General features: G+C 64.0%; 51 protein-coding genes and 1 pseudogene (2 of these 52 cut by a window edge). 24 read left to right on the top strand and 28 right to left on the bottom strand.

Features of this window, described 5'->3' with window-relative positions:
* Nucleotides 1–552, bottom strand: the 5' portion of a protein-coding gene (locus A5784_RS31300) for a GntR family transcriptional regulator (RefSeq protein WP_064948736.1). 138 nt of this gene lie to the left of the window's left edge; only the first 552 of its 690 coding nucleotides appear in the window; its start codon is at nt 550–552; its stop codon lies beyond the left edge, outside the window.
* A 458-nt stretch (nt 553–1010) separates the two neighbouring features.
* Here A5784_RS31300 and A5784_RS31295 point away from each other — a divergent pair, with 458 nt between their 5' ends.
* From A5784_RS31295 to A5784_RS31285, 3 genes and pseudogenes are all read left to right on the top strand, one after another.
* Complete coding sequence (locus A5784_RS31295) at nt 1011–1895, top strand: TIGR03620 family F420-dependent LLM class oxidoreductase (RefSeq protein WP_064948735.1); 885 nt, start codon at nt 1011–1013, stop codon at nt 1893–1895.
* Nucleotides 1896–2252: 357 nt separating this feature from the next.
* The gene (locus A5784_RS31290) at nt 2253–3386 is read left to right on the top strand and encodes an alkene reductase (protein WP_064948734.1); all 1134 of its coding nucleotides are present in this window, start codon (nt 2253–2255) and stop codon (nt 3384–3386) included.
* A gap of 661 nt (nt 3387–4047) precedes the next feature.
* A pseudogene (locus tag A5784_RS31285) lies at nt 4048–4260 on the top strand (amino acid permease); the annotation flags it as partial.
* A 40-nt stretch (nt 4261–4300) separates the two neighbouring features.
* On the opposite strand, the gene abc-f reads toward A5784_RS31285, so the two are convergent.
* From abc-f to A5784_RS31270, 3 genes are all read right to left on the bottom strand, one after another.
* Entirely contained in the window at nt 4301–5947 is a 1647-nt protein-coding gene (abc-f, locus tag A5784_RS31280) for a ribosomal protection-like ABC-F family protein (protein WP_064948732.1), read from the bottom strand.
* Between the two features lie 56 nt (nt 5948–6003).
* Nucleotides 6004–6195 (bottom strand): alpha/beta fold hydrolase, encoded by a 192-nt coding sequence (locus A5784_RS38920; RefSeq protein WP_064948731.1) that lies wholly within the window; start codon nt 6193–6195, stop codon nt 6004–6006.
* 119 nt (nt 6196–6314) lie between these two features.
* Complete coding sequence (locus tag A5784_RS31270; RefSeq protein WP_064948730.1) at nt 6315–6920, bottom strand: TetR/AcrR family transcriptional regulator; 606 nt, start codon at nt 6918–6920, stop codon at nt 6315–6317.
* Nucleotides 6921–7015: 95 nt separating this feature from the next.
* Between A5784_RS31270 and A5784_RS31265 the strand changes: the two genes are divergently transcribed.
* From A5784_RS31265 to A5784_RS31250, 4 genes are all read left to right on the top strand, one after another.
* Nucleotides 7016–8470 carry an FAD-dependent monooxygenase gene (locus A5784_RS31265; protein ID WP_064948729.1) on the top strand — a complete coding sequence of 485 codons (1455 nt, stop codon included), beginning with the start codon at nt 7016–7018 and terminating at the stop codon, nt 8468–8470.
* On the top strand, nt 8467–8985 hold the full coding sequence (locus A5784_RS31260; RefSeq protein ID WP_082945197.1) for a VOC family protein: 519 nt from the start codon (nt 8467–8469) through the stop codon (nt 8983–8985). Before A5784_RS31265 ends, A5784_RS31260 begins: the two co-directional genes overlap by 4 nt.
* The gene (locus A5784_RS31255; RefSeq protein ID WP_064948727.1) at nt 8982–9896 is read left to right on the top strand and encodes an SMP-30/gluconolactonase/LRE family protein; all 915 of its coding nucleotides are present in this window, start codon (nt 8982–8984) and stop codon (nt 9894–9896) included. The genes A5784_RS31260 and A5784_RS31255 overlap by 4 nt, the downstream gene beginning before the upstream one ends.
* A gap of 122 nt (nt 9897–10018) precedes the next feature.
* A complete protein-coding gene (locus A5784_RS31250) occupies nt 10019–10861 on the top strand; it encodes a fumarylacetoacetate hydrolase family protein (protein WP_064948726.1) in 843 nt (280 codons plus the stop codon).
* Nucleotides 10862–10878: 17 nt separating this feature from the next.
* Here the strand turns inward: A5784_RS31250 and A5784_RS31245 are convergent, their stop codons facing one another.
* Nucleotides 10879–11100, bottom strand: coding sequence for a hypothetical protein (locus A5784_RS31245; protein WP_064948725.1), 222 nt, complete (start codon nt 11098–11100; stop codon nt 10879–10881).
* Nucleotides 11101–11183: 83 nt separating this feature from the next.
* Here A5784_RS31245 and A5784_RS31240 point away from each other — a divergent pair, with 83 nt between their 5' ends.
* Entirely contained in the window at nt 11184–13412 is a 2229-nt protein-coding gene (locus A5784_RS31240; RefSeq protein ID WP_064948758.1) for a S9 family peptidase, read from the top strand.
* Here A5784_RS31240 and A5784_RS31235 read toward each other — a convergent pair.
* On the bottom strand, nt 13401–14132 hold the full coding sequence (locus A5784_RS31235; protein ID WP_064948724.1) for a helix-turn-helix domain-containing protein: 732 nt from the start codon (nt 14130–14132) through the stop codon (nt 13401–13403). The genes A5784_RS31240 and A5784_RS31235 overlap by 12 nt on opposite strands.
* 164 nt (nt 14133–14296) lie before the next feature.
* The gene (locus A5784_RS31230) at nt 14297–14959 is read right to left on the bottom strand and encodes a MarR family winged helix-turn-helix transcriptional regulator (protein ID WP_232006318.1); all 663 of its coding nucleotides are present in this window, start codon (nt 14957–14959) and stop codon (nt 14297–14299) included.
* A gap of 132 nt (nt 14960–15091) precedes the next feature.
* Between A5784_RS31230 and A5784_RS31225 the strand changes: the two genes are divergently transcribed.
* Both A5784_RS31225 and A5784_RS39915 read left to right on the top strand, forming a co-directional pair.
* Nucleotides 15092–15472 (top strand): DoxX family protein, encoded by a 381-nt coding sequence (locus A5784_RS31225; RefSeq protein WP_064948723.1) that lies wholly within the window; start codon nt 15092–15094, stop codon nt 15470–15472.
* Nucleotides 15469–16683 carry a YceI family protein gene (locus A5784_RS39915; RefSeq protein WP_082945196.1) on the top strand — a complete coding sequence of 405 codons (1215 nt, stop codon included), beginning with the start codon at nt 15469–15471 and terminating at the stop codon, nt 16681–16683. Before A5784_RS31225 ends, A5784_RS39915 begins: the two co-directional genes overlap by 4 nt.
* A gap of 200 nt (nt 16684–16883) precedes the next feature.
* Here A5784_RS39915 and A5784_RS31215 read toward each other — a convergent pair whose 3' ends face one another.
* Entirely contained in the window at nt 16884–17366 is a 483-nt protein-coding gene (locus A5784_RS31215) for a MarR family winged helix-turn-helix transcriptional regulator (protein WP_064948722.1), read from the bottom strand.
* A gap of 171 nt (nt 17367–17537) precedes the next feature.
* Between A5784_RS31215 and A5784_RS31210 the strand changes: the two genes are divergently transcribed.
* Genes A5784_RS31210 through A5784_RS31200 form a run of 3 tightly spaced genes read left to right on the top strand, consistent with a single transcriptional unit; the run spans nt 17538 to nt 19569 of the window.
* A complete protein-coding gene (locus A5784_RS31210; RefSeq protein ID WP_064948721.1) occupies nt 17538–18479 on the top strand; it encodes an SDR family oxidoreductase in 942 nt (313 codons plus the stop codon).
* On the top strand, nt 18476–18949 hold the full coding sequence (locus A5784_RS31205) for a nuclear transport factor 2 family protein (protein WP_064948720.1): 474 nt from the start codon (nt 18476–18478) through the stop codon (nt 18947–18949). The genes A5784_RS31210 and A5784_RS31205 overlap by 4 nt, the downstream gene beginning before the upstream one ends.
* Nucleotides 18946–19569 (top strand): NADPH-dependent F420 reductase, encoded by a 624-nt coding sequence (locus tag A5784_RS31200; RefSeq protein WP_064948719.1) that lies wholly within the window; start codon nt 18946–18948, stop codon nt 19567–19569. Before A5784_RS31205 ends, A5784_RS31200 begins: the two co-directional genes overlap by 4 nt.
* A gap of 42 nt (nt 19570–19611) precedes the next feature.
* Here the strand turns inward: A5784_RS31200 and A5784_RS31195 are convergent, their stop codons facing one another.
* The 4 genes from A5784_RS31195 to A5784_RS31175 all read right to left on the bottom strand — a co-directional run bounded on the left by A5784_RS31195 (nt 19612) and on the right by A5784_RS31175 (nt 24070).
* Entirely contained in the window at nt 19612–20283 is a 672-nt protein-coding gene (locus A5784_RS31195) for a class I SAM-dependent methyltransferase (RefSeq protein ID WP_232006317.1), read from the bottom strand.
* A gap of 36 nt (nt 20284–20319) precedes the next feature.
* Nucleotides 20320–20769: a hypothetical protein gene (locus tag A5784_RS31190; RefSeq protein WP_156750879.1), complete on the bottom strand. Its 450-nt coding sequence runs from the start codon at nt 20767–20769 to the stop codon at nt 20320–20322.
* Between the two features lie 34 nt (nt 20770–20803).
* Nucleotides 20804–21118, bottom strand: coding sequence for a hypothetical protein (locus A5784_RS31185; protein ID WP_064948716.1), 315 nt, complete (start codon nt 21116–21118; stop codon nt 20804–20806).
* A gap of 831 nt (nt 21119–21949) precedes the next feature.
* Nucleotides 21950–24070, bottom strand: a complete 2121-nt coding sequence (locus A5784_RS31175) for an Rv1355c family protein (protein WP_064948714.1) — start codon at nt 24068–24070, stop codon at nt 21950–21952.
* Between the two features lie 79 nt (nt 24071–24149).
* On the opposite strand from A5784_RS31175, the gene A5784_RS31170 reads away from it, so the two are divergent.
* On the top strand, nt 24150–25517 hold the full coding sequence (locus A5784_RS31170) for a cytochrome P450 (protein WP_064948713.1): 1368 nt from the start codon (nt 24150–24152) through the stop codon (nt 25515–25517).
* Here the strand turns inward: A5784_RS31170 and A5784_RS31165 are convergent.
* Nucleotides 25514–26242 (bottom strand): TetR/AcrR family transcriptional regulator, encoded by a 729-nt coding sequence (locus tag A5784_RS31165; RefSeq protein ID WP_502687553.1) that lies wholly within the window; start codon nt 26240–26242, stop codon nt 25514–25516. The two genes, A5784_RS31170 and A5784_RS31165, sit on opposite strands and share 4 nt — an antisense overlap.
* Before the next feature lie 175 nt (nt 26243–26417).
* Here A5784_RS31165 and A5784_RS31160 point away from each other — a divergent pair, with 175 nt between their 5' ends.
* From A5784_RS31160 to A5784_RS31150, 3 genes are all read left to right on the top strand, one after another.
* Nucleotides 26418–27179 (top strand): dienelactone hydrolase family protein, encoded by a 762-nt coding sequence (locus A5784_RS31160; protein ID WP_064948711.1) that lies wholly within the window; start codon nt 26418–26420, stop codon nt 27177–27179.
* Nucleotides 27180–27294: 115 nt separating this feature from the next.
* Nucleotides 27295–28113, top strand: a complete 819-nt coding sequence (locus tag A5784_RS31155) for a methyltransferase domain-containing protein (RefSeq protein ID WP_064948710.1) — start codon at nt 27295–27297, stop codon at nt 28111–28113.
* Between the two features lie 134 nt (nt 28114–28247).
* Nucleotides 28248–28964 carry a hypothetical protein gene (locus A5784_RS31150; RefSeq protein WP_064948709.1) on the top strand — a complete coding sequence of 239 codons (717 nt, stop codon included), beginning with the start codon at nt 28248–28250 and terminating at the stop codon, nt 28962–28964.
* Nucleotides 28965–29129: 165 nt separating this feature from the next.
* Here A5784_RS31150 and A5784_RS31145 read toward each other — a convergent pair whose 3' ends face one another.
* The gene (locus A5784_RS31145) at nt 29130–30380 is read right to left on the bottom strand and encodes an amidohydrolase family protein (protein WP_064948708.1); all 1251 of its coding nucleotides are present in this window, start codon (nt 30378–30380) and stop codon (nt 29130–29132) included.
* A gap of 74 nt (nt 30381–30454) precedes the next feature.
* The gene (locus A5784_RS31140; RefSeq protein ID WP_064948707.1) at nt 30455–31456 is read right to left on the bottom strand and encodes a pyridoxal-phosphate dependent enzyme; all 1002 of its coding nucleotides are present in this window, start codon (nt 31454–31456) and stop codon (nt 30455–30457) included.
* Between the two features lie 440 nt (nt 31457–31896).
* On the opposite strand from A5784_RS31140, the gene A5784_RS31135 reads away from it, so the two are divergent.
* The 3 genes from A5784_RS31135 (at nt 31897) to A5784_RS31125 (ending at nt 34770) form a co-directional block, all read left to right on the top strand.
* The gene (locus A5784_RS31135; RefSeq protein WP_197514938.1) at nt 31897–32856 is read left to right on the top strand and encodes an amino acid ABC transporter permease; all 960 of its coding nucleotides are present in this window, start codon (nt 31897–31899) and stop codon (nt 32854–32856) included.
* Nucleotides 32856–33707, top strand: a complete 852-nt coding sequence (locus A5784_RS31130) for an amino acid ABC transporter ATP-binding protein (RefSeq protein ID WP_286159451.1) — start codon at nt 32856–32858, stop codon at nt 33705–33707. Before A5784_RS31135 ends, A5784_RS31130 begins: the two co-directional genes overlap by 1 nt.
* Nucleotides 33708–33822: 115 nt before the next feature.
* Entirely contained in the window at nt 33823–34770 is a 948-nt protein-coding gene (locus A5784_RS31125; RefSeq protein ID WP_197514937.1) for an ABC transporter substrate-binding protein, read from the top strand.
* A gap of 611 nt (nt 34771–35381) precedes the next feature.
* Here A5784_RS31125 and A5784_RS31120 read toward each other — a convergent pair.
* The 4 genes from A5784_RS31120 to A5784_RS31105 form a co-directional block, all read right to left on the bottom strand.
* Nucleotides 35382–36713 carry a dipeptidase gene (locus tag A5784_RS31120; protein ID WP_502687554.1) on the bottom strand — a complete coding sequence of 444 codons (1332 nt, stop codon included), beginning with the start codon at nt 36711–36713 and terminating at the stop codon, nt 35382–35384.
* 222 nt (nt 36714–36935) lie between these two features.
* Nucleotides 36936–37709, bottom strand: coding sequence for a class I SAM-dependent methyltransferase (locus A5784_RS31115; RefSeq protein ID WP_064948753.1), 774 nt, complete (start codon nt 37707–37709; stop codon nt 36936–36938).
* A 97-nt stretch (nt 37710–37806) separates the two neighbouring features.
* Nucleotides 37807–38904 (bottom strand): ArsR/SmtB family transcription factor, encoded by a 1098-nt coding sequence (locus A5784_RS31110; RefSeq protein WP_082945192.1) that lies wholly within the window; start codon nt 38902–38904, stop codon nt 37807–37809.
* Between the two features lie 719 nt (nt 38905–39623).
* The gene (locus A5784_RS31105) at nt 39624–41072 is read right to left on the bottom strand and encodes a gamma-glutamyltransferase (RefSeq protein WP_286159453.1); all 1449 of its coding nucleotides are present in this window, start codon (nt 41070–41072) and stop codon (nt 39624–39626) included.
* Nucleotides 41073–41288: 216 nt separating this feature from the next.
* Here A5784_RS31105 and A5784_RS31100 point away from each other — a divergent pair, with 216 nt between their 5' ends.
* Nucleotides 41289–42257, top strand: coding sequence for a transcriptional regulator (locus A5784_RS31100; RefSeq protein WP_082945190.1), 969 nt, complete (start codon nt 41289–41291; stop codon nt 42255–42257).
* 126 nt (nt 42258–42383) lie between these two features.
* Nucleotides 42384–44366, top strand: coding sequence for a prolyl oligopeptidase family serine peptidase (locus A5784_RS31095; protein WP_064948701.1), 1983 nt, complete (start codon nt 42384–42386; stop codon nt 44364–44366).
* 549 nt (nt 44367–44915) lie between these two features.
* Here the strand turns inward: A5784_RS31095 and A5784_RS31085 are convergent.
* Genes A5784_RS31085 through kdgD form a run of 7 tightly spaced genes read right to left on the bottom strand, consistent with a single transcriptional unit; the run spans nt 44916 to nt 52415 of the window.
* Nucleotides 44916–45389, bottom strand: a complete 474-nt coding sequence (locus A5784_RS31085; RefSeq protein WP_064948752.1) for a RidA family protein — start codon at nt 45387–45389, stop codon at nt 44916–44918.
* 5 nt (nt 45390–45394) lie between these two features.
* On the bottom strand, nt 45395–47050 hold the full coding sequence (locus A5784_RS31080; protein ID WP_064948699.1) for an aminopeptidase P family N-terminal domain-containing protein: 1656 nt from the start codon (nt 47048–47050) through the stop codon (nt 45395–45397).
* 48 nt (nt 47051–47098) lie between these two features.
* Complete coding sequence (locus tag A5784_RS31075; RefSeq protein WP_064948698.1) at nt 47099–47878, bottom strand: ABC transporter ATP-binding protein; 780 nt, start codon at nt 47876–47878, stop codon at nt 47099–47101.
* Between the two features lie 18 nt (nt 47879–47896).
* Nucleotides 47897–48928, bottom strand: coding sequence for an ABC transporter substrate-binding protein (locus A5784_RS31070; protein ID WP_064948697.1), 1032 nt, complete (start codon nt 48926–48928; stop codon nt 47897–47899).
* A 21-nt stretch (nt 48929–48949) separates the two neighbouring features.
* Nucleotides 48950–49804, bottom strand: coding sequence for an ABC transporter permease (locus tag A5784_RS31065; protein WP_082945189.1), 855 nt, complete (start codon nt 49802–49804; stop codon nt 48950–48952).
* 2 nt (nt 49805–49806) lie between these two features.
* Nucleotides 49807–51450: an aldehyde dehydrogenase (NADP(+)) gene (locus tag A5784_RS31060; protein WP_064948696.1), complete on the bottom strand. Its 1644-nt coding sequence runs from the start codon at nt 51448–51450 to the stop codon at nt 49807–49809.
* The gene (gene kdgD, locus A5784_RS31055; RefSeq protein ID WP_064948750.1) at nt 51447–52415 is read right to left on the bottom strand and encodes a 5-dehydro-4-deoxyglucarate dehydratase; all 969 of its coding nucleotides are present in this window, start codon (nt 52413–52415) and stop codon (nt 51447–51449) included. The genes A5784_RS31060 and kdgD overlap by 4 nt, the downstream gene beginning before the upstream one ends.
* A gap of 111 nt (nt 52416–52526) precedes the next feature.
* Here kdgD and A5784_RS31050 point away from each other — a divergent pair, with 111 nt between their 5' ends.
* Nucleotides 52527–53420, top strand: coding sequence for a LysR family transcriptional regulator (locus tag A5784_RS31050; RefSeq protein ID WP_064948749.1), 894 nt, complete (start codon nt 52527–52529; stop codon nt 53418–53420).
* Between the two features lie 64 nt (nt 53421–53484).
* Here A5784_RS31050 and A5784_RS31045 read toward each other — a convergent pair whose 3' ends face one another.
* The gene (locus A5784_RS31045) at nt 53485–54420 is read right to left on the bottom strand and encodes an aldo/keto reductase (protein ID WP_064948748.1); all 936 of its coding nucleotides are present in this window, start codon (nt 54418–54420) and stop codon (nt 53485–53487) included.
* Nucleotides 54421–54503: 83 nt separating this feature from the next.
* Here A5784_RS31045 and A5784_RS31040 point away from each other — a divergent pair, with 83 nt between their 5' ends.
* A complete protein-coding gene (locus A5784_RS31040) occupies nt 54504–55049 on the top strand; it encodes a TetR/AcrR family transcriptional regulator (protein ID WP_064948695.1) in 546 nt (181 codons plus the stop codon).
* Between the two features lie 8 nt (nt 55050–55057).
* Here A5784_RS31040 and car read toward each other — a convergent pair whose 3' ends face one another.
* On the bottom strand, nt 55058–57671 hold the 3' portion of the coding sequence (car, locus tag A5784_RS31035) for a carboxylic acid reductase (protein WP_064948694.1). 881 nt of this gene lie beyond the right edge of the window; 2614 of the gene's 3495 nt are visible here — the last part of the coding sequence; its start codon lies off the right edge, out of view; it ends in the stop codon at nt 55058–55060.

The raw sequence follows: 57671 nt of genomic DNA, 5'->3' as shown, positions 1-57671 counted from the left end.
TCGGGCATGCTCTGCGACCGCGGCACGCTGGTTGGTGCTCCATGCGGTGGAGTACGTCGCCAGTATCACCCGAGCCTGAACCCGCTCCAGCATCTCCACCAGACACGCGTTTCCGCACAACGACTGAATGAGCTGGTGGAATTCCAAATCGACCGCGCGGGCCGTGATCGGGTCGTCATCGTTTACCGCTGCGGCAAAGCGGGAATGGATCTCGGCCAGTTTGGCCAGGTCATCCTGATCGAACTGTGGGGCGGCCAGCTTGGCGGCCAAGCCCTCCAGCGGTGCACGCACCGCAAGGGCATCCAGCAGCTCATGGCGCCCTGGATTGGCAACCAAAATGCCACCACTGGTGGCAGTGACCAACCCCTCGACGGCCAGTCGCTCCACCGCCGAACGCACAGGACTGCGACTCATGCCCAGTGTGGATGCAAGTGAGACGATGCTTGTCAGCTGGCCCGCCACGAACTGCCCATTCAAGATCGCCGTGCGCAGCTGCTGATAAGCCATGTCGGTCAGCGTTTCCGGCCGCGGGCGGGGCGAAAGCGACGACATATCTACCACCCTCTCCGTATCGAAGCACCGTGCATGCAGCATACATCGGCGGCCGTGCTGCGGGTTAACACTGTTCGCGGAACCCTGTAAACAGCTTGCATCCCTTCCGCGCACGGCTGCACTCCCGGCCGCCGATTAGACCGGATGTGAAGGTGGGCGACCTGCGCCGAAGCAACGAGTGTGCGGCGTCAATCGGTCAGAGGGGACCACGCTCGACGCTGTGGACCCGACTGCACCAGGAATATCAACCAGCCTGCATGCAGGCTGATATGCACGACGACCGTGGGCTGATCGGCATAGGTAGGCGGCTGACAAGGGAAGATGAACGACATTGGTGTTAGCTGCAGGTCTTGACGGAAACGATCGCCTGCATGCAGACTGGAGGATGGCGACCGCGCGCCACGATGCAGCGCCGGTCAGAGTGTCTGCAATCTCCCGTCCACCTAAGGAACTTCACCATGACAGGTATTGACGCGGCGGTCCTGGGCCGCTTTGGCATTTGGACATTCGACTTCGAGTACCAAGAGGCCGGCGTTATCCGTGACAGTGTTCAAGAACTCGAGGACCGCGGATGGCAGTCGATCTGGATACCCGAACTGCTGGGGCGCGATGCCACCAGCCACGCCGGCTATCTCCTCTCGGTCACCCGTAATATCCAGATCGTCAACGGGATTGCCAGTATCTGGCAACGTGATCCGGAAGCCACCAGGGGCGCCGCGATCCTGTTGGCCGACGCATACCCGGGTCGCCATATCCTCGGCCTAGGGTTCGCCGCTGGCCATCCGACAACTGAAGTGAAACCTCTTCGCGCGATGATCGACTACCTCGACGCGATGGACAAGAGTAACGGCGTCAATCCGCTACCGGCCGTGCCGGAGCGGCGGCTGCTCGCCGCGTATGGTCCCAAGATGCTGGCGCTCGCACGGGATCGAACGGCCGCGGCCCATACCTACCACGTTCCTGTATCGCATACCGCACACGCGCGACAGATCCTCGGCCCCAAGGCATTCCTTGGCGTAGAACATGCGGTTCTTTTCGAGACCGACCCGGCGGTCGCCCGGCGCATTGCGCGAGCGCACATGCACAGCTACCTCACCACCCCGTTCAACGTGGCCAAGTTCCTACGATCCGGCTACACCGACGCGGACATCGACAACGGCCGGGGTAGCGATCGGCTGATCGATGACCTCGTCTTTTGGGGAAGCCTCGACGACATCGTCACAAAGCTCCAGGAGCACCTCGAAGCCGGCGCCGATCATGTCGGCATCCAAGTCATCGGCGTCGAGCCCGGACAGACCGCACTTCCTCAATGGCGCCAGCTGGCCGACGCGCTCTTGCACTGACTCGCGGTGCATCTTTGCAAGCGGGACAGACGATAGCGACATCCCAGGTGCGTCGCTGATGAAATCAACGTTCACCTCTGCGACTTCTGTTCATATGGCGGCGAATTTCGGTGCGTCCGCCGATTTTGATGTGTCGCTCAACTAAGCCCTGTTGGTGGTGTATTGATCCCGGACAATGTGCGGCTTCGCGCCACGATCCAGCATCCCTGCCCTATTGTGGCTGCCGCATGTGGATGCGCGCCGCACCGCCCCGGAAAGTGAAATGAACCATTAGTAACGACAATGTTTCATCGACGAGAATGTTGTGACGTGTGAAACATCAGAAATAAAGCAATCATTCGCTCTGTTAATCCGCACATGAACGAAAAAATCCCCTCATCTGACGGACAATACAAATCGCTACTAGACCCGTATGTAATGGGCGATTTGCATCTGCCCAATCGCATTGTGATGGCACCGCTGACGCGCTCGCGGGCAACCAACCAGGAACTTGCCCCCACTGACCTGCACGTTAAGTATTACGCGCAACGGTCATCGGCGGGGTTGATCCTCAGCGAGGGCCTCTGGGTAAGCCGCGACGCTATCGGCTGGCACGACGCACCTGGGATATTCACCGACACTCAAGTCAACGCGTGGGCGGCCGTCACCGAAGCGGTCCACGCCGTGGGCGGTATCATTTTCGCGCAGTTGTGGCACACGGGTTCAGCCTCGCATCCCGACTTTTTCTCGGGGATAGCGCCATTAGCGCCTTCGGCGGTCAATCCAGGACTTCTGGTCCATACCCCGTCGGGTTTGCAACCCACTGTTGTGCCACGGGCGATGACGCGAGCCGACATATCCGATACGGTAGCCGACTATGCACAGGCGGCGGCCAACGCGAAACGAGCGGGTTTTGACGGCGTGCAGGTGCAGGCGGGCTTCTCCTATTTAATAAGCCAATTTCTCAATCCGGCAACGAATCAGCGTACCGACGAGTACGGGGGCTCCCTCGCCAACCGTGCACGCCTCTTATTCGAAATCCTCGACGCAATTGGAGAACATGTCGAGTTGGAACGCGTCGGCGTAAAAGCAGGACCAACGTGGCCCGAGCACGGGGCCTACATATCGAATCAAGAAACGCTGGATACGAGCGACTATGTCATCGGACGGCTCAATGACTTGCCGATCTCTCACCTGCTGTTGATGACCCCACGGGCCGACCTGTCCGGGCGGCCACTCGCTCACCTGCAAGGATCAGGAACATACAAGTACTACCGCCCGTTGTTCCACGGCGCCATCATCGCCAATACGAGCATCACACCAGCGGTGGGAGACCGTCTTGTCGCGGACGATCTTGTCGACCTGGTGGCGTGGGGTCAGCCATTCATCGCCAATCCCGATTTGCCGACACGCATAGCAAAGGGCATTTCCCTGGCTAGTGCTGATCGCGCCACCTACTACACGCCTGGCCCCGCCGGGTACACCGACTATCCGGCGGCATCCCGAATCTGAGAACTGTCAGCACTTTCCGATGAACACCGGCTGCGGACCTTTGCGTAGTACCGGTGGTTTGTAGCGGGCAGCTCTCGCCGTGGCGAATGATCACTGATTTCTTTGTGGTGCAGCACTATTAGATACCATGCGTGCCTTCTTGCGGAGGGCGCGCTAGGGGCGGCATTGCGGACGTAACGCTTCTGTCATGAAGGTTTCCTTCTGTGGGCCGGTCACGCACATGTAGCGATAGGGAAGTCCATTGAGCGGAAACGCCGACTCCGGTGCCGATTGCCCTACACGGATACGCCGTCTGATCAGCTCCCTCGCGTTGGCTCCCTTTACAGGAAGTAGCCCAATGACAGACACCCGAGATGTGGCCAAGGGAGCCACAATTGGTGTCCGAGATATCGTCGAGGCTGCGGGACCGAATGACCTACCGGGCCCTGTTAGGGGACAGTGGCCAAGTGTTTCTCGCGGTTGGGCGAACGAGTGCTGTCCTGGCGACCCACCGCTCAACGATGCGCCTAGCTTCCCGTGGTGATCAGCGTCGACCAGATCCCCGGAGCCTGAGCCGGCGAGCAGATATGTTGGGGCAGAATGGCGTTCCCGGCTATCAGTCGACATCTACCCCAATCCGACCAACCAGGAGCCACCATGCCCCCTTCGTCCGCGAGATGTCATCCAACAATTGCTGCGCCGTCGGCCAGTGGCGGGAGCGCTGGTCGCGCGCGGAGCGTCCGACTGCCTGGAACGCACGATCGGCACCTTCCAGCTGACGATGTTCGGTGTCGGCGCCACGGTCGGCACCGGCATCTTCTTCGTGCTAGCGGCTGCGGTGCCTGAAGCCGGGCCCGCAGTGCTCGTATCGTTTGTGATCGCGGCGATCGCGGCCACCGGGCTGTTCTGAGTCGGGACGAACTCGCGTTTTCCGGCTATAACTCGGTAACGCGCCCGTTGTCGACCAGCCACGAGCGATCCAACCGAACGTTCTGCAGCATCCGGCGGTCATGGGTCACGAGCAGCAGTGCGCCGTCATAGGTTTCGAGCGCCTGCTCCAGCTGCTCGATGGCCGGCAGGTCGAGATGGTTGGTCGGTTCGTCGAGAAGCAGTACATTCGTCCCGCGCGCCTGGAGCAACGCCAGGCCGGCGCGGGTTCGCTCGCCGGGCGACAGTGCGTCGACCGTGCGTTCCACATGGTCGGCGCGCAACCCGAACTTCGCGAGAAGCGTCCGCACATCAGCGGTCGCCCATGACGGCACGTGTTGCTCGAAGCGATCCACTAGTCGGCTGGTACCCGTGAAATCAGCACGCGCCTGGTCGATTTCACCGATGGCGACATTGGCGCCCAGGCTCGCGCGTCCCTCATCGGGCTGTTGCCGACCGAGCAGCAGCCGCAACAGGGTCGACTTCCCCGCCCCGTTGGGGCCGGTGATGCCGATCCGCTCGCCGGCGTCGACCTGTAGCGACACCGGCCCCAGAACGAAACCACCTTGCCGCACAACGGCATTGTCGATCCTGGCGACGACCGAACTCGACCGCGGTGCCGCCCCGATGGTGAACTGGAGCGTCCATTCCTTGCGGGGTTCCTCGACCTCCTCGAGGCGGGCGATCCGACTCTCCATCTGCCGGACCTTCTGTGCCTGTTTCTCGCTGGACTCGGTTTGTGCGCTGCGCCGGTTCTTGTCGTTGTCGGGCGCTTTGCGCATCGCGTTGCGTACACCCTGACTCGACCACTCCCGCTGTGTGCGTGCGCGCGCCACGAGATCGGCCTTCTTCTCGGCAAATTCGTCGTACTGTTCGCGACGATGCCGACGAGCGACCTCACGTTCTTCCAGATAACTCTCGTAGCCACCTCCGTAGACGGTGGTCCTGTTCTGCGCTATATCGAGTTCGAGAATGCGGGTTACGGTGCGGGCCAAGAATTCTCGGTCGTGACTGACCAGCACGACGCCGCCGCGGAGGCTGCCGACGATCTCTTCCAGCCGGTGCAGTCCGTCAAGGTCGAGATCGTTGGTCGGCTCGTCGAGCAGGACGATGTCGAAGCGGGACAGCATCAGCGCCGCCAGCCCCACCCGCGCTGCCTGACCACCCGACAACGCGGTCATCAGGGTCGACTCCGGCTGCACCGCGTCGCAGTCGAGCCCGAGGTCGGCCAGCACCGCCGGCAGCCGTTCGTCGAGATCGGCCGCACCGGTTGCGAGCCAATGATCCAGCGCCGCGGCGTAGGCGTCAGCATCCGCATTCGGATCTGCCAGCGCCTCAGCCGCGGCGTCCATGGCCTGTGTCGCCGCCGCACATCCTGTGCGCCGCGCGACGTACGCGGCGACGGTCTCCCCCGGCACCCGCTCATGCTCCTGCGGCAACCACCCGACGAAGGCGTCGGCCGGCGCCAGGCTGACAACCCCCTCGAGCGGTTCGATGTCCCCTGCCAGGATCCGCAGGAGCGTGCTCTTGCCGGCACCGTTGGAGCCGACCACACCGATCACATCACCGGGCGCCACCGTCACGTCGAGCCGCTCGAAGAGGGTGCGGTGGGCAAACCCGCCGGCGAGATTGGTCGTGACGAGCGTCGCGGTCATGGCCTAATCGTCGCATTACGGCAGCACGGCTATCCGTGCGCCGGGGCGTCGGGCGACTACTCGAGGAACTCGTCGACCTCTCGGGCGAAGTCCTCGATGTGTTGGAAGAGAAATGCGTGGCCCGCATCGCTGTAGAACACCGCCTTGGCGGTGGGTAGCGCCGTGGCCATGGCGTAGGTGGCGAACGAGTGGATCATCACATCGTGTGCGCCGTTGGCGACGAGGACTGGCAGTGTCAGTTCACTCATTCGGTCCCAGATCGATGATCCGATGGACCCGACAACGGCCAGTTGAGCCTGCACCGTGTCTGCTGAAACAGGCGCATAGTCTGCCCCAATCGGACCAAAAAGGCTGTAGCCGAACGCTTTCAACGCGACGTCGCTGTCGACGCGAACGCGACGATGCCGGCGACGAGCGAGTCCGCGTCGGAGGGTCGATGCAGATGAGCGGTGACGATCAGGCCGGGCATCAGCGTGACGAACAGGTCGGCGATTGCTTCGGGATTTGTGTCACTGGGCAGCATCGCGGTGTCGATCCAGCGTCGCCCGAGGGTGGCGAACGCGCGGTGTGCGCTGTCGTAGAAATGATGGGCAAAGTCGTTGAGCGGGGTGCTCCGCAGTGCCTCGGCCCAGGCCGCCATGGCGATCTTGGAGAGGTCGTAATCATCGCGGTGCTGGCTGCGCACGCCGTCGACGAGCGCCGACAGCGTCTCGGCGGGACTCGGTACGCGGTCGTTGCTGATCAGTTCGGTGAGCAGCGCCTCGGCCAGCGCCAGGGACTCCTGCGCCGCGGCGTCGATGAGTTCCTCCTTGCTCCGGAAGTAGCGGTACACCGAACTCGACGACATCCCGGTCTCTGAGATGACGTCGTCCATCGAGGTGGCGTGGAAGCCCTGGCGTGAGAAGCACTTCCAGGCGCTGACGAGGACGTGCTGGCGGCGGTCGCGTCGGGTGGCGTCACTGAGGGCTGGCATCACGACACCATATATCGAAACGATCGTTGCTTTTTAGCGATCCGCGCGCTACGGTCAAAAGCGAAACGATCGTTTTCGTTTGATTGGAGTTGGACATGATCGGTCAGCTGCCCACCAGTACCGATGTCCTGATTGTCGGTGCCGGGCCTGCGGGCTTGGCGCTGGGCGTCACGCTCGCCCAACTCGGCGTCGCCCACGTGATCATTGACCCGAGGCCGACGGTCGCACCAGGCTCCAAAGCTGCCGCGGTGCAACCGCGCACCCTTGAATACCTCGAACGGATAGGCGTCGCGGAGCGCCTCATCGAGGACGGATTGCGCGGCGGAGGGTTCGCCGCAGTCGACGGGGACCGTCCACTGCTGCGGTTGTCCTACGACACCATCACCGGCCCCTACCCATTCCTGCTCCTCATCTCGCAACAGCAGACCGAGACACGTCTGCAGGAGCGGCTGCACGAACTGGGCAGCGAGGTGCGCCGCGGCGTGCGCTTGCTCGACTTCGTCGACGAGTTTCCCGGCAGCGCCGCGACCGTCGTGGCAGCCGATGGCACCACGCGAGTCATCAACGCGCGCTACGTCATCGGCTGCGACGGCATCCACAGCACGGTCCGCCGGCGCAGCGGACTGCTGTTCCCCGGTGACGCGCCCGCCGCGTTGTTCGCCCTCGCCGACGTCGTCGCCGCCGACGGCGATATCGCAGACACGGACACCACCTTCTCGTTCAGCACACACGGCATGCTCATCACCTCGGCGCTGCCGGGCGGTCTACTGCGCGTCGTCGCCGCCGTGGCGCCCGACACCGCGGCGCCTGACACCGCCGCCATCTCGACCCTGCTGCGCGAACGGGGCCCGCGATGGGCTCGCGAGGCGACGGTGCAATCCCTCGCGTCGAGTTCGACCTACCGGGTTCAGCAGCGCGTGGCACCGGCGCTGCGCAGCGGCAACGTCTTCCTCGTCGGCGACGCCGCCCACACGCACAGTCCTGCCGGCGGCCAAGGCATGAACACCGGCATTCAGGACGCGGCGAACCTCGGCTGGAAGCTGCATCATGTCATCACTGGACGCGTCAGCGAACAGCTTCTCGACAGCTACCACACCGAGCGCCACCCGGTCGCCCAACAGCTCATCGCCTTCACCTCACAGCTGATGGGCTTGGCGATGATCCACGACCCCGGCACCGCAGCGCTGCGCAACGACACCCTGGCCGCCGCCGGCGGCGTGCCGGGCGTCGCGCACTGGCTGGCCAACAAAATGTCCCAGCTCGACATCGCCTACCCGTCCACCGATCCCGCCGATCCGATCGCCGGGACCCGCGTCGACCCTCGCCTAGCGCCCCCTTGCGGACTGTCGTGGACCCTGCTGACACCGGCCGGCACCTCCGCCGCCGAGGTCGCCTCCGATGTCACTGTGGTGGCCTCTACCGACGTCGACCGGCCGATCGCGATCCGGCCCGACGGCGTGGCCGCCGACGCCGCCCTGGCCGCCCAAGTCCTCCGCCCCGACGTCCCCCTGGCCGCACTCGTCGGGCCGAACGGAGGTGATGTCCGATGACCGCGCCGAGGCTCTCGGGCATGCACCACGTCAAGATCCCCGTCGGCGACCTCGACGTCGCCTTGGACTGGTACCAGCGGGTTCTCGGCGCCACCCGCATCGAGGCCCTGGACCACGTCGATAGCACCGGAACCAGGTACGCAGCGATCCTGCAGCTCCCCGGACTGCCGTTCGCCCTCGAGCTGCGGTGGGCCCCGGCGGCCGCACGCGCGATGCGCGAGTGCGACGTCATCGTCTTCGCCCTCGACGAGCCCGCACTGTTCGACGACTGGATCACCCACCTCGACGCCCTCGGCGTACGACACTCACCGATCCTGGGGGGTGGCGGCGGCTCGGTCATCGTCATCGCCGACCCCGATGGCAAATACCTCCGATTGATGGCGGCGCCCGGCGGAGGACTGGAGTCGCTGTCGGTGCCCGCGAACCTCGACCCCGAGGGCCCCTGGCTCGACGCCGCCCCGATGCGTCACCCGCGCCCGAACTCCGAACCGACGAGTCAAAGGACCGCGAAATGAATTCCACTGCAAACGATTCCGATCGGATCGACCCGTTGCACCCAGCGCACGACGCCGGAGTGCTCAACCGGCGCGCCACCGCCATCGTCGCCGAATGGCCCGCCGGCACCTTCCTGGAAAACCTCGCACCCCATGCCGACGGGCGGTCCTGGCTGGTCACCTCACCCAGCGACCGCGCCGTGTACCGGGTCGGCCCGCACGGGGCGGTCGAGATCGCGGCCCGCTTCGACGGCATTCCCACGGGCATCGCCAGGCATCCGCGGCTGGGCACCCTGGCGGCCGCGGGCACTCAGGGCGTACCGGACTGGCAGCTGTTCCGGATCCTGCCCGACGGGGCGCGCCCGGTCGCCGATCTGACGAATGTGCTGAGCGGCAACGGGATGACCTGGGTCGGTGACCGGTTGTTCGTCGTCGACTCGGGCCGCAGTCGTGTGGTCATGGTGGATGCCGAGGACGGCCGCGTCACCCCGTGGCTCGAACACGAACTACTCACCCCCGCCGGCCCCGACTCGATACTGCCGGGCGTCAACGGCATCGCCGTGCATAACGACTCGATCCTGCTGACCAACAGCGACCGCGGCCTCGTCCTGCGCACCTCCACCGACCTCGCGGATCCGCTCGCACGGCTGGAGATCCTCGCCGAACGCCTGGTCGGCGATGACCTAGCCGTCGCCGACGACGGACGGGTGTTCGTGGCGACACACACCTACCACAGCGTGCTGTGCCTGCACCCGGACGGCCGCCGCGAGGACGTCGCCGCACACGACGACCGCATCGCCGGGCCCAACGCCGTGGCGATCGGGGACGGAGCGCTGTTCGTCACCACGACTGGCGGCCTGCTCAGCCCACCCGACGGAGAAGTCGAATCGGCGCGCCTGGTGCGCGTGGACGCGTTGCGCGCCAGCCGATGAGTTCACCACCGACCGTTACGCGGCGCTGCCCTTGGCCCGCCGGTTGCACGACAACGTCGACACCCTGTACAGCAGCTAGGCCCGACGGACGCCGACCGCCTAACGACACCGAGGAGTGACTCGTGAAATTCGTCGCCTACGAAAATGCAGGTGGCCGAAGCGAAGTCGGCGTGCTGACCGACGACGGCGTTCTACCCACCGGACATCCCGACCTCACCGCGCTCATCACGGCCGGACCTGGTGAACTGGACCGTCTGCGCGCTGCCGAGCAGAATCCCCGCGACCTGGTGCAGCCCGCAAAGCTCCGTGCGCCCCTGGGCCCCACCGCGACGCTACTGCTGGCGGGCGGCAACTACGCCGACCACCTCGCTGAGACCGGTCTCGCGCCGAAGGAGCCCGTGTTCTTCTCCAAGCTGCGCTCCGCGGTCGTCGGACCCGACGCACCGATCCGTATCCCCAGTACCGACACCCAGACCGACTGGGAAGCCGAGTTGTGCATCATCATCGGCAAACCGGCCTACCGGGTGCCGGCCGAACGTGCCCACGAATACATCTTCGGCTACACGATGATCAACGACGTCACCGCTCGTGACGTCATGAATCGCGAACCGCTGCAGATCACGCTCTGTAAGAGTCCGGACACGTTCGCCCCGGTGGGTCCGTACGTCGTGACCGCAGACGAAGTACCCGACCCGAACTCGCATCCCCTTCAGATCTCCACCCGCCTCAACGGGGTCTACAAGCAGCGCGCTACCACCGACACGATGATCTACTCCATCCCGACCCTGCTGGAGTTCCTCACCCGCACAGTCACTCTGCAACCGGGTGATCTCATGAGCAGCGGCACATGCGGAGGAACAGGAGCGGGCCGCGCGCCGCAGGAATTCATGCACTCCGGCGACACCATCACAGTCGGCGTCGACGGCATCGGATACCTAACCAACCCTGTCGTCGCCGGATGGTAATGCGAATGAGCATCGAGTCACTCGATGACGAGCGTTCCGGTCCGTGTGTCGAGGACGGCCATGGCTCCCAGGGGAACGGTCTCCGGGCGATCACCATGGCCTAGAGGCAATCCGGAATCGGAACATCGCACGGCGGCAGGTGATCCTGCAGCAGCGCGATGATTGTCTGCGATGCCGTCAAAATGCCCGGCGTTGCGCAACATGGTGAGTTGCCGGTGGGCGACGGCGATGAACGGCATTCGTCCACCACACGCTGTGCCGCTGCGGCACGGTCGAAGTCGCTCTTGACTGTGCCGCTACGTCCGGGTGTTGCATGGCCGGCGTGACGATATCGCTGACCGATTCCGATTACGCGCGTGCCGAGCAGATGCTTTTCCCGCACCGCGCCCGGCGGGTGCCGGGCACGGTGCTGACACCGCAGTGGTTCGCCGACGGTGCCCGATTCTGGTACCGCATTGCAAACCGCTACGTCGCGGTCGATCCCGATGCGAGGACTCGTCGCGCCGCGTTCGACCACGACGCGCTGGCCGCTGGACTGTCTGTGGCGGCCGGACAGGCGGTGACCGGCGCGGATCTACCGATTCTGGCCGTGGATATCCGTGCTGATGACACCGTGCTGTTCAGCGCATTCGGTCGGAATTGGCGGTGGGCGGATGGCGCCTGCACCGAATCAGATACTCCGAAAAGCGTTGCGGGCGGTGTCATCTCGCCCGACGAGCGATGGGTTGCGTTCCGCCGCGACGGCAACATCTGGGTCCGCAGCCGAGCCGACGGTACCGAACACGCCCTCACCGATGACGCCCAACCGTATTTCGACTACGGCGGCCTACCGGACACCACCGGTGCACGCGCGCTGACCCGTGCACTGGGCATTCCGGCGCCGATGATCCTGCACTGGTCACCCGATTCCACCCGCATCCTGGTTGCGCGGGCCGATCAGCGTGAGGTGCCCGAGCTGGTGCTCGTGGAATCGAGCCCGGCCGACGGCGGCCGGCCGGTGGAACACCGCACTCGCTACTCGATGCCCGGCGACGACACCGTCGCGACGATGACCTGGAACGTGCTCGACGTCGGGCAGCACACGATCGTGCGGCAGCAGACCGAGCCGACACCGATCATGCACAATGTCGCACTCGTCTACGCCTGGTGGTCGAGTGCGGACGCCGTTCATTATCTGCACCAGTCGCGCGACGCCCGGACGTTGCAACTGTGTCGCCTCGACCCGTCGACGGGCGCGGTCAGCACGCTGATCACCGACACGTGCGAGACCCGGGTCGACGCCACCGTGCTGCTCGGCGACCCGCACATGGTGCGGGTGCTGGGCACCGGCGAGATCGTGTGGTGGTCGCAGCGGGACGGTTGGGGCCACCTCTACCTCTACTCGGCCGACGGCGCCCAGGTCACCCAGATAACCACCGGGCCGTGGCTGGTGAGCAGACTGTTATGGGTCGACGAGACCGCTCGACAGGTGTACTTCGTGGCCAACGGTCTGGTCGAGGCCGACCCGTACCTGCGGCAGCTCTGTCGAATCGGACTGGACGGCAACGGGTTCACCCGACTCACAGACGACGAGCTAGACCATGACGCGGTCAACCCCCCGCAGGGCGGCTACCTTGTGGATCGAGCCTCAAGCCCGAGCCTGCCGCCACGCTCAGTGGTACTCGACAGGGATGGTCAGGTTGTAGTGGGGTTGGAGACGCCCGACACCGAAGACCTGAAGATTCTGGGCTGGCAACCGCCGGAGCGGTTCCGGACGACCGCCGCCGATGGCAGAACCCCCATCTACGGTCTGCTCTGGCGGCCGCACGGTCTGGACCCGAACCGCACGTACCCGATCATCGAACACATCTATCCGGGGCCGCAGCTCTACCGCGCCGGACCGATGTTCAACCCGCCGCACTATGGCGAACCGGAAGCGTTGGCCGCGCTCGGGTTCGCGGTGGTGGCCATCGACGGACGTGGAAGCGCGGGGCGCAGCAAGGCATTTCATAACCACTCCTATGGGGATCTCGGCAACGCGGGCGCCCTGGACGACCACATCGCCGCAATCCGCGAACTCGGACAGCGGTATCCGTGGCTGGACACTGCCCGGGTCGGGATTACGGGACAGTCCGCCGGTGCGTTCGCCGCGGCGCGTGCCGTGCTGCGATACCCGGACTTCTACTCGGTGGCCGTCGCGGCCTCGGGCAATCATGACAACGCCCTCAACCTGGCGATGTGGGCCGAGCACTACCACGGCGATGTCAGCGCCGAAGGCAAAGCAGCGATCTTGAACACCACGCTGGCCGCCAACCTGAAGGGCAAGTTACTGCTCATCCACGGTGAACTCGACGACAACGCACACCCGTATATGACGATGCGGCTGGCCGATGCACTCATCAAGGCGGACAAGGACTTCGACCTGATCATGATTCCCGGTGCCGAGCACTCGCTGATCGGTTGGCTGCACTATTCACTACGTCGCACCTGGGACTACTTTGTGCGGCATCTGCACGGCACCGAGCCACCCGGTTACCGACTACAGCCGTTGCTGCTGCCCTCACTCGGCTGACCGGTGCACGATCTCCCCGGCTCGCTTCAACACATCGAGCTGTGCCGGGTTGTACAGATCGGCCATGGCCAGGGCAATCGACCTGTCCGCGAACCTTTTTCCCCGTGGCGCGTCGGCGCGCGAGGAGGTCAGGTCGGGATGGGCGCCCTGGATCGACTTGATGTACGGCGCCAACCGTTCGGCGAGGTTACGGCGGGTGGGCTCGTCGGCATCGGCGGGAAGGTCGTCCAGTTCGGCGGCCGCGGGATCCTCGGTCGTTTCCCGAATTATGTCGGCGTAAACCTGCTTGCCGCGGGGCCCGAGCACCTGGCTCATCACGACTACCAGGGACCGGTCAGACTCGGTCATATTCGCCAGGGCATCGGCCGACACGAAATCGGGCGGCAGATCAGTGGGCGCCGCCGTGTCCAGCAGCTCGCGTAGTTCATCGCGGACGCGCTCCAGCCGGGTGATGGTCTCGGCGAGTTCGGCATCCAGCTCGCGCAGTGCCTGTTCCGGGTGTTCGTCGGTATCGCCCATCGCCGCGATCTGGGGGAGCGAGAATCCCAGATCGACCAGGCGTTTGATGCGCACCAACCGGACCAGATGCGCGACGCCGTACTGTTTGTAGCCGTTGGGCCGGCGCTCGGGCTCGTCGAGCAGGCCCACCTGGTGGTAGTGCCGGACGGCCCGCAGGCTGGTGCCGGCGAGTTCGGCGATTTCCCGGGTGCTCCACGCCATGGTCCCATCTTGCCCAATCCGCGCACTTGACTGTGCCGCGACGTTCGAGTGCGAGATGGAGTGACGACCGCACCGAACTGATGTTTGTCGATGATCTGTTGGCCCCGGCACCACACCAGTTCTGACCACGGACGCACGATGCACAGACGCTGAGATGGATGTGATCAACCAGACTCGGCGATCCGGTCGGTAATGGCCTCGGCCGCTTTGCCGAGCCCGATCAGGTCCGCCTTTGTCAACGGTTCCACCACCAGTTCGCGCACCTTCGCGACGTGCAGCGGGGCTGCGGCGGCGACCCTCCGCATTCCCGCTTTCGTGAGCTCGACCACGCTTACCCTGCCGTCATCGGCGCAGACACCCCTGAGCACCAACCCGTCGTCTTCCAGGCGCCTGACCACGTGGGACAACCGCGACAACGAGGAGTTTGCTTTGGCGGCGAGTTCCGACATCCGCAGCGTCCTGTCGTCGGCTTCCGACAGATTCGCCAATACGAGGTACTCGAACGTCGTCAGTCCGGTGGTGCGCTGCAGATCGCGTTCCAGGGCCGCCGGAAGCTCCATGATCATCGACAGGAGCTGACGCCATGCACGTTGCTGATCGTCGTCGAGCCACACCGTTTCGGGTTGGCCACCCTCACGCTTGGGCCGCGTCATCACGACCACCCGATGGTGGCCCATCGCGCAGCTGTCACCGGACCTCCTCCTCCGTTTGAAGGATAGTTTAACCATCAACCATTGACCGTGAGGTGTGGCACCGGTGTCGGCGCTTGGCCGTAACCGAGGCGTCATCGCCTGCGGCGCGTGGGCAATGAGCGCGATGCAGCCCATTGGTTGACGCTTCACGTTAATGCGAGCTAGTTTATTGAAGCATCAACCAATGGGTCGAACCGTTCCCGAGTGAAGGCGAGGCAGCCGCTCGGGCCAACCCTGTTCGCACGCATACATATTCGAGGAGCCCTCATGAACATCGCGGTAGGGATCGCGTCCGGACTACTCGCCGCCGCTTATCTCTTCATCGGTGGCACGAAACTACTGAAGTCCAAGGAGCAACTAGCGGAGAACGCCTCCACGGCTGGCGCCGCTGAGGCGTTGTCTGCGACGTCGATCAAGCTCATCGGCGGCGTCGAGGTCGCCGGCGCTCTCGGGCTAGTCCTGCCGTGGCTGACCGGCATCGCGCGCATCCTGACCCCGGCCGCTGCGGTGGGGCTCGCGCTGGTGCAGGTGGGCGCGGCGGTGTTCCACGGTCGACGCGCGGAGTACAAGCAGTGGCCCGTGAACGCCGTATTCTTGGCGGTGGCGGTCTTCATCGCCGCCGCGCGGATCTTGCAGGTCGTGCGATGAGCAGCGCTCTGCAGTACGCCGTTGTGGGCACCGGCAGCGTTGGCGGCGTTCTAGCGCAACGGTTCTCCGACCACCACGTCCCGGCACTGTGGGCCAACACGCGAGGTCCGGAGACGATCGACGTCACCGAACTGTCCGCCTCGATTACACCGGCAACCCTTGACACGGCGCTGGATGCAGACGTGATCATCCTCGCCATTCCGTTCCTGAAGGTCCGCGAGTTGGGCAAGACTCGGTCGGACTGGTCGGGCAAGATCGTCGTCGACGCGACGAACGCGTTTCTGGTTCCTAACTCCGACCAAATCCTCGGCGGCCGACTGTCAACCGAGTACAACGCCGAGGCCTTCCCGGGCGCCGCGGTGGTCAAGTCGTTCAACCAAACCGCCGCTAAGCAGCTCGCCGAGAAGCGCCCACCCGAATTCGGGAAACGCGTGGTCTTCTTGTCCAGCAACGACTCCGCAGCCAGCGCGACAGTAGCCGGGTTGTGCACCGATCTCGGCTTCGCCCCCATCGAACTCGGACGTCTCGACGAGGGCGGCGTACTCATCCAAGCCCGCAACGCCCTGGTCCTACGCGAACTCTACGAGCTGCCGTCCGCACTCGAGCAGAACGCCCAGCCCACCTCGACTGTCGAGCAACAAGTCTCACCCGGTACGTGGACGATCGACCCCATCCACTCGTCCATCACGTTCTCGGTTCGCCACCTGATGGTCGGCCGAGTACGTGGGCGGTTCGGTGACTTCTCCGGAGCGATCACCGTGCCCGAGAACGGAATTCCGAGCATCACGGCCGCCATCGCGGTCGGATCGGTGGACACCGGCAACCCGGAGCGCGACCAACACCTACGGGCACCCGACATCTTCGGCGCCGACGAGTTCCCCACCGCCACCCTCGCCTCGGTCGACATGCACAGCACCGGGCAGAACGACTGGGTACTCATCATCGACTTCACCCTGCGCGGGATTACCAAACGCCTGCCACTGGCATTCTCATTTCTCGGTGTGAGCGCAGGCATGGGGCACGGTGAAGTGGCCGGGTTCGAAGGCGCAATCAAACTGAAGCGCAGCGACTTCGGCGTCCTGGCCGACACCCCTGTGCTGGCCGGCGGCGGCCCGATGCTCGGAGACACCGTCGACGTCACCGTGTCCTTGGAGGCGGTCAAAGAACCCTCCGCCCCGACCCGATCAGAGGGCGACGTCGTACCCGCGTAGGGCCCCGTGTCGACGGCAGTAGCCGCTGGGCAACAACAACTTTCATGTGACCGCGAGTCGGACTATGCCTCCTGGCCACTGCTCAAAGGCTTGGGAGATAGCACATTGTTTGACGAGTGACAGGTTGGCTGCTGCTGCGTTGCCTGGGACCAGGTGTCGTCGCTCGTGTGCGCTAAGCGTCGCCGACGACGAGGAGCAACCTAGGAGGGCTCGTCGTCGGCGGAGGAGTCGTCGACTTCCGCCAGGTGGTCCAAGATTCGTTGGTTGAGGGCGGTGAGCGTGTCGAGTTCGGCCGGGGTGAACAGGTCAACGAAGTTGCGGCGGACGTCCTGCACGTGCCCGGGCGCCGCGTTCTCGATGGCAGCGCGGCCGGCCGGCAGTAGGCAGATCATGGTGCTGCGGGCGTCGCCGGGATTGGGTTCTCGGCTGATCAACCCGTCGGTCTGCATGCGCCGCACCTGGTGGGACAAACGGCTCTTCTCCCAGCCCAGTGCGTTGCGTAGCTGATGGGAAGGCATGCGGTCCCCGTCGTGATCGGAGAGTAACGCCAGGACTTCGTAGTCGGCCCCGGACAGGCCCGATTCCTGTAGGCGTCGAGCCAGGTGAAACTCGAGTCGGTAATGCGCATCGACGAAGGTTCGCCAGGCGCAGGCTTCTTGCGCGTTCAGCCAGTTTGGTTCCATCGTCCTCCAGCCTTCCATTTGGTTGACAGATCCACCAAACGACCTATGGTTGAGGAGTCAACCTTTCCGGCTCTGAGTCTAGTGCTCATCGCCGGCGATGACGCGCAGGCCATGTAGGCGCGAGAAGACATCAGCAGAACATCACTCCACCCATCTGAGAAGGACAGTCCCATGCACGTTTTCGTCACAGGCGGAACCGGCCATACCGGTTCTCACATCATTCCCGAACTGATCGCCGCCGGGCACGACGTCACCGGCCTGGCCCGGTCGGACACTGCCGCAGAGGCCCTGTCCGCGCTCGGTGCGACGGTGCGTCGCGGCAGCCTGGAAGACCTTGACGGGCTCAAAGAAGCGGCCGTGGACGCCGACGGCGTCATCCACGTCGCGCACCGGCAAGATTTGCTTCCGACTGGCGGGATGGCCGCCGTCGCCGCCGCAGAGCTGCCGATCATGCTCGCCTACGGCGAGGCACTCGCGGGAACCGGCAAGCCACTCGTCGCAGCGGGCAGTATCGGGTCGCCTGGAAACCTGGGCCGACCAGCGACCGAGGACGACCCGGCGCTTCCCAGCGGGGAGGAGCACACGGGCACGTTGCGGGCTCGTAACATCGTGGAACGAGCCGTCATTGGCCTCGCCGAGCAAGGAGTGCGGTCCTCAATCGTGCGGCTCCCGCTCATCGCGCACGATACGACGGATGACGCTGGGTTCCTGCCGGGGCTGATCGCGCTCGCCAAGGAGAAGCGCGTCGCCGGCTATCCCGGCGACGGCACGAACCTGTGGTGCGCCGTCCATGTCCGCGACGTTGCCTCCCTGTTCTGCCTGGCGCTGGAGAAGGGTCCGGCGGGTAGATATTGGCACGCGGTTCAGGATGAGGGCATCCCGTTCCGCGACATCGCCGAGGCCATCGGCAGTCGGCTGGATCTGCCCGCCGCGAGCATCCCGATGGATGTCCTGATGCTGCCGGGATACTTCGGCCAGTTCATGAATCTGGTCACCGGATCCTTCCCGGCGACCAGCCTCATCACCCGCCAAACCCTGGGCTGGGACCCCGTTGGGCCCGGTCTGTTCGCCGACTTGGACAACGGCCACTATTTCCCGGCGGCGAACGCATGACCACGTTCGCCCCTCGCCGTGAAACGTTGGAGTCCTTCGTCAATTGCATCAACGCCGGCGCAGACAAAGCCACCCTCACAGGCCTGCTCGCCGAGGACGTGATGCTGTACGGCCCGTTCGGCGACGAGCCAGTCACCGGCCGCGAGGCCGCCGTGGAGACCATCAAAAAGGTCAACGCACTGTCCTCAGACGACACCTACACGGAGGTACTCAGCGGAGACACCCACCACGCCGCACACTTCCGGCTGCAAGTCGGTGACGCCGCGGTCAACGGCATCTTCCTCGTCCTGCTCGACGCGGACGCCAAGATCGCCGAGGTCAGCATCTTCTATCGCACCGTGCCCGACGGCGTCGCGCTGCAACGCAACCTCGCGCAGGCAATCGGCATGCCGCCCTGGGAGCTGCGCAGCAGCGGGTCGGGTGGAGGAATCAATTCATTGAATACTCAGTCAAGAGAGGACATCTCATGAGCAGCATCAGCATCATCGGCACCGGAAACATGGCCCGCACCATCGCCACGCTGGCAGTAGCGGGCGGCAACACCGTCGAGATCATCGGCCGCGATCAGGCCAAGGCCGCCGAGCTGGCCAAGGATCTGGGCGGCAGCGCCACGACCGGAGACTTCGGTGCCGTCCCGGCAGGGGACATCGTCATCGTGGCCCTCGGGTACGCCAACGTCGTTCCGGTCGTCGCGCAGTACGGAGACGCACTCGCGGACAAGGTGATTGTCGATATCTGCAACCCTGTCAACTCCGCGGCAGACGGACTCGCCATCCCCGACGGCACCTCGATTGCGCAGAACGTTGCCGAGCAAGCCCCGGGCAGCGCCAGCGTGGTCAAGGCATTCAACACCACGTTCTGGGCTGTCCTGGCCAAGGGCCATCCGATGGACGTCCTCATCGCCGGCGACGACGAGCGCGCCAAGGCCCTCGTTGCAGAGTTCATCGAGAGCCTGACACTGCGGCCGCTCGACGTCGGCGGCTTGACCATGGCGCGCTACCTGGAAGGAACGGGACTGATCATGATCGGTCTCGCACAACACGGGGTGGGGAACTTCGACTTCGCCCTCGACGTCACCGTCCCCGGCTGAAAGCCGGGCCGCCCGAGACGCGGGCCTCCTCCTGGGACGGCTCTACGGCTTGTGGGCGGTGAGGAACAGAGCGGGCAGATGGGTGAGCCCGTTGTCGTCGGTGTGGAAGTCGTGTTTGGGGAGGTTGGGGATGTCGGGGAGTCGGACCGCAACGTGGGACGGTTCGATGGCGTCGATGGTCCAGTATTTCGCGACAGCGGTACGGATTTCGTCGTCGGTCACCAGATTGGGAACCGGGCACGGCGAGTCGGCGGGCAGGGCGTCGGTGGTGAATACGAGCAGGTACAGGCGGGCGCCCGAGTTGGCCGCCGCGTGGATGCCCCGCAGGTAGTCGTCGCGCGCATCGAGGGGCAGCGAGTGGAACAGGGTGCAGTCGATGATGGTGTTGAACTGTGGGTGGTCCAAGCCGAGCGCGGCGAGGTTGCGGGCGTCGCCTTGAATGAACCGGGCTTCGACGCCGCGCTCTGCTGCCCGCTTGGTGGCCTGGTCGATAGCCGCGGTGGAGATGTCGGTGCCGGTGACATCGTGACCAGCTTCAGCGAGGGCGATGGTGAGATCGCCGACGCCGCACCCCGCGTCGAGCACCGGTGCGTGAACCTGTCCGGTCGAGATCAGGTCCGCGATGACGGGTTGGGGGGCACCGATATTCCACGGGGGCGGTCCGGCGAAGATCTGGCCGTTGTAGGCGGCATCCCAATCCATGACATCTGACATGGTCAGCAGCGTAGCGGGCGGGCGCCGAATCCGCGCCTAGGGGCGTGTGCGGTAGGGGAATCGCGGTCGTGCGGGAAACCAAGGAAGAACGGGGCGTTCGAGCACGAGTACAGCGGGCGACTTGTTGCCTGTGGACTCAGCGATCGCCTCCCGCACGCTTGCCAGTTCGTTCTCGACGGCTGACCGGTTGGTGGAGAACGACAATCCCAGGGTGGTGTACCGGCCCTCGCCGTCGCTGTACCCAATCGTGTACTCGAAGAAGCTGGGCGACTGGCGCTCGGTGTCTGTGGCGGGAGTCCAGGGGAGGACCCGTTGCTCGATGAGGACCGCATCGGGATTACCTGCCTCGGCGAGGTCGGATTCCGCCACACTGCGATGCATCCGGACAGTGCTTGCCGCCAGCGGCCGGTACTCGGCACCCTCGCGCATCCCGACGGCGTAGACGAGTAGTGGGAACGGAACCCAAGTGGGTGTTCCTGAATGCATCAGCGATCATCCCCTCGTGGTGTCAAATGCGATGTCACTGCTCGAGGCGTTGGCGGTATCGACCATGGGCGACCGCCGGTGCGGAGCCGACGGCCTCGCCGATTTGTGTCCAGGTCGCTCCGGCTTCCAGAGCTGTTGCTACGGCGGCGACATCGGGGGTGCGGATACGCTGACCGCGGCGTTCGACCAAGGCGTTGGCGGTAAGTGACAGCACGGCGAGGGACCAGTCGAGTTGGTAGGCCGACAGGGCATCCCATTGAGGGTTGGCCGGATCTGCGGCGAGCAGCACGGCGGTGATGTCGTCGGCGTCGCCTGGCGGTGCCATGCCTGCGGCGGTGAGACGGTTCATGATGCGCCTGCTGGCGATTCGTCGCGCTGCGTGCAGAGCGGCGGCGCGAACCTGCTCTTCATCACTACAGGACGTCCCGTCTTCCATATGTACAGAGGGTAGGTACCGCCAGCGAATAATACATCATCTACTACAGTACGATGCATATTGATCTGCAGTACGCATTGGGCGGTTGTGTCACGCGGAGCGCATCCTCTGAGAGATCTTCTCCGGCGGGTGATACAGGCTGTCGCTGCCGGTAACCCCGCAGGCGACCCGGTAAAAGTGTTGTGCAGCAGTAGTTTTCCCAACTTTGACGGATTGTCGTGCCACGACGAATCAACGAGTCGTGCCGCAGCCAGACCACATAGGAATTTGAATGTGCAACTACCCGTTAGGCATTGGAGACCAGGGCGCGGGCGAGGCCCTGCGCAGGTCGCCTCTCGCCCATGGATCTGGGGTCATGAAGGCGCCTTTGCCAGATCCTGGCGTTTCACGCAGGACCCCGCACTGCCATTATCGGCGCTCTGCCCCTTGGTATGAACATCAGGATGTGCTGACACGCCGGTCGATAAGCGAGCACGGTGTTCGTTGGCTCAACCGCTGCGGCGCGCGCAGCATGCCGAGCGCCGCTCCGCGCGGCCGCGCCTGCAACACCTCTCTGGCGACCATCATCACGGACGATCCGCCGTGTGCTACCGGTGGCGGCGTGGTCCCAATCCTGTTCGGCGAGTGGCCGACTGACGGTTCGATACGCAATAAACTGCCGCGCGCGCAACATCGACTGCTTCGCGTCGGCGCCTTATCGTGACGACCGGATAGCCGAAGCTGTTGTTGTCCAATGCCATTGGGCTAGGTGGCACGTCGTACCCTGCTGGCGCTGCGTCGGCTTGGCAGCGATGCCGGCGGGGCAACGGTCAGCCGGAGAATGAGCGTGATCGACTCGTCCGACGCGAGTTGCGTGAGAGTAGCGAATTCGCCTTGTAGTTGGCCCAATTCGGCGGCGAATGGTGCAGAGAGTTCCTCGAGTTCGGCGGCGGTATGCGCGTAGAGGAACACAGGCGATACGGGTTGGACCGCGAATCCGTATTGTTGCGCGCAGATCCACACGGCTTCCACTGCGGATCCGCCTGTGGCGTAATCGCGCAGCGTGTTCCCGGTCGTCGTGACGATGGCGAGCGCTGAACTGGCAAGGACTCGGTCTCGCATGTCGTCGCCGAGTGCGGATCCGGCGTTCCAGTCGGCGAGGTGGGCCATGACGTCGGGCCGCCGGAGGACGTCGAGCACTGCTAGATCCCCGGCGTCGAATTCGAGGCTGCGCACGTCGATGCCGGCGTCGGGGTCCGGATCACCGGGCCAGCGCAGTTCAGCGATCATCTCTTGGTGCAGGTGCGGAGTGAGGAACCGTATGCGGTCGGATGCGGCGAGGATTGTCGCCGCCTGGGCGATGTCGTCGCGCTCGGTGAGTAGTCGGAGGTGCGCGCCGCGCTGCTCGGCGGCGGCGGTGAGTCCGACGATGGTGCCGTCGTCGAGCGGCTTGGGTGTTCCGTGGTGGCGGTTGGATTCGCGGTTGAGCATGGGTTGGTAGAGCCCGGCGAGGGCCGGATCGTTTCCGCCGTCGGTGATGGTCATCGTGGCCTGCAGCGGGGTGGTTTCGGCGGTGTCGGTGATGGTGATTGGTCCCAGTACGTGATGGGCGGCCGCGGCGATCTCGATGTTGAACAATGCTGCTCCCAGCGCGACGGCGCTGGCGCGGAACTTGAGGTCCATCGTGGATGTGTGCGCCGGTTCGATGCTCACGGTGATGGCGTTGGGGGTGAGGTCGATCTGCCACGGCTGGGTGTTGCCGCCGGAAGGGGCGCGGATGGCGGCGGTCGCGAGGCTGCCCAGTAGGCCACCGTCGAGCGTCTGCGGCGCGTCGTCGGCGACGGGGGCGTCGTGGTGGCTGCCCATGTCGGGTTCGTGGATCTGGCTGAGTGCCCAGTTGACGTCGATACGGCTGCGGCCGGATTTGAGTTCTTCGCCCAGGCCGATTCTGCGCACGGCTTCGGCGACAGCGGAGGCTCCGATGACCACGTCGGACGCCAATTGTGGCCACGTGGACAGCGTTCTGTCGATTTCGACGAGGGACGCCGCGGTGCGGGGGGACAGGCGTTCAGCTTCCAGGTGACGCAGGACGTGGGGGACTTTTTCGCGGCTGCTCATCCCGGGGAGAAGGTCGATGTCGAGTTGTCCGAGCAGTCCGTGCAGGATGGGGCGGGCGGGCTCCCGGTCGAAACGTTCGACGTCGACGATGCCGCGGTCGCTGGTGGCCATGAGGACCGGGATGCGCAGGTCTCGGGCCGCGACGCGCACGAGGGCTTTCACGTCGAGTGAATCGCACTCTTCGACCACGATGTCGAGGCCGGAGACGAAGTCGTCCATGGTGTCGCTGGTGAGGCCGGCGTCGAGGACCTCGACGGGCAGATAGGGGTCGATTTCGGCGATTCTGCGGGCGGCGACGACGGCCTTGTTGAGTCCGAGGTCGAAGACCGTGGCCGGTACCCGGTTGAGGTTGGACAATTCGAGCTCGTCGAAGTCGGCCAGGCGTAGGCGCCCGCACAGGCCTTGTGCGGCGAGAGTGTGGGCGATGACGTGGCCGACACTGAGGCCAGCAACGCCGATCGTCAGCTCGCCGAGCGTGGCTTGCTCCTTGGCGGTGATGTTGTTGCGGTTGCGGTCCAGTCGCAGCGCACGGAACCCGAGGGGGCCGAGTACGGCGACGACGGCACGCCGCCACGGGTAGTACGCCCATCTGTGGGCTTCGCCCAGCAGCTCGGGCGCCGGCTGTGGGCGAAGAGTGCGCAGACTCTCCAACTGCGCCTCGTGGCGATCGAGAAATTCGATGTCAGGGTCCGCGCGGAGCCGGTCGAGGACAGCCGTGTCGGCAGGCACTGTCGGGTCGAGAACGTGTGCGTTGTAAGCGGTCTGCATGCTGTCCCTTCGCTGATTCGGCGCCGCGGCGCCGAATTCCTCAGTCGTTAGACTATGTCCGACTTGTGGGAGGTGTGTCGTGGTCGATACGGCGCGAGAGCAAACGCTGGCGAATCTGCCGCTGGCACCGATCAATCCGTTGTCGTACAAGCAAAAGCGTGACGCTTTGCGGAACTTTCACACCGGCACCGACATCCTGCGGGACGCCGGCGGGCCGGTGACCCGATTCAGCCTGGGCCCGCGGTGGCTGATGCCGCCGATCGTTTTGGCTACCTCACCTCAAGGTATTCGGGACATCGTCAGCGTCCGCGATGGCTCGATCGACAAGACGAGCGCGGTGGGGCGAGAACTCCGCCGCATGCTCGGCGGCAACCTATTCGTGTTGCCGCACCGAGAATGGCTACCGCGGCGGCGCACCTTGCAGCCCGTGTTCACCAAGAAACGGGTGGAGTCTTTCGGCGCCCATATGGCCGAGGCGACAGAGATGGTGGTGTCGTCGTGGGCCGATGGAGAGCAGATAAGCCTTGATGCGCAAGCCCGACTGCTGACGATGCGCGCACTGGGACGTTCGGTACTGGGTCTTGATCTCGATCAACGGGCGGATGTGGTGGCGGAACCGTTGCGGGTGGCGACGAGCTATGCGGTACGGCGCGCGTTGAAGCCGTTGCATGCGCCTGCGTGGTGGCCAACGCCGGCGCGTCGGCGGGCCCGAGAGGCCGCGGAGATCATTCGTGGGCTTGCCTCGGAGATCGTGCGTGAGTGTCGCGCCGATCCTGACCGGGACGCACCGCTTGTTCAGGCGCTCATCGCGGCGCGCGACCCCGAGACGGGACAACCGCTGTCCGACGATGAGATCCGCGACGAGTTGGTGATTTTCGTGTTCGCCGGGCATGACACCACGGCCACGACGCTGACGTATGCACTGTGGCAGTTGGGCCGCAATCCCGACATCCAGGACCGTGTTGCCGCGGAGGTTGCCCGGCTCGGAGACCGGGCATTGGCCCCTGGGGATGTCGAGCAGCTCGGGTACATCGTTCAGGTGCTCCGAGAGGCGCTGCGGTTGTGCCCGCCGGGGCCCACCGGGACGCGGATGGCGACCGAGGATGTGGAGGTCGCCGGGTACCGAGTTGAGGCCGGAACGATGCTGGTGTTCGGGCGCATGTCGGTGCAACGTGACCCGTCCCTGTGGGAGGACCCGCTGCGGTTTGATCCGGAGCGTTTCACCGAGGCGAATATGAAGGGACGAGATCGCTGGCAGTACGTGCCTTTTGGGGGTGGGCCACGGTCCTGCATCGGCGATCACTTCGCCATGCTGGAAGCAACGCTGGCACTGGGCACGATTATTCGGCGGGTGAAGTTGACGTCACTGGAGGACGATTTCCCGTTGGCTGTGCCGTTCACGATGGTCCCAGGTGGGCCGATTCCGGCCAGTGTTGCGCTGCGCTAATCCTGAGTCGTGCTGTCGCCCTGAGGCTTGAACTGCCCGTGGCGGATCATCGCGGTGACCGAGGCGTCCCAGCGTTGTAGTTCGGCGGGTGTGGTGAACGCCCCCTCGATGTGGCGTGCGATGTGTGCGCGCAGCATGATCGGGCCAAGGCGCAGCATCAGCGGATTGAGTGCGGCCCAGTCCTGATCGAGGTCGGGTCTGGTGAGTCCGGCGGCCGCGAAGTTGTCGCGCTGCCTGGCGCTGATCTGGAGCAGGCCGTCGAAGATGACGGAGCCGATCCTGTTGCCTTCGATAAGTGCGTGGCCGACGTAGTCGACGACGTCGGGATGGTCATGGATGAGCTTGGAAAATCGGCCGCCGAGCGAGTTGAAATCGTTGGTCGGCGTCGCCGGCACCGGCAAGGGGTTCGATTCGAGGGCTTCACCGAACACGCGCAGTACGTAGTTGTCGACAGCATCGACCAGGCCGGCCTTATTGCCGAAGTGGTGTTGTACCAGCCCGTGTGAAACTCCTGCGGCTTCGGCGATGGTGCGCATGGTGGTTGCGCTGATGCCTTGAGCTGCAAAGCAGCGTATTGCGGCATCGCGTATCCGTTCGGCGTTGGACAACTCGACCGGGGTCGGTTGCTGCAGGAACACGGTGCCTTCCATAAGCTCGACAATACAGCGCACTTGGATCACCGTTCGGCTACATCGTCTAGCAATACGATCGTATCGCCCAACCATTCATATGGACAATCTGGCTATACAGCTGGATTATCCTGCTATACACTCTCATCGTCCACGTGCGCGCAGAGGTGTCTGCGGGTGAAAACCAACGGACCAGGCCCATCGCCTGCCTGGTTCTGGGGCGATTCGCAGTTGAGGCCTGAAGCGTGCACCGAGCAGACGAGGTGATGCATTGCCGGACATCTCTTATCCCGCGCCGGCGGGATCTCTGCGGGGTTACCTGGCGACGCCCGTGGGTATGGGGCCTTGGCCCGCCGTGGTAGTCGTGCAGGACGTGCGGGGGCTGACGAACGATCTGCGTCGCATCAGCGACCGCCTCGCCGATGAGGGGTATCTGGCTTTGGCTCCTGATCTCTACGGCCGGGGATTCAAGCCCAAGTGCATGATCGCCACTATTCGGTCCCACTTCGCCGACGCCGGCGATGCTTACGACGACATCACTGCGGCGCGCGACTACCTGCTCGGCGACGCGCGGTGCAATGGCCGGATCGGGCTGATCGGATTCTGCATGGGCGCCGGCTTTGTCCTCCAGCTGTCGCCCCGAGGGCTCTTCGATGTGGCCGCCGCCCAATATGGACTGGCTCCGAAAAATATTGATGTGCTTGCCCGTTCATGCCCGGTTGTCGCCAGTTACGGGGCCAGGGATCGCATCGTCAAGCAGGGATCGGCCAGTGCGTTGGAGTCCGTCCTCGCGAAGGGCTCTGTCGATCGCGACATCAAGGAATACCCGAACGTTGGGCACAGCTTCATGAACAAGTCGGGCATCCCGGCGCCATTCACCATCGTCGAAAAACTGGCGGGATTCGCCTACTCGGCGCCCGAGGCCGAGGATGCATGGCAGCGGACCTTCGCCTTCTTCCGGAAGTATCTGATCGAAACACCGCCCTGTGAGATTTCCGAGCAGGATGGTGCCACCGATGCGCGAAGCAATTGAGCGGCCGGCGCGGTGACGATCATGCTCAACCCAGGGGCATGGCGCTGATGACTGGCGCTCAATCATTGTGTGCTGCAGAAGGAACCGGTCCCAGCCCTTCGATGAGAGGCACACGATGACGTTGACGGAACAACCTCAGTTCCGGCCATGGTTGGAAGTGGCGCCCCCCAGCGACTACCTACGAAACATCGCAAACTCGCCAACGGGCAAAAGCTACAAAGCCTTTGTGAAGTCCTTGCTCAATATCCAGCAAGCGGACGTAGTCGTCGACCTCGGATGCGGTGCGGGAGTGGATCTTCCGGCTTATGCCGAGGCCGCTGGCCGCGCAGGAAAAGTGATCGGCATAGACCACGACCAAGCCCTGCTGGCCTATGCCGACAACGCCACCAACCAGCTACCGACTGTGTCGACCGCCAGGGCCGACATTCATCAGCTGCCACTGGAAGCCGGCACGGTGGACCGTGTCCATATCGACCGCGTCCTTCAACATGTGCAATCGCCGCCCACCGTGCTCGCTGAAGCTGCCCGGACCCTGAATTCCGAAGGCCGGATCGTCTGTGTCGAACCGGACTGGGCAACGCTGACGATCGATCACCACGACGTTGCCTTCAGCAATTCCTACACCCGACATGTCGTCATGCAAGTCATCCGCAATGCGGCGATCGGCAGGGCCTTGCCGCGGCTGCTCGGCGAGGCAGGCTTCAGCGTCGACGGCATCTACCCAGTGACGGCGCACTGGACCGACGCGGTCGAGGCCGACAAAGTTCTCGGTTTCCGCGACGTCTGCGAACACGCCGTGACCGGCGGGCTCTTCCCCGCCGCGCGCACCCAGGACTGGATCGATGGCCTCATGACGGGCCCGTTCTTCGGCTCCTTGTCTCTGTTCATTGTCTCCGCGCACATCAAGAACCGATCGATGTCGAGCACCATCTAAGGAGGGCGCCATGTATCAGATCCCGATCGCAGCCCGTGAGGCCTGGAAGCAACCGTGGTGTATCAGGCTCAAAGTTGAGCCGCCGACCGTAAAGGCGACGTGGGGATATCGGAGAACGCACCGGGGAGACGTCAATGGTGTTGTCTGACAAGGCCATGCTTGATGTGGTCCACACAATCCCAATGCCTATTCCGTGGGATCGGGAAGCTTTTGTGCAGGGCATCGCTGACATGCGTGGCAGGCCCATCACGCTGATCGCCGCTGAGACGCTGTTCTTGGCGGACCGCCTGTGCGGCATGTGGTTAGAGCGCGAAAACGACGACGTTCTCCTGTATGAACGAGGTGCCTCGCTATTCCGCATCGATAGAGTTATATGCCACCAAATTGGTCACATAGTCTTGGGGCACCACAGCCGCGCTCGGTCGAAATCCTGCGACGTGCTTGCTGACTCGGTGTGGCTTCGCACACTGCCCGACGTCGCCCCAGAATTGGTGAACACCGTCCTGGACAGCACGCACTATGGTGATGAACAGGAGCATGAGGCCGACTTGTTCGCCTTATTGATGCTGAATTCCGCTGAGGGAGACGAGTATTCGATGAGTCGTAAGACGCCGCCAGGCAGATCCACGGCATCAATGAGCCAACACCGCGCCCTCGCGCCGACCGCAGACTCCGACCAGGCACTGGTACGCGGTTACGCCCGCGAGTTGAAGATCGCCTGCGATGCCTTGCGCGACGAACCGTTCAGTCCGCAGGCCCGCGCGAACCTGATCCGCCTGATCCTGCAGGACAGCAAGAACGCCGACGCGGCCAACAAGCGACTGCAGCTGGCAATGAGGTCAGCACGCTAGGTCGCCTTGCAGGCGGTGCTGATGCGCGGTGAAGCGCGCTTACGACGTCGGCCTGGCGGTAGACGTACGTGCCGTTGTGATCGATGGCCGAGCACCGCACTGCTTCGCCACGCCCCATGCCAACTGCGTGACTCGGGATGGTCTTCGGGACCGGTGCTGATCTCCTCAACAGTCAAGGCGCACAGCGGGGAAGTCGACAGTATCCGGGCGCTCGACGTCGACTACCGTTCGACCGCGGGCGACTACGACTGTGGGCTCGCGAAGCGTCTCCAGGTCGGAGAGAGGATCTCCATTGACGGCAACCAAATCGGCGCGCGCTCCAGGGCGGAGAGTGCCACCATTTCGTTCCACTCCCATTGCCTGGGCGGGGAGCGCGGTGGCCGCGTGCAACACCTCGGGACGGCTCATCCCTGCGGCCTCCAATGCCAACAAGGCCCCGATGTATAGCTCGGGGGGCAAACCCGGTATGCCAATGTCGTTTCCGACGATCAACCGAACGCCCGCGCGATGGAGCAGACTTACCCAGTGCAACCTCTGCTCAAAGCTGATCGGATGCCTGCCCGGGTAATGAACGTTGATTGTCGGACACACGTAGGCGCCCGCGTCTGCGATCGCGTCGGCGAGGCGCAGCGCGTCGTCCTCGGAGCAGGGCTGCCCACCCGGATCGATAAAGGTGCAGTGTTCGAGGGTGTCGACCCCAGCTGTCAGCGCTGCGCGGATACCCGCCGCGGACAGGCAGTGAGCCGCTACCGGCAATTGTTCGGCGTGAGCAGCGTCGGCGACCGCACGCAGCAGCGTGGGCGGGAGCTCGACGGCCTCGGGATCGGTACCGAGCGTCATTCTGCCACCGGTGACCATCACCTTCACTACGCCGACGCCACGGGCCGCGAGCAGGCGGACGCTAGCAGTTGCCTCCGCAGCGCTGCCGATCTCTATACCGTACGACCAGGCGTGGCCGCGGCGCCGCGTCAGTGGTTGGTCGGCGGCAACCACCGTGGGTCCGGTGGCTCGCCCTTGGGCGATGTCACTTCCCACGCTCAGCACTGATCCGGCGCGGGATCCTAGGTCGCGGACACTGGTTACCCCGCTCGCCAACAGGCGGCTGCCGTTGCTCAGGATGACTTGGCGTAGCTGGTCGGGGTTATTGCCCAACAAGGGGCCATCGGGTTTCTCCTGTCCTGCATCGAAACCGAGATGAACATGCGCGTCGATGAGGCCGGGGAGCACGGTGCCGGCAACACGGACCACATGCGAGTAGTCGCCTCGCCGTGCCTGAGCAATGGGTCCGACCCAGTCGATCCGCCCATCACGAATGCCGACGGCGCCATCGGTGATCACGTTCAACGGCTGCAGCGAGGTAATGACACGCGGGGCCGTGACCAACTTGGACAACTCCGCCTGGCGATCCTGTTCCATAGGTTGTTCGGTTCCTTTCGACAAGTGGACCTAGTCGGCAACGAATGCATTAGGGCTAGACGTGGCCCCACGTGCTACTTGTTGGCCAACTCGATAGCGGCAGCAGTTGACTCGGGATCCTTCAGCCCAGTGGACGTCCCGATGACCACGACCGTCTCGTCGGGGCGCAGAAGTCCGCGTTTGTACGCGTCGTTCACCGCCGCAACTGCGACGGCTGAACTGGCTTCGACATAGATTCCCTCAGCGCGTGCAAGCTCAAGCTGGGTGCGCAAAATGTTTTCCTCGGCGACGGTTACCGCAAGCCCGTTTCGTGAACTGATCGTGCTAACTGCTTGGTAGGTTGTGAAACCCCCGGCGATGGAGAAGGCCGCCGTCGACTCGCTCGGCCACGGACCCAACTCGTAGCTCCTGCTCTCCAGTGATTGACCGATCTTGTTGAACACCTCCGCCGCAATCAGCCGCGGCGCGTAGTCGATCAACCCAGCCAATAGGAGATCATCGAAACCTCTTGCTATCCCACGAAGGCAGTCCCCATATCCAGCTGGCACCACCACGACGTCGACTGGCTGACCAGAGGTCTGTGACCAGATCTCGTAGGAGATCGTCTTATAGGCGTCTACTCCATAGGGTGTGCTGCCGACAGGAGGGCTTGAGGCATTTGAGCACGGAAACCAACCGAACTCTTCTACACCCGCCGCGATCAGCTCGTAGCGTTCCTCGCTACGCCCCACCACCTCGACTCGTGCGCCGTAAGCCTCCATCAGTACCCGCATCGTAGTGGGAACAGAGGCCAAAGTGGCGATCACGCAGGGCTTTCCGGCGCGAGCAGCGTACGCTGCCAGCGATGCACCGTGATTTCCAGTAGAAGCGGCCACAACAGCCTCGGCGCCGAGCACATCGGCTGCCGTCACCGCAGCTGCACACAGACGATCTTTGTGCGACCAGGTCGGGTTGGCAGCTTCGTTCTTCAGGAACAGCCGGTCCAACCCCCAACGCGAACCCAGCGCGCCCAGCTCGATCAACGGGGTGTCACCCTCACCCAGCGTCACAGGGTTATCGACAGCGACTGGAAGCATCGGAGCCCACCGCCATATGCCGGCTGAATTCGATGTGGCTCGACACTGCTCGAATCTAGCTGCACCCTGTGGAGTCGACTGCACAACGTAGTTGACTGGTTTACCAATCTCGTTGCGGCACTTGGGGCATCCCAGGTAGTTGGCGCCGTCACTCAATGCAGGGGTGTATGCGCACCGCGGGCAGACCAAGGGGTCTATGCGGCCGAGAAGATATCCGTTCGTCACAGGGTTCAGCGTCTCAGAAGATTAGATATTTGTCTAATGTTCCTTGCCGTGACGTTCGATGCCGTGGTCGCAGCTGGTCGCGATCGCTTCTCGCGAGATCAGTAAATGAGACCGACGCTCGGCGGATGAGCTTTGGGGGCTTGTGCCTCATTAGAGATCTGTCTAATCTTTCCGACACCTGTACAACTCCGCACGCCCCACTGGAGGCCGTAGTTATGGCGCTGCACTCTGAAGTACCGAACGCCCCCCCAAGGATCGGGCTGACCGAGGACGACTTCACCGTCCACCGGCGACGACGCCCCATGCGTACGACGGTTTCCGTGAGCCTGTGCCTCGCGGCGATCTGGGTTGTTTACGCCGCAGCAACCAACTCAAGGTTTGAATGGCCCGTTGTCGGCCAGTACATCTTCGACAACCGGATTCTTGACGGCCTTTGGACAACGCTGGTCCTGACCGTCGAGTCATCGGTCATCGGAATCGTGCTGGGTGCGCTCATCGCGATCATGCGCGTCTCGCCCATACCCGCCCTTGCTGTGCCGGCGTGGCTCTTTGCGGTCTTCTTCCGAGGAACCCCACTGCTGGTCCAGATCATTTTCTGGTACAACCTCGCCGCGCTGTATCCTACACTCGCCCTGAGTATTCCGGGCGTCGGAACGATCTTCAGCGGTAGCTCGAACGAACTCATAACTCCTGCTGTCGCGGGACTCCTCGCCCTGGGCCTCAACGAAGGTGCGTACATGTCCGAGATCATCCGCGCCGGAATCGTCGGCGTCGACAAGGGGCAGACCGAAGCCGGCAAGGCGCTTGGAATGCGCCCCCGACGCGTGCTGCGCCGCATCGTGCTCCCCCAAGCGATGCGAATCATCATTCCCCCGATGGGGAATGAGATTATTGGCTTGCTCAAGGGCACATCACTTGTCAGCGTCATCTCGGTATCCGAACTGCTGTTCTCAGCACAGATCATCTACTCGCAGAATCTCGAAACCATTCCACTGTTGATCGTGGTTTCGATCTGGTATCTCTTGGCCACCACAGTCATGTCTATCGGGCAGTACTACCTTGAGCGCCACTATGGTCGCGGGTCCGGGCATCAAAACCCCACGTTCAGCCAGGTGTGGCGCGATGCCCTGAGGCGGACACACGCGAAGACGACGACCGCAGGAGCGGTGTCCTGATGGGCCGCTACAACCCGGCGCGCCCGCGCACCGAGTCCGACGAACACATGCTGACAGTTCGTCACGTGCACAAACGCTTTGGTCAAGTCGAGGTGCTGCGTGATGTCAACTTTACCCTGCACCGCGGTGAAGTGGTCTGCCTGATCGGCCCGTCAGGCTCGGGCAAGAGCACCCTGCTCAGGTGCATCAACCATCTCGAACCACCAACGAGTGGATGGATATCGGTCAATGGCGAGTTTGTAGGGTATGACCGACATGGCACCGAGCTGCGCGAACAGCGGCAGGCCAGTATCTGCCGGATACGCACCAAGATTGGCATGGTCTTTCAAGCCTTCAACCTATTCCCACATATGACGGTGCTCGCCAATATCGTGGAGGCCCCGGTCGGTGTCAAAGGCGAGCGCCGGCGAGAAGCCGAACGAAACGCCATGGAACTGCTGGATCGAGTTGGCCTCGCCGACAAAGCAAACCGTCACCCCAAGCAGTTGTCGGGGGGAGAGCAACAACGGGTCGCCATCGCCCGCGCTCTCGCGATGAGGCCCGAGCTCATGCTTTTCGACGAACCAACCTCTGCCCTCGATCCCGAGCTCGTCGAGGATGTGTTGACCGTCATGGTCGACCTCGCGCGCGACGGGATGACCATGATCGTGGCGACCCATGAGATGGGATTCGCCGCTAACGTCGCTGACTCAGTGATCTTCATGGAGCGCGGATCCATCGTCGACAGAGGCACTCCTGACGAAGTTCTGCTCAACCCACGCAGTGAGCGCACTCGAAGATTCGTGTCGAACGTCTTGGGCGAACATGTCCCGGCAGAGTTGCGCGGGGCCCCTCACCCTTCCGACCGGTGACGCCTACTAGTCCAGCGGATATCAACGGTGGTGCACGCGCATCGCGGCGCCCATGCGCCGACGCATAGCTCGCACCACCGAAACGATCAAGCACGTACTACACATGAGGTGAATGATGAACATTTCGAAGGTTTTTCCGAACCTGAGTCTCGCCGTCCTGACGACAGCGTTATGCGCAATAGCGCTGACAGGCTGCGGCTCGACGAACGACGCCGCAGCACCAGCACAAGGCACTACAGCTCCCCCGAATCCGAATTCCAGCGCGGCCCAGCTGGTGCCGCCTGACATCCGCGCCGCCGGAAGCATCACCATCGTCACCGACGCTACTTATCCGCCGTATGGGTTCTTTGCATCTGATGGGACGACCATCCAAGGGCTCGATGCCGATACCGTGCACGCGATCGAGTCGGAGTTGGGCCTAAAGATCAACTTGGTGACAGCCACGTTCGACAACTTCATACCGGGGCTGAAGGCTGGGCGGTACGTTGGGGGCCTCAACGGCATCTCAGATACCGGCGAGCGGCGCAAGACAGTCGACTTCATCAACTTCGAAAAGTTCGGCAACTATTTCCTCACGCCCGTCGACAGCAATCTGAACGTCACGTCGATCATGTCCGCCTGCGGATTGACCGTGGGCGCGCAGACAGGTGATGAGTCCGTCACCCAATTCAAAGAGCTCGCGCCGATGTGTACCGAGCAGGGCAAACCAGGGCCAGCCGTCAACGTGTTCCCCTCGCAGGCCGCTGCAATCAGCGCAATGCTCAGTGGACGCGTGCAGGCGATCCTCACCGGCTCCAACGGGCCCTACCTGGCCGAACACTCCAGCGGCGCATACAAGATCAACGGACCCTACCTCCCCAATATCGACGGCAAGTTCGGGGTCGGCGGCCTCGCCATTGCCAAGGGTTCGCCCCTGTCCCCAGCGCTGCTCGCAGCATTCAGAACCCTCTACGCGAACGGTACCCTAGAAAAGATCTATGCCACCTACGGTTTCACCAAGGACATACTCATCGAACCGTCTCTAGACAACGGCGATGGCCCTCTGCCGACCGCTGACCGCTAGGCGGCGGCCACACCGGCTTCGTGGTTGTCTCAGCCCACTGCGGCAGACAGCCGGCGTTGCGACGAATCGAGTACAACGCGTTCTGTCCGCCGTGATGAAACCAGTGGTGAGCGGGTGAGCCATCTGACTCACGACGAATGTTCCTCAGCCGGATGCCGTACCTACCGAGAAGTCGGCCGATGGAATTCGATGTCGTAAACCTACAGAGCAACGAAGCCGTCTCAGCGGCCTTCCCGCGATCGGACGCCCGCCTTCCATAACGGTATCTGGCGAGCGGCCAATGGCCAACTAGCCTCCTTGACTGTCTGTTGACAACAGCCAGGCGCCAATTGCGTACCGACCACTTCGAATCGGTCAGAGGAAGACGTTGTGCCGTCGGCGAGTGAGTCGGGGGTGGTAATTGACCCTGACTTCGTGACCGTCGAGCTTCTGTCGAGCCGCAAGAGATAAGCCACTCGTGACAGATCTCCTCGCTGCGCCCAGTCGGTGGATCAGACGTGCACAAGGTGCGTGTGGCAGTCGGTCCCAGCCGCTGCCAAATCAAGGATGTCGCGAGATCCGATCAGGGGAATTGGTCCAAACTCGACATGACAGGAGTGAAGGTGCGTCGCTCAACTACCGAGACGCGAAAGATAGGTGAGGAGAAGTGTTTCGGCCAAGCAATAGTTCTCGAACTCGGCGAGATGCAGACTCTCGTTGGCGCCGTGCGCGCGGGTGTCCGGATCTTCGACTCCAGTGATGAGAACGTCTGCGTCCGGAAAAATTTGCAAGAATGTCGTCGCGATGGGGATCGAGCCACCCAAACCAATGTCCACGGGTGGAGTGCCTCCCCAAGCGTCAGCGAGGGCTCTGCGCGCAGCTTCGTAGACCTCGCCCCGGGCCTCGATCGAGACTGGTTCGCACATTTCAACGTTGGTGATACTGAGCTCGGCATTCCACGGAACGTGAGCCTGGAGGTGGGCCCGCAGCCGATCTAGCGCATTGGCGGCAGTGTCGCCGGGGGCAATCCGCATCGACAGCTTCGCACGCGCACTGGGCACCAAGACGCTGCCGGCTCCCTGAACTTCGGGGGCGTCCATGCCGATGATTGTGAGAGAAGGCTTACTCCACAAGCGCTGAACGGCAGACCCGTCACCGATCAACGACACCCCCGCAACGATGCCGGACTCGGCACGCAGCCGCTCGGAGGGGTACTCGACATCTGCGGCACGTCCGGCCCGCAGGCCGGCGATGGCAACGTTGCCCTGCTCGTCATAGAGCGTGGCGAGCAGACGAACCAGGGTCATGAGCGCATCGGGAACCAGCCCTCCCCACACGCCCGCGTGTACAGAATGGCTCAGTGTGCGCACGGAGACATCGGCACGAATGAGGCCGCGCATACTGGTGGTCAGAGCGGGTGTGCCTATGTCCCAGTTGGCGCTATCCGCTATCACGATGACATCTGCCCTGAGGGCCTCAGTGTGCTGGCGCAGGAGCGCCGGGAGCGACGCACTCCCCGCTTCCTCCTCACCCTCGACGAACACAGTGACGCCGACTCCCAGGTCTGTCCCGAGTGTTCGAACCGCAGCCAGGTGAGCGGCGATCCCAGCCTTATTGTCCGCGGCGCCTCGTCCGAAGAGTCGGCCATCGCGTTCGACGGGTTCAAATGGTTCAGACAACCAGCCGATTCCACTCGCGGGTTGCACGTCGTGATGGGCGTACAACAGAACCGTGGGCCTGCCCTCGGGCGCTCCAATACGGGCGATGACCGCAGGCGCTCTGCCGTCCTCGTAAGCCGACACAATCTTGGAGTCGTGGAAACCTTCCGCGCGGAAGAGGTCAGCCACCATTTGAGCGCTGCGATACACATCCGCGTCACGGGCGGGATCCATGCTCACCGATTGAACGCCGACCATCGTCTTCAAAGCCTGCCGTATGTAAGGCATCTCAGCCTTCAATCTCACCCTGAAGCCGCTGACCTGAAGCGAGCGATCTTGGCGCGCTTGAAAGTTGGCGTCAGGGGAGGGGATGTCGCGGTGCTCTTCAGTCACGTGATGCGGACTCCATCGTCGTAGAGGACGTCAGGTTGCGGTGTACCAGCGACCTGGAAGTGAATTTTGGAAAAGACGGCGCACGACGGTGTCGGCGCTAGGGGTGTCGACGAGCATCGCCTCTCGGCGTCTCTGCTAGGCGGCGCTCCGCACACCCATGAGCACACGATCGTCCAGGCGCTGCCAGATCGTGGATACTTCACTGAAGCCTGCACCCGAGAGCGCCGACAAATGCCCAGACAATGGCACCGACGACTCACCCCGTGGACGCGTTCGCGTGAGACGCCGTTCACGTTCACGCTTCTCTGAGTACAACTCTCGGCACTCGAGTGCCATTTTCCACCAGGCTTCGTAGGTGGTGACACCCCGTTGCACGAAGGCTTCGGTGAGGTCCGTGTGCCATTGCCGATCCGCAAGGCTTCGGCTCAGTGGTTGTGCGGGGCCGTAAGCCATGTTGTCGCCGTTGAGAAGGAGACCGCCAGCTCTGATGAGTTTGCCGAACTGGCCGTAAAGGCAGTCGAGTTCCTTCGGGGCTAGCCAATGGAGTGCAGTGGTCGAGACGACTGCGTCGACCTCATGGGTACTGATCCTCTGCAGCCAGGTCGGGTCGCGAAGATCGGCATCGACCCACTCCACTCGGTCGCCGTGGTCCACCAGCGCTGCTCGGCCAATGGCCAGGTGAACGGGGTCCGCATCAAGTGCAATGACACGCGCGTTCGGGAATCTCTGCAGGATGCGTTGGGAGAGTGATCCAGGGCCGCATCCTGCGTCCAGCGCCGTGAAATGCTCGCCTACCACCATGCCCAAGCAACCGAGGATCGCTTGGAACCGTTCCTCTCGGTATGGCAAGAATCCGGTCTGCTGCTCGTCCCACTCTGCCAGCAGACGGGACGCCCAGTCGGCAGTCATAAAGATCTCGCGCGGCAGCACTCGGATCGCGGAAGGACTGCCGAACAGAGCACGCGACGTTCCATGCCCTAAGAATAGATGATCATCTAATCTTAATCTAGGGCTTGGTCGTGATCGCGACGACTTCCTGACTGAGCACCGAATTCGCCACCGCAGCAAGAGCTGTGAGCAGACGCTCGGAATCGAGAGAATGTACGACGCTGTGCGCGTCCCTTGCGCTGGTGATCAGCCCGACCGAGCGGAGCAACGAAGTGTGGTAATGAACTGTCGCGGTCGTGAGTCCAAGGGTGCGTGCCAATGCTTGGCCGCTTGCTGCCTCGTCGCTGGTATGCCGCAGGATCGCAAGCCGCTGCTCATTACCCAGTGCGCGTGCGAATTCGGCTATTTCACTCACGGTAGGCGGTTGGTCGCGATCACGCGGGGGGCCGAAGGCAAGCAGGACCCTACCGTCGTCGAGGAGTCGCGGGAAAACGAACGAACCAAATGCCGAACTTGGAGCGAGCACGAGCGGGTCCGCGTCATCTTTGAGAGTCCAGCCGCCGGTGACCTCCACCAAAGCGCGGGCGCGAGGTTGGGAGAAAATCAGCTGGCCTACTTCGGAACTCAATTCACCCAGGCGCTTGGCCGTTGCACGTTCGACGGGTTGCTTGCTCTTGCACGCTCTTAGTAAGTCGGAGAATTCGCGATGTACCCGGTCAGGCTCGGCCAGAACGAATTCGACGTCTCGCCGACTGTAGGAGTTGCGTCGCGCAATCTTCGCCGCCGAGGCCTTGCGCGACGCGGAATCGGCCAGCCCAAGAGCGACGAGCTTGGCAGTTGCTGCCTGGTCCTTCGGTTCCAGCGTCGTGGACGCAAGCAATTCGCCGATGAGTTCGTCGGGCGTCATCGCCGATACGCCAGCGATCAATTGCCTTTCGGTTGCCCAACCACGAGTGACAGCTGTTCGGACGAGACTTAGACCCACGGCGAAGTCGGCCTGAAAGTACTGCAACAGCAGTCGCCGGGTCTCTTGGTCGACGGGCACCGCACTGTTCGCAGCAATCGGCACGTGCTGCTCGAAGTCACCCTTCGTGGCGTGAGCTGATACGTAAAGCCTGCACAACATCTCAATGGCCGTGCTAGCAACGATGGCGGTGGGATCCGAGGCCTGTGCACTGGGTGGCGAGCCATGACGGTGTCCGGTCCCAGGCGCCATTCCAGGTACTCCTTCTTAATGATCATGCCGGCGCCATGGAGCGTAGGCATAAGCGTCGACGTAGGCAGCCTCACAATAGTCGAATACGGATCCAACCTGAGCGATGCTAGTCGCAGCGCTGTTCGAGGTGGGTGCAACGCTACGCTGAAGTGAGCCCAGAACCGCATCCTGGCTACACTCTTAGTGTTGTGGCACAGGCATTTTCAGCGGACGTCGGTTGGATCGACGCCGCTGCCCGACAGCCATGAGTCTGTAGCCGGACCCGAGAGGTAATTGCTGTGGTGGCAACCGGGGCAAGATGCGGGCTGCGTCGGCTGATGTTCGGGCGCCACGAACGGCGCCGCTGGCAGGATATCAGTATTAAGACCGCGCACCAGCTAACTGCAGCCAATGCTGCGGGTGTGCTCGAAGTTTGAAGACACGCAACATGACTCGCACGACGAAAGGAACCCTGCAGGATCCGGGCCGCAATGTGGCTGCCAAGTCCGACTCAATCCTGCTGTCCTCGCCAAGAGGTGGCATCAGTTCGCGCTGGCGCTCGCCTCGGCGGCTCGGTACACGGGCGACAACAGCGACTAAGACGAAGGCTAATCGTCTACGCCGCAGGCGAACTCGCGTGTACTATCTGCTACCCGTCCGCCGCCGAATGGCCACACACCGGCGACACCGCTGTGACCGCCCTGGCCGCCAAACAAGGCCTCGACAAAGACCGGATTTGGCTATCTGCTTGTGCGGATGGGGCCTTGTCCGTAGGGCGTGCGCGCCGCGGTATGTACGCCGGTGTGCGGGTCAGTTGTGATCGCTGCCCAAAATCCACGGGGTAGCGTCGGGTCGGAAGCGGGACGTACGGATAGAGCGTGTCCGGCGGTACGGGCGGCATTGAGGTGCGCCGTTGGGAATCGGTTGTCGAGCACGCGGCTGGGACCGCCCACTTCATTGAGACTGGGTACGGATGTGACCGAGTCCCCGAGGATGATGTCGTGGCCATGGATCAGCGGAGCGTTGACGGCTTCCGTGAGAGGCTGACCCAAGGCGAGGACACGGTGCAGGCTCAGGACGGTGGCTGGATGCAATCCGACACCGATGCTGCTGCAAGCCAGTACTGGACGGCCGGCACGCATGACGATGGCCGGCTCGGCAGGCATCGGAAGGTGCTCACCGGGGAGGAGTTGGGCGAGCGCGGACTGTTGGAATGTTGCCGGGTCGGGGATGGGAATACCGTCGACGACGATGCCGGTCGTGCCCCACATGGCGGTATTGATGCTGTGGCATAGGGCTGCGTGGTTACCGTCGGCGTCGACGGCGAGGACGTAATCGGAGTGGCTTCCTACCGATGGCTTTCCGTCAAGAATGGTGAGCAGCCCGGCCAACGCGCTCGGGTCCTCCATCGGTTCGCCGATCCCAGCCGCCGCCAACCGCGCGAGCGCCTCAAGAAGGTCGGGCCCGCCTGTATCCGGAGCTGGCAGCGTCATGACGTCGTGCCCGGCGAAAGGCCCGCGTAGTGGTTCGGTGCAGCGAGGTAGGTAACCGGCGAGATCCTCGGGGGTGGCGCGGCCACCTTCGCGGCGTACTACGTCGACGAAATGCTCGGCCCAAGGTCCTTGATACATCCAGTCGGGGCCTTGCTCGGCAATCGCGGCGATGGTCGCCGCCAGGCGCGGCAGGGCAAGTCGATCACCCGCGCCGGGCAACCGGCCGTCAGCAGCAAACGTGGCACGCCCTTCCGGGGTGCGGGTCAGGACACTGGCCCGCAGGGTAACCATCCGGGCGAGGTGCTCGGTGACTGGGACGCCATGGTCGAGGACATATCGTGCAGGAGACCATAGTTGGTCCCAGGGCAGTCTGCCTGAGCCGGCGTGAGCTGCATGGGCGCCGGCGATGAATCCGGGAACCAAGGCGGTGCGGCCACTAGGCTGTGGAGCGGGCGGGATCTGCTGAGGTTGTGTCTCGTGGGCGAAGGGCGCGAACCCGGCGGATACGCTCGTCGTCCGACCGGTAGCGGCGTTGTGGTGCACCATCGCAAAGAGTCCCGCGTAGCTGACCCAAGATCCCAGTGATAGTGCGATCTGCGTGAAAGCGGTACTCAACACCGCATCGGTCGCGCTTCCACCGGCGTCGAGGGCGTGACGACCTGCAAGGGTGGCAAAGGGACCAGTGGAGCCGACCACCACCGCTGATGCTTCGGCCGCCGTCGCGGACGCGGGATCGAACGATATTCGTTGCCAGTCAAGCGCCTTCTCTCGCTCGCGCTGTTCCCACCCGCTGGGATCGAGCGGGTCACGCCCGGCCGGGATGACATTCCTGTAGGAGGAGGGCACGTCCACTCGCTCTCGTTACATGAGTACTCTCAATTGGAGAGTACTCACGTTTGAGAAGATGGCGGAATGGTAGCGAGAGCCCCCGAGTCGGAGTTGCGCGAGGTGGTGCATCAGCGGGTGCGGCTCGGGGTTCTAGCTCTTCTCGATAGGCGGGGACCGTGCACGTTTTCGGAATTGCGAGATTTGCTGGCACAAAGTGACGGCGGTTTGGGCCGGCATCTGAGTGTCCTGGAGGAACACGGATACGTCAGGACGGAGAAAGTCTTCGAGAACCGCCGGCCACGGACATGGGTTCACCTGACCCCGCCCGGGGTACGCGCCCTTGAGCACGAGCTGGAGTTGCTGGCCAAGCTGGTCGCGAGAACCTCCAATGAGGCTGAGCAGGGCGACAATCCGATCGCAACGATGACAATCGTGTTCGCCGCTCTGTTCGCTGAGGCTGAAATCGATTCCGGTGCTGCACATGCTCAGTACGACGAACTGCCCCTGGACCGGGTGGATCGCTCGATTCTGGTGCCCGCCGCGCCTGCCCTGACTGGACGGCACAGCAAGCCGCACTCCTCCGGATCGATCAGCGCTCGTTTCGAGTTCCCGGCCGGATACCCAGATTTCGCCGAGCGCCGCATTCTGCAGATGACGCTGATGAGCCACGGGCTGCAGGGTGGCTGGACAACGACGTGGCACATCCTGCCCGCCGGCGACGACGACCGCGTGGTCAGTACTGAGCCTGGGACTCAGGACACCGCACATGCGGTCGTCGTCGAACTGGGATCTGCAGCGGACTGCACGTCGATCCTGGCGATCATGGGGCCACCTACGGTGCAGCTGCCCGATCTGCCAGCGGTTCGTGGGTATCTTCTCCCCAGTCCAGCCGGCGCGGTGCAGACGACGGCCACGGCGTGGTTTGCCGTCGGCGCTTATCTCGTCTCGACAGCGGTCGTGCTCTCCGAGGCCGACAACGCCGTACCGGCTCTACGCGATCTCGTGACCGCCGTGCATGGAGCAGTGACCGCCAGCCTCTCGCAATCCTCCTGAAAGGAGCGCCCACCATCTCGCGCATCACGCCGAGCATCTCGGCAGCCCAGTCCCAACCCGATGACCTGACCGTCCGAGTCGCTGATACATCTTCACCCGCACGTCATTTCATTCTCGGGTGCTTCGATGCTTGACCTCCATGAAGAGAGCCCTGAGGTCCTTGCGTGGCAGGCGGACAACACTGCTGAGACAATCGCCGTGTTGCAGGCCGTCGACGGTTATCACGCATTGGGTGCGACGGTGCGCGAGTTCTCCAACGCCGGCCAGCGGTGGGTCCCGATCCGTGCCGGCGACCTGTGGTTTCAGCTGAAACGTGGGCATTCCGACGCTGAATTGCCCGCGATCACCGTTCGCGACGCCCTCGACGCCCCCTCTCGGATTCTGGTGGACCTCAACGATCATGCGGTGGGCGGACAACCGGTTGCCCTCGGCTGGTTGTCCCCTTCCCCTGACGGCGCCGTGCTGGCCTATGCCGTGACGACAGCCGGTGTCGAGATCAACGAGGTGTTCTTCGTCGAGACCGCTACGGGTGAGCGTCTGGCCGAGAAAGTGCCATGGAACGTCTACACCGCACCCTCGTGGCTTCCAGATGGATCCGGATTTTGGTGCGGCACACTCGATGTGACTGAACAAGGCACCAGGATGCAAGTACGCCCGTTCATCTTGGGCGAGCCACCTTCCGACTGGGTCGCCCCATTGCCCGACGGACTACCTTTTCCGGTGCCCACGGTATCGAAGGACGGGCGCTATGTGTCCGTCGCCACCGGCAACTCCGAACACCGCATCGACTATCTGATCGACGAGAACAGGCGAGTCATACCCCTGCTCGAAGGAGTGTCGGGCGGATTCAGGGGTGTTCTTCTCGACGGAACACTGTACGCACTCACCGACAACGGCGCACCGCGCGGACGTATCGTCGCCATCCCCATTGATAGTTCGACCGACGTTACCTCCTGGGCGGAGTTGATCAGCGAACGCGCCTACCCCATAACGGATTTCGACATCATGGGCGATAAGCTGGTGATGAGCAGCCTGCGCGATTGCAGCGCGGCGATCGACGTCCTCGATATGACGACCGGCGTTTGGAGTGCAGTGCCCCTTCCCGGGTGCGGCGGTATCGGTGCGCTCACCGAGCGAATCAGCCACCCGTCACTACCGGCGTTTAGCCGCGGTCGGGGCGAAATCTTGTTCGCCTATTCCGACCCCGTCACATCACCGGCGATCTACCGATACCTCCTTGACGACCAGCGCATCGAGTGCCTCGAGGCTGCGGCAACCGTCTTGGACAACGTCACTGTCCATTACCTCACCGCGTCCTCAGTCGACGGGGCCGAAGTCCCTGCCCACGTCATCTATCGCAGCGACCTCGATCTCGACCAGTCGCATCCCACGCTACTTCACGGATATGGCGGCTTTAACCTGGGCGAGCTGCCCGCTTATCTCAACGGCCACGCCGCCTGGGTGCAAGCCGGGGGCATATACGTGCTGACACACCTTCGCGGAGGGAGTGAACTTGGTTCCGGCTGGTGGCACGATGGCCGACGGGATAAGAAGCAGAACACATTCAACGATTTTTATGCCGTGGCCGACAAGCTCATCGAACTGGGTTGGACATCCAGTGAGCAGCTTTCGATATACGGCGCAAGCAACGGTGGCCTACTCACCGCAGTAGCGGTGACCCAGCGCCCCGAGCTGTATGCGGCGGTCGTTTCCGATGTTCCAGCGACAGACTTGCTGAACTCAAGCCGTTACCCGTTGATGCACTCGATTTGCCGCGAAGAGTACGGGGACACGAACATTCCTGCAGAACATATGTGGCTCAAAGCCATCGATCCTCTTTTCAACGCCCAGGTCGCGAAGTACCCTGCGACGCTAGTGATTGCCGGGGCGAACGATCCACGTTGCCCAGCGAGCCAGTCACGACTCCTCGTCGAGACGCTCCGGGCAAACCAAATCGGTGAAGCGCCCATTCTGTTGCGCGTCCATGCAAAGCAAGGACATGGCACGCAGGGAGCAATTGATGCAGCATGGCGACTTACCGAAATTCTCGTCTTCTGTGCGATGCACACTGGACTCTCGCTCACCCGGGCCGCCACCCACCCGAATTGACGAGGTGAGAAGAACCTCCAAATAACAGCTGCAACACCGCATCTGCCCTTTGGTCGGCATCCAACGCAGCGTGCACGTGTCCCGGAAGGGCGAAGCTAGCAACGGCCACTGGACCGACACGAAGCCCCCGCTGATCAGGCCAACAAATAGCGCACACCAGGGACTTGACCGACAAGCCGTTCGGGATGAGCCTGACGATCCTGCCGTCAATCGCTCCGCCGCCCTACGACGAACACCGCCGGGTGGTCATCGAGTCCAGCATCGGGGTCATCGAGACCGCAGATTCCAGTCGGGCGCCGCATCTACCGACGTTCCACGCTGAGGGGACCCAGGTTGTGCACACAGTGCACCTCTGTGGGGATCGTAGAACTCGGGCCCGGTAATGCGTTTGCGGCCATCGATAATCGTGAGCCCGGTTTCGACAGACCATCGCCCGTCGACGATGCTGCTACGACGGGCACCGGTTCATTCGGCTCAATGCGCAGGATCTGGAGTCCGGTGCGACCGGCTGCTTGGTTTTGGTCATCGAACAGACCGCAGCGGTGACCGCTATTTCACCGCGACGATCGCGTCCAGCTCGATCAAGGCTCCCTTCGGAAGCACAGGTGCGGGCAAGGCGGTTCTGGCGTGTGTGCCGGCCGCGCCGAGCACATCGATCAGCAGTTGCGACGCGCCTTCGGCGATCGCAGGCTGGTCGGTGAATTTGTCCGAACTGCTCACCCAGACATTGAGTTTGAGGAGCTGCACCACCTGCTCGAGTCCCACCGCCTGATCGATTCTGGCGAGCAGGTTCAGTGCGGCGGCGCGGGCCGCCGCAAGACCGGCTTCCGGGGGATGGCCGGGTTCGAGGGTACCGGTCAGGATCGTGCCGTCGTGCTCGCGGGAGATCTGGCCGGACACGTAGAGCAGGTCGGCGTGCCGGGTAGTTGCCTCATAGGCGTAGGCCGGCGGGCCCAGATCCGGCAGCCTCAGACCCAGCGCGGTGAGTCGATCGTGTGGACCCCGCGTCACGGTGGTGGACATCGCCGTCACCTCCTGGTCAGCACGTAGGTACGGTCACGACCGATGTACCACATGTCTTCGGTGCCGATGGCCGCGTTGTCGTACCGCCACGGAATCTCTGCTGCGCCATAGGAACCGACGTCGAGGGTGTGCTTGTATCCGGGCCGCAGTTCGTTGGCGAAGGACTCCTGCTTACCCATCAGATGTCCGACATTGCGTCTGCGGTAGATGGTGTTGAAGTCCGTGTCTGCGCCGAGCATGCCGATCTCGATCAGCCGCGGCAGATGTGGTTCCAGGAACCGCAAAGTGCCCTCGTGCACGCTTTCGCACACCACACCGGGGCGCAGCTGCCCAATGATCCCTTCCCGGACCACCGTGAAGAAGAACTGGTAAGCCTCCTTCGCTTCGGGGGTGCGGGGCAGCGAGCGGGCCATATCGGAGGTCGCCAGGGTGACTCCGTCGATGCTCACCCGCACACCGGCGTCGAGTTGGATGCATGTGGTGGTCTGATCGATCGGAAAGTCCACGGGTGGTCCGGGAAACAGCATGCGGTTCGACGAATGCAGATTGGTGAAATAGGGCTCGATGTCGAAGGGGATGTTGTTCTCGCGGCGGAACTGGTCGATGTGAGCGAGGTAGTTGTCGAAGATGTCGAGTTCGGTGAGTTCGGCTCCGGCGGTGATCTGACCGTCGGCCCATTGCAGCGCTTCTTCGATCGCGTACACGCTGGTCCGCGCGGCGATCAGCTGGAACGGCAGATCCTCGTTGTCGCGCACATCGCGCCAGTGCGCCAACTCGCCGGACACCGGCACCAGGTCGAGGCCGGCGTCGAGCAGCTCGTGTGCCAGACCCACCGATACCCATTCCTCTTCGATGCCGATCCGTAGACCGGATGCATCGAATGCCTTGGCAAGGCAATCGGTTTCATCGGTCGCCGGCCCGTAGACCTGGTCGGCGGTGTGGCTGTCGCCGTCCCTCGTGGTGAAGACCAGTACGGTGTCGGATTCCGGTCGCCACAGCGCAATGGACCCCGGGATCCAGCGCAATCCCGTCAGCTCGGTGAAGTTCGGTGGCGCGGCAACAAGCACGCCGTCGATCGATCGCTCGGCCGCCAGCGACGCCAGGGCGCCGAACCGCGTGTCGGGTGCGCCGAACTCGCTGCTGATTCCGTCGAGATGGGTTATGTCCGAGACCAATTGGGCGGCCACCTCGGCGCCGTGCGCGCGCCAGGACGCGAACCGGGCCACCACATGGTCGATGCGAACCTGGTGGATGCGCACAGGCTGCGGCGCGCGCCGCTCGATGGCTACCTCGATGGTCGGTGCCAACGTGATGAAGTGGCTGTACACCACATCATGGGCCAGGCTCACCTGCTCGCCATGGGCCAACTCGGCCACCAGGTCAGTGAGTGACTCGGCCACCGGGACGCCGGCCACCGGGCGGGGGTCGATGGTGACCCACGGTGCGTAGAACCGGATGCTTTGCGCGGGAACGCCTGCGGACAGGACATTGCCCTGCTCCTGCTGCCGCACGAGGAGCAGGCGGTCGTCCCCTCGGGTCGCGATGAGCGGTGACACCAGCGGATGCGAGTCCAGCCGGATCGCGGAGAACAGCAGGCTGCGTTGGGGGTCGAGCCGGAATTCGTCCATCAGCTTGCTCGGATCGGCAGTGAGGTGCAGCACGGTGATCAGTTCCTTTCGAGCTGGAAAATGGTGGTGTGGATGGCGAATTCAGCTGATGCCGGCCGTAACACCGATATGGGATTCGATCTCGGTCACGTACTCGGCGAACTCGGGGGAGTAACGGTGTGCCTTCGTTCGTGGCCGCGGCAGGTCGATGCTGATGTCCGCGACGATGTGACCAGGTTTTCCGCCGACCACCACGACGCGGTCGCCGAGCCAGATGGCTTCGGAGATGCTGTGGGTGACGAACAGCACGCTGCACCCGGCCCGCTGCCAGATCCGTTGGATCTCGAAGTTCATCGCATCGCGGGTCATCGCGTCCAGTGCGCCGAACGGCTCGTCCATCAGCAGCAGCTCCGGGTTGGACACCAAGGCCCGGCAGATGGCGACCCGCTGCTGCATGCCGCCGCTCAACTCATAGGAGTAACGCTTCTCCTTGCCGGCCAGCCCGACCATCTCCAGGAGCTGCTTGGCGTACCGTTTGGCCTCGGCATTGCGCTTGCCGCGGAACTCCAAGGGCAGCAACACGTTGTCGAGGTTGTTGCGCCATGGCAGCAGGACCGGGGCCTGGAAAACCATCGAGATGTCCTCCACGCCATCGGAGATCGGGCGGCCTTTCACCAGGACTTCGCCGGTGGTCGCCGGCTGTAGCCCGGAGATGGTCTTCAACAGCGTGGTCTTCCCGCTTCCGGACTGCCCGACGATCGAGACGAATTCGCCGTGCCGGACCGTGAAGTCGACGCCCTCAAGGACGGTGTTCGTCTGCCCGTCGCGGGATCGGAAGCACACTCCGACCTGGTTCACTGAGATCGCGTTGGCAATGTTCACTACCTGGCTCCGATCGGATTAGGGCGCAGCAATTTTCTGGGTTCGGGACAGCGGAGCGATGAAGTCGTCGCTGTAGACCTGTGCGGGGCTGACGGTGATCTCCTTGTCCAGACCAAGAAAGTCGTGACAGATATCGATGACTTTCTGTACGCCGGCATCGGTCATGGTGCCGAACCGGCTGTCGGGATTGTCGTCGGGCCAATTGAGCGAGCACTGCTCGTCAAGCGCCTTGACCACGGTCTTCGTTTCGTATCCGGCGACTTCGCGGTGGAAGTCCTCCGCCGCCAGTTCGGGGTTCTGGCAGGACCACAGGAAGGCACGTTGTAGCGCATTGTTGAACCGCCGCACCCGGTCTGGACGGTTCTTCAGGCTGTCGTCGGAGAAGATGATGCCGTTGCCGTAGAGATCGATACCGAGGTCGCGCCAACGCAGAACCACCGGGTCTCGACCCAACGCGTCGATCGCCGGGGCATCCGAGACCGACAGCGCCAGGGTGGCATCCCATTGGCCGGACAGCAGCCCGGGCAGTTTGGCGCTGCTGGCCGCATGGACCACATTGACGTCGCGCTGCTGCAGCCCAAGCCGCTTCAGGGCGTACGGCCACATCGAGGTCATGGCGCCGGCCCCCTCGGTTGCCACGGTCTTGCCCTTGAGGTCGGCCCAGGTGTTGATCCCTTTGCCGGCCATGCTGACGACGGCGTAGGCAGACTTCGCCTGCAGCAGGTTCACCTGCTTCACCTTGGCTCCGCGGCCCTGATTCAACACGGTGACACCGAAATCCGCCCAGCCCGCGTCCACCCGGCCGGTCTCGACCGCGGTCACGGTGTTCCCCGATCCAGAGCCGGGCATGACCGTCACGTCGAGCCCCTCGGCTCCGAAGAAGCCGCGATGCACGGCCGCGAAAAACGGCGCGTGTTTGGGTAGATACCCGACATCGACCATCAGCGACATCGAATTCTCCGAACGACCGTTCCCGCACCCACTGAGCAGGCCGGCGGCGAAGACGACAGCGGACAACGCCGCGGCAAGTCTGGGTGCTCTCGTGATCATGGGACTCTCCGCGCAGCAGTGTTACTTGGCATGGGTTTTCCACGGCATCAGTTTTCGGCCGGCAAGGTCGACGATGAAGAAGAGAATGAGCGCGATCGACGCCAGGACCATGAATGCTGCGAACATCGAGGCCAGATCGACCTGACTGTTGGCGAGCATGATCACGTATCCGAGACCCTTTGAGCCGGCGATGAACTCACCCACTACCGCACCTCCGACCGCCAGGGAGATCGAGATCTTCGCGCCGGAGAAAACAGACGGCAGCGCGTAGATGAACTCGATCTTCCTCATGCGTTGAATGGCGCTTGCCCGGTTGATGCGAGCGAGCTCTTTCAACTCGTGCGGTACTGATGCCAGACCGTCGTAGGTGTTGATCACCAGGGGGAAGAATGCGATCGCCATGGCGACGAAGGCCTTGGACTCGAACCCGAAACCGAACCACACGATGAACAGCGGCGCCAACGCAACTTTCGGGATGGTATCGATGGCGACCAGGGCCGGATACAAGAAGGTTCGCAGGGTAGGCGAGTAATGAAGCAGGGCACCGCAGATGACGCCGAGCGCGGTTCCCAGCACGAAACCGGCGAGAGCCTCCTGGAGGGTGACATAGGCGTTGCCGGCGAAGTACTCGGGTCGTTTCGCCAGTTCGGCAAATGCGTCGATCGGGCCTACCAGGATGAACTCGGGGGGCTTGATGACCACGACGGCCAATTGCCACAGCGCGAGCAACCCGAAGATGCCGGTTACCGCTTTGACGACGGTGAGCACCGTGTCGCGGCGGATCAGTGCCCGGCGCGCCGGGCCGGCCGAAGCGGTGACCAGCGTTGCCACCGGCCCACCGGTTGCGGTGTCGGAGAGGGGATTCGAAGCGACCATGGTTATCGGTCCTCACGAGGGCGGGCGGGAGTTTGAAGGCGGCCGTCGAGCCGCCAGGGGTATCCGTACGATTCGGGCGTGCTGAGTTGGGCGGGAAGCAGGGCGTGCGGCACATCCTGATAGGCGACCGGCCGGAGGAACCGGTCGATCGCGGCGCTGCCGACCGATGTCGAACGACTGTCGGTGGTGGCCGGGTACGGTCCGCCGTGCACCATGGCATGCCCCACCTCGACACCCGTCGGCCAGCCGTTGAAGATGATCCGTCCGGCCAGATCCTCCAAGACCGGGAGCAGGGAGCGGGCCGCGGCGTGGTCGGCGGCATCGCTGTGCACTGTCGCGGTCAGCTGACCGTCCATCGCGCTCAAGACCGCGACGATCTGCTCGACGTCGGTACAGACGACGACGGTGGAGCTGGCGCCGAACACCTCCTCCCGCAGCAGCGGATTGTCGAGAAACGTGTCGGCGTCGGCGCGCAGGAGCTGTGCTGCTGCACCGGCCGCCGTCGCCGGCTGCCCACCCCGGGCGAGCACATCGACCTCGGCGAGGCCGGCGGCCCGGTCCGCGGCGGCGCGGTACGCCTCGGCAATCGCGGTCGTCAGCATGGTCGCGCCCTGATCGCGGGTGAGCGCGTTGGCGGCGGATTCGATGAATTCGCCGAGCCCGGGCCCGTCGATCGCCAGGATCAGCCCCGGGTTGGTGCAGAACTGGCCCGCCCCGAGGGTGAGGGACGCGGCGAACTGCTCGCCGAGTTGAGCCCCACGTGTGGCCAGGGCGGCGGGCAGCACGATTACCGGATTGACACTGCTCATTTCGGCGTAGACCGGAATCGGCGTCGGCCGTTGCTGCGCGATCGCCGCGAGCGCCAGTCCGCCCTGCCGCGAGCCGGTGAAGCCTACGGCGCGGATCCTCGGATCACTGACGAGCAGCGCGCCGGCTTGGTTGTCGGCGCCGACAATCTGGGAGAACACGCCGGCCGGCATGCCGGTGTCACCGGCCGCAGCCGTGATCGCCTCGGCCACGATCTCTGCGGTGCCCAGGTGGGCGGGGTGCGCTTTGGCCACCACCGGACATCCGGCGGCCAGGGCCGAGGCCGTGTCGCCGCCGGCGGTGGAAAAGGCCAGCGGAAAGTTGCTGGCGCCGAACACCGCGACCGGGCCGATGCCGATTCGTCGTTGGCGGACATCGGGGCGGGGCAGCGGGACCCGAGCCGGTTGCGCCGGATCGACCCGGACCTGTGCCCAAGACCCGATGCGCAGTTCGTCGGCGAACAGGCGGAGCTGACCGCTGGTCCGTTCCGCCTCTCCGCGCAGCCGCTGCAGCCCCAGCGCGGCCTCGGCGTGAGCTTGGCTGATCAACTGCTCGCGGCGCCGGTCGAGTTCCTCGGCGATCCGTTCCAGGAACCGGGCTCGTTCGTGGGGCGTGGACGCCCGATATGGAACCGCCGCCCGGGCAGCGTTCTGGCACGCGCGCTCGATCTGTACCGGCGATGCGGCCGGATACCCGGGCTCCAGGGCCGCCCCGGTCGTTGGATCGACCGAGTGCACCACCGAGCCGTCACCGATAATCGGTTCCCCGGCGATCAACATGCGTCCTGACGGAGCCCCAGCCAGGGTGGTCGGGCTGTCGTCGCCTACCCGGACGGTCATCGGGCCGCACCGGCGACGTCGGCGAGGCGCGAGCCCAGCTCGTCGGTGAGCACTCCGGCGTGCCGGATGATCTGGGCCAGCATGGCTGATTCGGCGTCATCGAGATCGGTCAGCGGGGGCCGGACGGGTCCGGCCGAGTGCCCGGTCAGCCGCATGCCTGCTTTGACGATGCTGACGGCGTAACCGGGTTGCCGCTCGCGAAGAGTCACGTAGGGAAGCACGATCTCATCGAGCAACCGACGGATGGTGGCCGAGTCCCGGCGCCGGACCGCAGCATAGAAGGCGAGCGCGAACTCGGGCAGGAAGTTGAAGATCGCCGAGCTGTATGTCGTCACGCCGAGCTCCAGATAGGGCACCGCGAACAGCTCTGCGGTGGGCAGCCCGCCGATGTAGACCAGCCGGTCACCGAGTGTGGCGTGGACTCGCGTCATCGCTTCCAGATCTCCGACGCCATCTTTGAAGCCGATGAAGTTGGGGCAGGAGTCGGCGATCTGGGCCAACACCTGGGCGGGGTATATGGCGTTCGCGCGGTTGTACGCGACCACACCCAATGACGTGTTCTGGCAGACGGTTTGGACGTACTCGCGCAGCCCCGACGGTGACGCCTCGGTCAGGTACGGCGGGAAGAGCAGGATGCCCTCGGCACCGGCGTCCTCGGCCGCGCGCGCCATCTCGACCGCCTGCCGGGCCCCCAAGCCGGCGGGCGCCAGGACGGGGGTTGCCGACGGTGCGCTGGCCACCGCCGCTCGGACCAGCAGGGCGATCTCCTCCGGAGTCAGCGAGAAAAACTCTCCGGTGCCCCCGGCGGCGAACAGGCCGGCCACGTCGTACTGGCCGAGCCGGGCAATGTTCGCGCGATAGGCAGGCTCATCGACCGCGAGGTCGGCGGTGAAGTGGGTTACCGGGAAGGACAGCAGACCAGAACCAAGACGTAAAGCCAGCTCATGGGGCGTCAGCGTGGGCAAGAGACCTCCTAGGTCACAGTTGCGGCGTTCTGCGATCCCGGTCACGGTACGATCGCCCAGCTATGCATGTCCAACACCTATTTGGCATCCACCAATGCAGAAATTGAATCGATGTTCACCCTCGATCAGCTGAAGAGCTTTGTTGCGGTAGCTGAGACGCTGCACTACGGGCTGGCCGCAGACCGGCTGGCGATCACCCAACCGCCGTTGTCGCGTCGCATTCAGCAGCTGGAGCGCGACCTGGGGGTCGCACTGTTCAGTCGTGCCGGTAGAGGTGTGCAGCTCACGCCGGCCGGACGCGCGTTCCTGGCCGACGCTCGTCGCATCCTCGGCATGTCCGAGCAAGCCGCGTTGTCGGTGCGCCGGATACCCTCGGGACAGGCCGGCACAGTCGCACTTGGGTTCACCGGCTCCTCGGCACACTCGGTGCTGGACCCGATCGTGAATGCGGTACGAGAACGCATGCCCGATATCGACCTCGTTCTGCGCGAACGTGTCTCGAGTGTCCAGCTCGAGGAGCTACGCGCCGGGGAACTCGACCTGGCCATGGTTCGCCCACCGATGCCGTCGGCCGGACTCGAAGCCAGCCTGCTGCAGCGGGAACCCTTGGTGCTGGCCGTGCCCAGCCAACATCGTCTGGCCGACGAACGGATTCACCCACAGGTCAAGGACCTGGACGGCGAGCCGTTCATCATGTACTCACCCGCCGAGGCCCGATATTTCTACGAACTGCTGGTCAGCATCTTCCTGGACAACGGGATCGCGCCGCGCTACGTACAGCACATCAGTCAGGTGCACACGATCCTCGCTCTGGTCCGGGCCGGTCTCGGGATCGCGCTGGTACCGTTGGCCGCCGCCCACATGGGAATCGACGACGTGGTCCTGCGGACCATCTCGGGCACCGAGAACCGGCCGGCCGAATTGATCTTGGCTTGGCGCATGGGCGATGCCGAACCCGCGACCCAGGCGATCAGAACCCTGGTGTGCCAGACGGTCGGCGCTTGAAGGCGTGACCACTGGACCGACGTCGGCAGGCGGATACTCGACGTTGGCAACGGTGACGCGCGCATTACGTATTGTGCTCTGTCCCAGGGTCGTTGACGCCAGACGGCGCACCGATCTGACACCACGAGGGCACCGCATCCAGCGCGGCCAGTTGGGCTGTGCTGAGGCGGATGTCACCGGCGGCCAGGTTCTGTTCCAGGTGCGCCATCGACGTTGTCCCGGGGATCAACAGGACATTGGGGGAGTTCGCCAATAACCAGGTCAGCGCGATCTGCGTGCCGGTGACACCGGCCTCGCCCGCGATCTGTTGCACCACAGCGTTGTCGGCAACTTTCGGGAAGCCGGGGAATGCCGATCCGAGCGGAAAGAACGGTACCCAGGCGATGCCGTGCTCGGCGCACAGCGCGAGTTCGTCCTGGTGGATGCGGTTGAGCAAGTTGTAGGCGTTCTGCACGCACACGATCCCGGCGGGCAGCGCTCGTCGCAGGGTCGCCAGGTCGACGTTGCTGATCCCGATTGCGCCGATCTTGCCTTCGTCGCGCAACGCGAGCATCTCGGCGAGCTGGTCGTCCAGGTCGACGATCTGGTCACCCTCGGCGATCAGGCCGGGCCCGAAATCGGCGCGGCGCAGGTTGACGACGGGAATCTGCTCCAGCCCGAGGCTGGTCAGGTCCAGTTCGACTGCGGCGCGCAGGTCGGCCGGCTGCTGGGCCAGCGCCAGGGGAGCGGGCCCGGTCGCGGACCGGGCGCCGACCTTGGTGACGATCACCAGATCGTCCGGATAGGGAGCCAGCGCGTCGCGGATACGCCGGTTCACCACGCCGTTGCCATAGAAAAAGGCGGTGTCGATGTGGTTCACGCCCAGTTCGACGGCGCGGCGCAGCACGGTCACCGCGTCGTCGTGAGGGACGTCATGCTCCAGACCCATGGCCCCGTAGCCGATCCGGGCCACGTGGTGGATGCCGAGGGTGCCGGTGCCGCCCGGGTGCGATGTGCTCATGTCCAGCTCCTGAAGTGCCATAATCGAAGACGATGCGGAGGAACCTCCGTTTTCCACGTTAACAAACCGGAGGAGCCTCCGCTATGGCTGAACGGGCCGACGCGCGCCGCAACCGAGAACGGCTGCTGGCGACTGCCGCTGCGGCGTTCGCGGAGGCCGCCGGGCCGGTGTCCCTGGAGGGCATCGCCCGCGACGCCGGCGTCGGTATCGGCACGCTCTACCGGCACTTCCCGAACAGGGAGGCGCTCGTCGAGGCGGTCTACCGCGCCGAGCTCGGCGCGGTCGCGGCCTCCGCGGCCGAACTGGCCGAACGGCATCCGCCCGTCGTCGCACTGCGGCGCTGGATGGACCGCTATGCGGAGTTCGTCGCCACCAAACGCGGGATGGCCGAATCGCTGCACACGATGCTGGCCTCGGGTGTCCTGCAGCGCAACGAAACCCGCGACAGTGTCGTCGGCGCGGTGGGGACGCTGCTGGAAGCCGGCACCGCGGACGGCAGCCTGCGCGCCGACATCGATCCTGACGACGTGGTGTCCGGCCTGCTGGGCATCTTGTTGGCCAGCCAGTCGGCCGAGCAGGCCGACCGACTCCTCGACCTCCTCATCGATGGCCTGGTGGCCACCCGCTGACACGCGACCTACATCAACCCCAATAACTTGAGGTCGGTCAGGTACTTGCCGATCAGCTCAGCCGTGATGTGTGGGATGTCCTGGTGCATAGGGAGTTTGGCTTCACGTACCGCTTCCCGGAACACTGCGGTCGGCGCGGTGGCGCCGAGTAACGGCGGCTCGGGTTCCCGGAAGGCATCGAGCAGCGCCAGCACCGAACGCTGACGTTGCGCCTCCGGTTGAGAACGCAGTGCTGCTTCGAAGCGGGTGATCCATTCGGCATGGTCGTCGATGCGCGTGATCGACGCACCTTCATCGATCAGCCAGTCCACGATGACGTCCAACGAGACGCCGTCGTCGTGCGGGTTCATCACGTCGTAGGAGCGGAACCCGTCCAGGCCCCGCCCGCCGATCGCGGTGATGGCCTCGGCGACGAAATCGCCTGGCAGACCGTCATAGTGCGCGCGCGGCCGCTCTCCAGGACCGCCGGCATAGAAGGTCCGTGGGGCCAGGCCGGTCGACAGCAGGCTGATCACCAGGCGCGTGAACATGTCGGGCTCGTTCAGCTGACCGGCGTAACGACTGTGCGCCAGGATCAGGTCGGACCGGAACACGCTGACCGGTAACCCGGCCAGATCATGGGCTTCGCGCAGCAGGACTTCGCCGGCCCACTTGCTGTTGCCATAGCCGTTGGCATAGTCGTTGTTGATCGGCCGTACCGCACTGACCTCTCGAATATCGCCGTCCTCGACGAAATGGGTGACGCCGGCAGCGACACTCACGGTTGACAGATAGGTCACCGGCTTCAGCCGTTCGCTGATGGCCAGCCGAATCACTTCCGCGGTGCCAACCACGTTGGGGCCGAACAACTGTCCGTAGGGCAGTACGTGATTGACCAGCGCGGCCGGGTGCACGATGAGATCGACGTCCCGAGCCAGTCGCCGCCAGGTCACCTCATCCACGCCAAGGTTGGGTTCACCGATGTCGCCCGAGACCACCTCGAGGCGGTCGGCAGCCAGTTCGCGAAACTTGCTCGCCATCACGGGGTCGGAGTTGAACACCTGCTCCAGCCGACGTCGCGCCGAGGCGGCGTCGTCACCACGGACCATGGTGATCAGCCGCCCGCCCGTCTCCGACAATCGGCGCAGCCACTCCAGGGTCAAGAACCGACCGAGGTATCCGTTCGCGCCGGTCAGCAGAACTGTCTGAACCCGGTCGGTGGCCGGCGCGACGGACGCGGAGGCCCGCAGCGTGGCGTCGTCGATGAATTTTTCCAAGGTCAGCTCAGCGGCTGCCACCGAGGTGGCCCCGGCGCCGTGCACGGTCGCGGCGGTTGGGCGCTTGCCGCCAGAGGAGCGTTCTGATTCGACGTAGGCCGCCAGTGCGGCCAGGTCGGCTGACGGGCCGATGATGACGCCAACGGGCACCTCGACGCCGAACAGTTCTCCCAGCAGATTCGAGAACGTCAGTGCGGACAGGGAGTCCCCGCCGAGGTCGATGAACCGCTCGTCGGCGCCCGGCGCCGCACCGGGCAGTCCGAGCATCGACTGCGCGGCTTGAATCACCGTGTCGAGCGCAGGTTGGCTATCCGCCGCGGCACGCAGTGCCCGCAGTTCGTCGGAGCGGGCGTCGGCCAGTGCGATGTAGAGCTGCTCCAGCTGCTCGCCGTAGTGCGCTTTGAGGCTGGGACGCAACAGCTTTCCCACTCCAGAAAGCATGCCATTGGCAGTCGTGAACGGATCGGTCTCGATGATGAAGTCGGCGGGGATTTCGTACGATTGCAGCTCGGCGTCTTGCGCTGCCGACCGCAGCGACTCGTGGATTGCCCTCTTCAGGGCCGCGGCATTTGGATAGGTCGCGAGCGCCTCGACCGTGGGCACGATCACCGCCAGCAGCGAAGAGCGTTCGCTATTGCCGTAGACGAAGATCTGTCGGACCAGCGGCGCACCCGCATACAGGGCCTCGAGGTTGGCCACCGCGACGAACTCTCCCTGCGCGAGCTTGAGCACGTTGTTGCGCCGGTCGAGGTAGACCAGCCGACCCGGTGCGACCTCCGCCATCACATCGCCGGTGCGATAGAACCCGTCGGCGTCGAATACCTCCGCCGTGACATCAGGTCGTTTGTAGTAACCAGGCGTCGCCGTCTGCGATTTGACCAGCAACTCACCGCGCGCGTGAGGTCGATCGGTGGTGAAGTAGCCCAGCTCTGGCACGTCGACAAGCTTGTAGTCGATCACCGGAGGGCTGCTCACGATGCCGTTACGGGTCACGCCGCCGAGTTCTGTGGCGCCGTACATGTTGAGCAGCGGCGCTCCAATGGTGGCTTCGATGAACGTCTGCATTTCCGCGGACAGCGGTGCGGTGCTGAAGAACCCGCCGAGCACGCGCCCACCCAGGAGGTCGTCGCGCAGTTCGGCCTTGGCGATCGCGTCTGCCGCTTGGGGTCCCTCGCCCTCGGCGCGTAATCGGTCGATTCTGTTCTGGTAGCGCTGAAAGAGCATGTCCACCACGCGCGGCACCATCGGCAGCTGCGTGGGCCGCACCAGCTGCCAGTCCTCGAACAGCGTCGACAAGTCGCTTTCGGGGACGAAATAGCTTGTGCCTCCGGCCTGGACCGTCTCCACCAACGCCATGCGCCCGCCG

The sequence above is a fragment of the Mycobacterium sp. 852013-50091_SCH5140682 genome (assembly GCF_001665685.1).
Taxonomy (GTDB): Bacteria; Actinomycetota; Actinomycetes; order Mycobacteriales; family Mycobacteriaceae; genus Mycobacterium.
Note: the sequence above shows the minus strand (reverse complement) of the source record. Positions and strands in the feature narration are given on the sequence as shown.

Bases quoted from the DNA above. Each gene is read 5' to 3' on its own strand.
- A5784_RS31150 (WP_064948709.1), top strand. From the start codon at position 28,248: ATGGTGTTGTCTGACAAGGCCATGCTTGATGTGGTCCACACAATCCCA.
- A5784_RS31175 (WP_064948714.1), bottom strand. From the start codon at position 24,070: ATGCAGACCGCTTACAACGCACACGTTCTCGACCCGACAGTGCCTGCC.
- A5784_RS31050 (WP_064948749.1), top strand. From the start codon at position 52,527: ATGTTCACCCTCGATCAGCTGAAGAGCTTTGTTGCGGTAGCTGAGACG.
- A5784_RS31115 (WP_064948753.1), bottom strand. From the start codon at position 37,709: ATGACTGCCGACTGGGCGTCCCGTCTGCTGGCAGAGTGGGACGAGCAG.
- A5784_RS31060 (WP_064948696.1), bottom strand. From the start codon at position 51,450: ATGACCGTCCGGGTAGGCGACGACAGCCCGACCACCCTGGCTGGGGCT.
- A5784_RS31065 (WP_082945189.1), bottom strand. From the start codon at position 49,804: ATGGTCGCTTCGAATCCCCTCTCCGACACCGCAACCGGTGGGCCGGTG.
- A5784_RS31230 (WP_232006318.1), bottom strand. From the start codon at position 14,959: ATGGGCTGCATCGCGCTCATTGCCCACGCGCCGCAGGCGATGACGCCT.
- A5784_RS31215 (WP_064948722.1), bottom strand. From the start codon at position 17,366: ATGGAACCAAACTGGCTGAACGCGCAAGAAGCCTGCGCCTGGCGAACC.
- A5784_RS31095 (WP_064948701.1), top strand. From the start codon at position 42,384: ATGCTTGACCTCCATGAAGAGAGCCCTGAGGTCCTTGCGTGGCAGGCG.
- A5784_RS31245 (WP_064948725.1), bottom strand. From the start codon at position 11,100: ATGCCGTTCATCGCCGTCGCCCACCGGCAACTCACCATGTTGCGCAAC.
- A5784_RS31210 (WP_064948721.1), top strand. From the start codon at position 17,538: ATGCACGTTTTCGTCACAGGCGGAACCGGCCATACCGGTTCTCACATC.
- A5784_RS31130 (WP_286159451.1), top strand. From the start codon at position 32,856: ATGGGCCGCTACAACCCGGCGCGCCCGCGCACCGAGTCCGACGAACAC.
- A5784_RS31260 (WP_082945197.1), top strand. From the start codon at position 8,467: ATGACCGCGCCGAGGCTCTCGGGCATGCACCACGTCAAGATCCCCGTC.
- A5784_RS31070 (WP_064948697.1), bottom strand. From the start codon at position 48,928: ATGATCACGAGAGCACCCAGACTTGCCGCGGCGTTGTCCGCTGTCGTC.
- A5784_RS31125 (WP_197514937.1), top strand. From the start codon at position 33,823: ATGAACATTTCGAAGGTTTTTCCGAACCTGAGTCTCGCCGTCCTGACG.
- A5784_RS31270 (WP_064948730.1), bottom strand. From the start codon at position 6,920: ATGCCAGCCCTCAGTGACGCCACCCGACGCGACCGCCGCCAGCACGTC.
- A5784_RS31165 (WP_502687553.1), bottom strand. From the start codon at position 26,242: ATGGTTGGGCGATACGATCGTATTGCTAGACGATGTAGCCGAACGGTG.
- A5784_RS31195 (WP_232006317.1), bottom strand. From the start codon at position 20,283: ATGTCAGATGTCATGGATTGGGATGCCGCCTACAACGGCCAGATCTTC.
- A5784_RS38920 (WP_064948731.1), bottom strand. From the start codon at position 6,195: ATGAGTGAACTGACACTGCCAGTCCTCGTCGCCAACGGCGCACACGAT.
- A5784_RS31145 (WP_064948708.1), bottom strand. From the start codon at position 30,380: ATGGAACAGGATCGCCAGGCGGAGTTGTCCAAGTTGGTCACGGCCCCG.
- A5784_RS31110 (WP_082945192.1), bottom strand. From the start codon at position 38,904: ATGGCGCCTGGGACCGGACACCGTCATGGCTCGCCACCCAGTGCACAG.
- A5784_RS31085 (WP_064948752.1), bottom strand. From the start codon at position 45,389: ATGTCCACCACCGTGACGCGGGGTCCACACGATCGACTCACCGCGCTG.
- A5784_RS31045 (WP_064948748.1), bottom strand. From the start codon at position 54,420: ATGAGCACATCGCACCCGGGCGGCACCGGCACCCTCGGCATCCACCAC.
- A5784_RS31265 (WP_064948729.1), top strand. From the start codon at position 7,016: ATGATCGGTCAGCTGCCCACCAGTACCGATGTCCTGATTGTCGGTGCC.
- A5784_RS31140 (WP_064948707.1), bottom strand. From the start codon at position 31,456: ATGCTTCCAGTCGCTGTCGATAACCCTGTGACGCTGGGTGAGGGTGAC.
- A5784_RS39915 (WP_082945196.1), top strand. From the start codon at position 15,469: ATGAGCAGCGCTCTGCAGTACGCCGTTGTGGGCACCGGCAGCGTTGGC.
- A5784_RS31290 (WP_064948734.1), top strand. From the start codon at position 2,253: ATGAACGAAAAAATCCCCTCATCTGACGGACAATACAAATCGCTACTA.
- A5784_RS31200 (WP_064948719.1), top strand. From the start codon at position 18,946: ATGAGCAGCATCAGCATCATCGGCACCGGAAACATGGCCCGCACCATC.
- abc-f (WP_064948732.1), bottom strand. From the start codon at position 5,947: ATGACCGCGACGCTCGTCACGACCAATCTCGCCGGCGGGTTTGCCCAC.
- A5784_RS31205 (WP_064948720.1), top strand. From the start codon at position 18,476: ATGACCACGTTCGCCCCTCGCCGTGAAACGTTGGAGTCCTTCGTCAAT.
- A5784_RS31135 (WP_197514938.1), top strand. From the start codon at position 31,897: ATGGCGCTGCACTCTGAAGTACCGAACGCCCCCCCAAGGATCGGGCTG.
- A5784_RS31235 (WP_064948724.1), bottom strand. From the start codon at position 14,132: ATGGCGTGGAGCACCCGGGAAATCGCCGAACTCGCCGGCACCAGCCTG.
- A5784_RS31295 (WP_064948735.1), top strand. From the start codon at position 1,011: ATGACAGGTATTGACGCGGCGGTCCTGGGCCGCTTTGGCATTTGGACA.
- A5784_RS31155 (WP_064948710.1), top strand. From the start codon at position 27,295: ATGACGTTGACGGAACAACCTCAGTTCCGGCCATGGTTGGAAGTGGCG.
- A5784_RS31190 (WP_156750879.1), bottom strand. From the start codon at position 20,769: ATGCATTCAGGAACACCCACTTGGGTTCCGTTCCCACTACTCGTCTAC.
- A5784_RS31040 (WP_064948695.1), top strand. From the start codon at position 54,504: ATGGCTGAACGGGCCGACGCGCGCCGCAACCGAGAACGGCTGCTGGCG.
- A5784_RS31185 (WP_064948716.1), bottom strand. From the start codon at position 21,118: ATGAACCGTCTCACCGCCGCAGGCATGGCACCGCCAGGCGACGCCGAC.
- A5784_RS31225 (WP_064948723.1), top strand. From the start codon at position 15,092: ATGAACATCGCGGTAGGGATCGCGTCCGGACTACTCGCCGCCGCTTAT.
- A5784_RS31100 (WP_082945190.1), top strand. From the start codon at position 41,289: ATGGTAGCGAGAGCCCCCGAGTCGGAGTTGCGCGAGGTGGTGCATCAG.
- A5784_RS31255 (WP_064948727.1), top strand. From the start codon at position 8,982: ATGAATTCCACTGCAAACGATTCCGATCGGATCGACCCGTTGCACCCA.